Genomic DNA, 57,671 nt, shown 5'->3' with positions numbered 1-57,671 from the left:
GTTACCGACTTCACTTGCTGAACTGGGACTTTCAGAAGTCACAGAAACGGAATTGCTTCAAGTTGCAGATCGTGCCGCTCGCGAGGGTGAGATGATTCATTTGATGCCTCAAACGGTGACGTCAAATGTGGTTCGAGCAGCTATGAATACCCTTGAAGAGTATCAAATCGCGGTGGAAGAAAGATGAGGATTCGAACGGAAGAAAAGAGCGACGAGATGCTCATCCGGGCTTTGCTCGAAGATGCTTTCCCAAGCTCGCTTGAAGCAGATTTAGTGGAAAAATTGCGAGAAACGAAGGCTTATTTGCCAGAACTCGCTCTTGTAGCGGAACTTGATTCGCGTGAACTAGCGGGTTTTCTTTTGCTGACGAAAGCAAGCATTATCCAAGAAAAGCAATTTGCTGAGATTCTTGTTTTGGCACCACTTGCTGTTTTAACGCGTGAACAGCACAATGGGATTGGTTCGAAATTGGTGGAAGCTGGAATAAGAGCAGCGCGAAAGGCTGGCTTTCGCGCCATTAGCGTTTTAGGGCATGCGGATTTTTATCCGCGTTTTGGTTTCCAAAAAGCTAAACTTTATGGGCTAGAAGCGCCTTTCCCTGTCGAAGAAGAAAATTTTATGGTGCTTGACTTCGGGGAAGAAAATTTTACGGGGCTAGCTGGAAAGTTGATGTATCCAGAACCCTTTTTAGAGATGGAGTAAAGGACAAAGCGGAAGCGCTTTGTCCTTTAGTTTTGGGAAAAGAAGTCGAGAATAAATTGATAAAACAAAGCTTCGGATGGGGCGAGTTTTCGTTTTTTGGTTTTGATGATGCCAACGGAGCGGTGTAGTTCTGAGTCTGTGAAGGAAAGGCTTTTTGTGTTTTTGAAAACGGCTCCGTCTAGAATCATCGCGGGCAAGATGCTAATGCCTAGTCCGGCGCCAACAAGGCCTTGGATGGTATAGAAGTCTTGGCTGCTGAATGCAACTTCGGGCACAAAGCCTTTTTTCTGTGCAGCGGTAGTTACAATTTGATATAAATTAAAATCTTCAGGGTAAAGAATGAATTTTTCTTGCGTTAATTCTTTTAAGGAAACACTGTTTCGGGCTGCGAGCGGGTGACTGGCTGGAACGATTAGTTTTAATTCTTCGTCGAAAAATCGTGTGGCGCTGAAGATTTCATTTTCTGCTTGAAGCGGAGAAAGAAAGGTTAAATCGAGCTCGCCTGACCGGACCATGGCTGTTAGTTCTGCATTTGAGCCTTCGCGAAATTCATATGTGATCTGCGGGTACTTTTCCCGAAATGCGCTGATAACGGAAGGAAGAACACGTGGTGCAAGGGAATTTGGAAGGCCAAGCTGGACGGTTCCGATATCGGGATTGGAATATTCTGTGACGAGAGCTTCGGCTTTTTGAAGTTCATGTGTGGCGCGCTTCACTTGTTCGAGAAAGCTCGCGCCAATCGAAGTTAAACGCATATTTCGACCGACACGTTCAAATAATGAAACCTCAAGTTCTTCTTCGAGTTTCATGATTTGTCTGCTAACGGCTGATTGGGCTACGTGCAGATTGACGGATGCTTGCGTCATGTGCTCCACACGGGCTACTTCCATGAAATATTTTAATTGGCGTAATTCCATTTTGATACTCCTATCATTCTCAAAAAGAGATAGTTTTATTCTATTATATATATTGTTTCGATAAATGAAAAGCGCTAAAATAGAAAATACCCCTTAAAATGGTGGTTTTGAACAAAAGAATTAAATTTTCTATTAATTTAGTTTATTTATATAAATGAAAGAAATGAAGGAGGAATTTCAATGAAAAAGCTTGGGATGCCGGCGCCGCACGGTCTTTATGATCCACGAGAGGAACATGATGCTTGTGGAATTGGTTTTGTGGCGAATGTAGAGAATCGCTCGAGCCATAAGATTGTGACAGATGGAATTCATATGCTTTGCAAGTTGAAGCATCGTGGCGGCGAAGTTGACGGTGATACAGGTGATGGAGCAGGAATTCTACTTGAAATTTCGGATTCATTTTTTCGGAAAGTTTGTGGGGATTTAGGAATCTCACTTCCACCGCGCCATCATTATGCGGTCGGGATGCTCAATTTCCCGAAGTCTGAATCAGAACGGAAAAGTTTGATGGAAAAGCTAATTTACTTGATCGAAGAAGCTGGGCAAACCTTCCTTGGTTTTCGCGCGCTACCAACAGATTCAAGTCAAATCGGTATAAAAGCTCGTGAAAAAGAACCCGCGATTTATCAAGTTTTTATCGAGAAAGCAGCCGATTTAACAGAGCGCGAATTTGAGCGAGAGCTGTACGTGATCCGCCGACAAATCGAGAATTTTGCAGAAAACAATGCTGAAATCAAAGAAACATTTTATGTTCCGAGTTTGTCGACACGCACGATTATTTATAAAGGCATGCTCACACCAGAACAAATTAGCGCTTATTATCTAGACCTTGCAGATCCAGCATACACGTCTGCGTTTGCGCTTGTTCATTCTCGTTTCTCAACCAACACTTTTCCAAGCTGGGAACGTGCACATCCGTATCGCTATTTGGTACACAACGGCGAAATCAATACACAGCGCGGCAATGTAAACTGGATGAAAGCACGAGAAAAACGAGTGAAAAGTTCACTTTTGCAAGAAAAACTCGAATTTGTTCGGCCGATCATTGACGAAAATGGCAGTGATTCCGCTACGCTCGATAATGCGCTTGAATTCCTAGTCCAAACCGGGCGCAGCTTGCCGCATGCCGCGATGATGCTGATTCCAGAGCCGTGGGATAAAAACGAGCAACTCGCAGATTATAAGCGGGATTTTTATGCCTATCATGCGATGCTAATGGAACCGTGGGACGGACCGACTTCGATTTCCTTTACAGATGGACGTGTCATCGGAACGATCCTCGACCGAAACGGGCTTCGACCAGCACGTTACTATGAAACTAAAGATCATACGATTATCTACTCTTCTGAAACGGGCGTGATTCCGGTTGAGCCAGATGAAATTATCAAAAAAGAAATCGTAGGCGCTGGGGAAATGCTTTTGATTGATCTTGAAAAAGGTCGAATCATTTCAGATGATGAATTGAAGCAAAAGATTATGCACGAAGCGCCTTATAAAGCATGGTTAGAGGAAAACTTAACAGATATTAATGAACTAAGTGTAAGAGAAAACTTAGAGACTAAAAAAAGGAATCACGATGAACTTATGAAGCTGCAACAAGCTTTTGGCTATACACAAGATGAACTAAGTAAAATTTTGATTCCGATGGTTGTGGAAAAGAAAGACCCAACTGGTGCGATGGGTTATGACGCGCCACTTGCTGTTCTTTCGAATCGCCCGCAACTTTTGTTCCACTACTTCAAGCAACTGTTTGCTCAAGTGACGAATCCACCGATTGATGGGTTGCGAGAGCAAGCGGTTGTTTCAACGATGACACTGCTTGGCGATGAAGGGAATATTCTCGAGCCAAGCGGCGTCAATGCGAACAGAATCCGTTTAGCAACACCTGTGCTTTCTCGCTTAGAGTTTCAAGCACTTGAAAATCAAACGAAATTTGGTACGAAAACGACGGTGCTTCCGATTCTTTTCCGCGAAGACGAATGGGAGAAGCTGGACGAGGTTTTAGCAGCGCTTTTCGAACGAGCGAGAACGGCGATTGAAACGGAAGGCAGTTCTTTAATTGTTTTAACGGATGAAGGCGTGAATGAAGAGTGGATGGGCATTCCGTCTCTTCTTGCGGCGAGCGGCTTGCATCACTATTTAACGCGACGTGGTTTGCGAACGAAAGCAAGCATCATCGTAAAAACAGCAGAAGCGCGCGATGTCCATCATACGGCGCTTTTGATTGGCTACGGGGCGGACGCTGTTTTCCCTTACCTTGCGATCGAGCTTTTTCAAAGTCAAATTGAACGCGGCCGCATCAAAGGTTTTAGTCCCGAGGAAGCCGAAACGCGCTATCTTGAAGCGCTCACGGACGGACTTTTGAAAGTCATGTCGAAAATGGGGATTTCAACGGTGCAAAGTTACCGCGGGGCACAAATTTTTGAAGCCATTGGTCTTTCTAATCAAGTGATCGATCAGTACTTCACTGGAACAGCGAGTAAGCTTTCCGGCATTCCTCTTGCTGTGATTGCCGAAGAAGTTTGGCTGCGGCATCGCAAGGCTTTCAAGGCACAAGGAATCGCGAGTCAAACCCTTGATTCAGGCGGAGAATACCAATATCGCGCAAATGGTGGCGAATATCATGTATTTAACCCGCTTGCGATTCATTCCTTGCAGCGCGCAACACGTGAAAATGATCAAGAAGCTTATGATCTATACCGAGATTTAATGGAAAATCATAATCAAGCGTTTTTGCGGGGACTTTTAAAGCTAGAAACGGGAAGAAAGCCTATCTCACTTGATGAGGTGGAGCCGGAAGAAAGTCTCTTCAAACGTTTTAAAACGGGTGCGATGAGTTATGGCTCGATTAGCCAAGAAGCGCATGAAGCGTTAGCTGTTGCGATGAACCGAATTGGTGGGAAAAGTAATAGCGGTGAAGGTGGAGAAAATCCAGCACGTTTTATCAAAAGTGCGAATGGTGATTCCAAGCGAAGTGCCATCAAGCAAGTTGCTTCTGGGCGGTTCGGCGTTTCTAGCCACTATCTCGTGAACGCTTCGGAATTACAAATCAAGATGGCACAGGGGGCGAAGCCCGGCGAAGGCGGGCATTTGCCAGGCGGGAAGGTCTATCCATGGATTTCCAAAACGCGTGGTTCAACGACAGGAGTGGGGCTGATTTCACCGCCGCCACACCATGATATTTATTCGATCGAAGACCTTTCTCAATTGATTTTCGACTTGAAAAATGCGAATCCGGCGGCTCGAGTCAGCGTCAAATTAGTTTCAAAGACAGGTGTTGGCACGATCGCAGCTGGGGTTGCTAAAGGAAAAGCCGATGTGATTTCTGTGAGCGGCTATGAAGGCGGAACGGGAGCAGCTGCAAGAAGCAGTATCCGCCATGCGGGCTTACCTTGGGAAATTGGGCTTTCGGAAGTCCAGCAAACGCTCATCTTGAATGATTTACGCAATAAAGTGGTGCTTGAAACCGATGGTAAGTTGATGACAGGAAAAGACGTCTTAGTGGCGGCGATGCTTGGTGCAGAAGAATTTGGCTTTGCAACAGCTCCGCTTGTCACGTTAGGCTGCGTCATGATGCGCGTTTGTCACATGGATACTTGTCCGGTTGGTGTCGCGACACAAAATCCGGAACTACGGAAAAAATTCACGGGTTCGGCGGATTATGTCGTTCAGTTCTTTACGTTCATCGCAAGGGAAATGCGGCAATTAATGGCAGATCTTGGCGTGAGGAAGCTGGATGAAATTATTGGTCATAAAGAGTACCTCAAAGAAACAACGCGAAAAGAGCAACACTGGAAAGCAAAATATCTCGATTTTTCCAATTTGCTGTACATGGATGCGTTTTACCAAGCGGCCGATCAATTTTGTACGAAAGGCCAAAACCACCAACTTGAAGAGACACTAGATGAGCGTTTCTTGTTAAAAGCAGCTGAACCGGCGCTAACTTCGGGAGAAACAGTGGAACAAAGCTTCGCGATTCGCAACACTGACCGAGCGGTGGGCACGATAGTTGGGGCAGCTATTAGCAAGAAATACGGCCAAGCGGGGCTTCCGGACGATACGATTCGCTTCACATTTAGCGGGTCTGCCGGGCAAAGTTTTGGCGCCTTTGTTCCAAATGGGATGACGCTCCGCGTAGTTGGCGATGCCAATGATTATTTCGGGAAGGGACTTTCCGGCGGGAAACTTGCTGTCGTTCATGACGCGCGAACCCCGGTTAACCCGCATCTATCCGCGATCGCAGGAAATGTGGTGCTTTACGGGGCAACTGGAGGAGAGGCTTACCTTGCGGGAAAAGCAGGAGCGCGGTTTGCTGTCCGAAATAGTGGAGCGGAAGCGGTCGTTGAAGGCATTGGTGATAATGGTTGCGAATATATGACAGGCGGCACGGTCGTCGTGCTAGGCGAAATTGGTGCGAACTTTGCTGCAGGAATGAGTGGCGGTGTCGCTTATCTTTACGCGGAAGACCTTGCGACACTTGAAGGCAAGATCAATCCAGAACTGGTCAGTGTGCGAAGCGCGCTCACTGAAAGCGAAAAGCTCCGGTTGCATGATTTAGTATGGCGCCATGAGCAGGCAACGGGGAGCGCGAAGGCACGCGAAATTTTGCTTGATTTTGAAACGGAAGTAAATCACTTTGTATATGTGATACCGACTGAATATGAAGCTATGCGCACACGGATCGCGAATTTAACAGAACAACTAGGTGACGCTAGCGAAGCGGAACTCGTGGCTTTTTATGAAAGTACGAAGGAACATGCGAAACAAGTTCATTAGGAAAGGAGCGAACGAAAATGGGAAAAGCGACTGGCTTTATGGAGTATGATCGTATTGAAACCCCCGTCAGGAAACCGAAAGAACGGGTAAACGATTGGAACGAATATAGTTTGCCACTTGGTGAAGCAGACTTGACGATTCAAGCGGCTCGCTGCATGGATTGTGGCGTTCCGTTTTGCAGCATCGGAATGGAAATTAAAAATGGTGTTTCTGGCTGTCCGCTACACAATTTGATTCCAGAATGGAATGATGCGGTTTATCGCGGGGACTGGAAGGAAGCGCTCGAGCTGTTACTGAAAACGAATAATTTTCCCGAGTTCACGGGTCGTGTTTGCCCAGCTCCTTGTGAAGGAAGTTGTACAGTAGCGATTTCGGAGCCGGCAGTGGGGATTAAATCAATTGAAAAAGCCATTATTGACCGGGGATTTGCGGAAGGTTGGATCAAACCGAATCCGCCGAAAGTTCGGACGGAAAAGAAAATTGCTGTGATTGGTTCTGGGCCGGCGGGACTTGCTTGTGCGGATCAGCTCAATCAAGCGGGGCACAGGGTCACGGTGTTTGAAAAAAGCGATCGGATCGGTGGACTTTTGATGTACGGGATTCCGACGATGAAGCTTGATAAGGAAAGTGTTTTAAGACGTGTTCAGTTGCTTGAAGCGGAAGGGATTCGCTTTGTGACGGGGGTTGACTGCGGGAAAGATATTCCGTATGAAGAGTTGAAGCGGGACTTTGATGCGATCGTTTTGGCGACAGGTGCGGGCAAGGCTCGTGAAGTGAAAGTTCCTGGTCGTGACGCAAAAGGGATTCACTTGGCGGTTCCTTATTTAACAGCGAGCATCCAAGATTTGCTTGCAGGAAGAAAAGAACAAACGCTTTCCGCGGCTGGAAAAAAAGTAATCATCATCGGAGGCGGCGACACGGGAGCGGATTGTGTTGCAACGGCGCTACGCCAAGGGGCTAAATCGATTGTGCAGCTTGGAAGGCGCGGAAAGCCTGAGGAAGTGAGAGCGGCAAGTAATCCGTGGCCGGAATATCCGAATGTTTTTCAAATGGATTATGCGCATCAAGAAGCGGAAGCAGTGTATGGGATGGATCCGCGCGAATATTTGCTCAGTCCGGTTGGTTTTGTGAAGAATGCGGCGGGCGAACTGACGGGGATTCGGACGGTGGAAGTTGAGCGTGATGAAGAAACGAAGCGCTACCGTGAAGTGCCTGATTCGGAACGGATTTTTGATGCCGACTTGGTGCTGATTGCTGCAGGTTTTGAAGGGGCAGAAGACGCGGTTTTTGAAAACTTCAAGGTGAAGAAAACGAAGCGGCAAACGATTGAAGCTGCGAAAGGCTTTTACCGGACAAGCGAAGAAGGAATTTTTGCTTGTGGGGATGCGCGCTATGGTCAAAGTCTTGTTGTAACGGCGATTGCAGAAGGTCGCGAGGCGGCACGGGAAGTCGATTTTTATTTGATGGGGGAAACCTTTTTACCGTGAGGCGGAGTCGTTATAAAAGGAGAACGGATGCTTGGAGGCGGAAGGCTTTTGGCATCCGTTTTTCTTGCGAGTAAAAATTTGTTTTTTAGGTTATACTAAAGGGGAAACGAATGATTGGGGGAGTGAAATATGCTGAAACTTGGAATAGTCGGGACAAATTGGATTACGGATTCTTTTATTGATGGGGCTAAGCGCTCTCGGAAGTGGGAACTGCGCGCGGTTTATTCACGAACTTTGGAAAAAGCGGCGGATTTTGCTGAAAAATACGGAGCGACGCAAGAACTTTTCACGGATACCGAGAGTATGGCGCTGAGTGATGCGATTGATGGGGTTTATATTGCTTCGCCTAATGCGCTTCATTTTGAACATGCGCTGCAATTTTTGAAGTCTGGCAAGCATGTGATTGTGGAAAAACCTATTTTTTCAACGGTAGATGAACTTTCCGAGGCGCATCAAGTCGCTCAGGAAAATGGAGTATTTTTATTTGAAGCGGCGCGTCATATTCAAGAACCTAATTTTAAAATTTTGCAAGAAAATCTTGGGAAAGTGGGCAAGATCCACGGTGCGACACTTGCTTATATGAAATATTCATCACGCTACGATCAAGTGCTTGAAGGACAGGAACCGAATATTTTTTCTCTTCACTTTTCAGGAGGATCGCTTACGGATTTAGGTGTTTATCCGCTTTATTCGGCGGTGGCGCTCTTTGGTGAACCGAAAGCGGCACATTATTTTGCAACTAAGATGAGAACGGGCGTTGATGCGATGGGGCCTGTGATTTTAGAATATGGCGATTTTAACGTGACAATCATTCAAGGAAAAAATTCAACTTCCTTTTTGAATAGTGAGATTTACGGAGAAAAAGGAACGCTTTTGATTGAGCCGCTCACTTCGATCGAAAAATTGGAATTTCATGGCAACCACGGCGAAGAAGTGCTCGAGCTTGCGAAACCAGTCGCTCAAAATGATATGCAATTTGAAGCGGCGCGCTTTGCTGAAATTATTGAACAAAAGGATACGGCTGCGTATGAAGCCTTACGAGATTTAAGCATTAAGGTCTTAAGGATTTCGAATGAACTGCGCCATCAAAATGATATTTATTTCGACGCGGAAAAATAAGCTAACTTTGGTCGCTTTTCTTGAAAAAATCGAGTGAGGCGACTTGTTTTGTGGTATGATGTTTGAAGGATACAAGGAAAAGGAGTATACGCATGAAAGAGAATTTATTGGAGCACTGGCAGCAGGCTTTTACGGCAAATGGCTTTGAGGAGCCAACGGAGATTCAAACGGAGCTTTACGGGGTGCTGAAAGCTGGAAGTGACGCGCTTGCGATTTCGCCAACTGGAACGGGGAAGACGGTCGCTTATACGCTTCCGATCCTCGAAAAAATCGAAGCAAAGCCGGAACTGCAGTGGCTTGTTCTTGCGCCGAGCCATGAGCTTGTGATGCAAATTGCGGATGCGATTCGCTTATTTATAGAGCCGGAGAAGAAGATTTCTGTGATGCCGATCATCGGTGGGGCGAACTTAAAGCGGCAACTTGAGAAGCTCAAGAAAAAACCGCAAATTATTGTGGCTTCACCGGGACGGTTGCTTGAACTAATCGACCGAAAAAAAGTGAAGATGCACAGTGTGCAAGTGGTTACGCTCGATGAAGCGGATCAGTTATTATCGAAAGAAAATAGCCGGATGACGCTGGATATTGTTCGCCATGCGAAGCGTGATGTGCAGCTAGTGCTTGCTTCTGCAACGCGTCCGCTCGATCCGGATGCTTTTTTCAGGCAGTTTGAACGCGAGCCGGTTGAAATTGAAGTAAGTCCGGCGAAACGCGCAACGGAAAATGTGACGCATCTTTATATGGAAGTGGAAAATCGCGAGAAGGCGAGTTTGATTCGGCGGATTGCTCAAGTGGATGGTATGCAAGCGCTCGTGTTTGTGCGTGATAAGCCGCGGATGGATATTTTGCTTGAAAAATTGAAGTTTGATGGTGTGGCGGCTGAGGGAATCCACGGGGATTTACGCAAGGAAACGAGACAAAAAGTGTTGCGCGAATTTAAAGCAGGCAAGCTGCAGTATTTGATTGTTACGGATATTGCGGCGCGCGGTCTCGATATTCCCGATTTGCCATATGTGATTCAATACGACATCGCGGAAAGTGCGAGGGAATACACTCATCGGGCTGGTCGGACGGGCCGGATGGGGAAAGCTGGAACGGTGCTGTCGTTTGTGAATCAACGGGAGCTTCGGTCGCTGAAACAGTTTTTGAAGGAGCTTGGGAAGTCGGCGCTTCCAGTTCGCTTTTTTGGCGGGAAACTTGTTTCACCGGGTGAAGCAAAGGAAAGCAAAATGACAAAGAATACGAAGAAGAGAAACCGCTGATTTGGCGGTTTTTTCTTGCTTAAAAACAGCTATTGCGACTTATGTGTGTAAACGTGTATAATGGAGGCATAGTGTTTTAAAGGAGCGAAGAGGATGGCGAGTAGAAAAGAGGAAGTCTTAACCTTCTTAGATGAGCTGAATCAAAAAACGACTGCGGTTGACGTAGCTAGTAAACTCAACATGGATCGTGCCAATGCCAGCCGCTATCTGAACGATTTGTTTAAAGAAAACAAGATCAAGAAGCTTCCAGGAAAACCTGTTTATTATGAAACGTTGAAAAACACGCTTGCTGAAGCAAAACGCGAAAAAGGAGATGCAACGGCTTTTGATCGCTTGATCGGGTCGGATCAAAGTTTGAAGATCAGCATCCAGCAAGCGAAGGCGGCCATTCTTTATCCGCCAAATGGTTTACACACTTTGATTTTAGGAAAGACGGGAACAGGGAAATCGCTTTTTGCCGAGTGCATGTATGAATTTGCTCGCGAATCGACGGTGATCCCGCAAGATGCCCCGTTTATTTCTTTTAACTGTGCTGATTATGCTCAAAATCCACAACTTTTGTTTGGGCATATTTTTGGGGTTGTAAAAGGCGCTTACACAGGCGCTGAGGAAACACGGGATGGCTTACTTGCGCAGGCTGACGGAGGGATTTTGTTCTTAGATGAAATTCATCGTTTGCCGCCTGAAGGGCAAGAAATGCTGTTTACATTTATTGATAAGGGTGAGTTTCGACCGCTTGGAGAAAGTTCAAAGGTGCACCGAGCGCAGGTAGAAATTATTGGCGCAACAACGGAATCACCGGATAACTTTTTGCTTGAAACGTTTACGCGCCGAATTCCGATGACGATCACTTTGCCACAACTTGCTGAACGCAGCATGGAAGAGCGCTATCAATTAGTGGAGTTTTTCTTGAAGCAAGAAGCGAGAAGACTGAATCAGTCGATTCGCGTGCATCGCCAAGCTTTGATGGCTTTCTTGCTTTATCATGCGAGCGCGAATGTTGGGCAATTGCAGCGTGATTTGAAACTGGCTTGTGCGAAAGCGTTCTTGCATTACAAGACGAAAGCGGCCAATTATATTTTGATCGAGCAAGATGATTTGCCGATCCATGTTCAAAAAGGCTTACTGCACATGAAAGATGAGCCGGAAAAATTAAATCGCTTGATTGATGTAAATAAAACGATTTTTAAATTTGCAGATGCAAGTGAACCAGGACCGGATATTGTTGTCGAAGTTGATGATGTGTATCAGGCAATTCAAGATCGTGCGGAAGAACTTTTGAAAGAAGGAAAAGACGGTAGCGAACTAGAAGCCGAGCTTTATGTCGATGTGGATCAGTATTTTCATGATTACATGGAGCAACTTCCAACGCAACAAACGGCAAAAGAAATCATTGATCCAGCTATTTGGGAGCTCACAGAAGCGGTTTACGATGTTGCTGAAAAACGGCTTGAGCGCAGCTATAATGATAAGATGAAGTTTGCTTTTGCGCTTCACTTGCAAAGTACGATTGAACGAATTCGTGAGCAAAAGCATATTGTTCACCCGGATTTAAATAATGTTCGAAAAAAATATCCAAAGGAATTCCAAGCGGCGATCGAACTTTCAGCGATGATTGAGCAAGCGCTTCAAATTGAAATTCCATTTGACGAAATAGGCTTTTTAACGATGTTTTTGACGGCTGAAGTGGTCGATTCGATGTTTGTGAGTAGTGAATCGCAAGTGGAAGTCCTTGTCTTGATGCACGGGCGCAGTACGGCAACGAGTATGGTCGAAACGGTGCAAGAACTGCTTAGCATTGAAACGGGAACGGCGATTGATATGCCGCTCACAATGGACGTTCAAACGATGTATGAAAAAGTAAAAAATCGCGTTTTGAAGTTAAACCCGCAGAAAGGCTTGCTCATTTTATCTGATATGGGGTCGCTCGCTTCTTTCGGAAACATGTTGATGGAAGAGTTAGGGATTCGAACAAAAACAGTGACAATGACAAGTACGCCTGTTGTTTTGGAAGCAATTCGAAAAGCATCGCTTGGTCGTGGATTAGAAGATATTTATCAAAGTTGTCAGCAACTGTTTGAAAATAAATATAAGGCGCATGTACTGCGAGCGAAACCGGTTAAAAATGCGGTTGTTTTGACTTGCTTTACGGGTGAAGGCGTGGCTGAACAGCTCCGCAAGCGCATTACTCCGATTATTGATGAAAGCAAAGTGGAGATCATTATTTTGCAGTTTCTGCATAAGGATGCTTTCCGGGAACGAATTGATCAGCTGAAAGAGGAATTTAATATCCTAGCGATTATGGGTTCTGTTGAGTTTGAATATCAAGATATTCCGTTTTTCAGTGCGCTCGAAGTTTTTTCGGATGATGGCTTAGATATTGCGAAGCGGATCATTAGCGATGAAGTTCCGTATGAAAAATTGATTGCTTCTCTTTCTGGAAATCTTAAAGCGGTGGATTCTGTGGAAGATTTGGTTTATTTCTTGCGGAAGTTAATTTCGGAATTACAAATTCAGTTGAATTTGATTCTCGAACCAGGTGTCGATATTGGGATGATTTTACACATGGCTTTCTTGATTGAGCGAATGCGTCTTGGGGCAGTTGACCGGGAATTCCCAGACTTGAATGAGTTTGCCAAAAAACACCTTGTGGAAATGCAAGTCACACAACAAATGATGGAAAATGTGGAGCGGGAGTATCAAATCACTGTTCCGCAATCTGAAATCGCGTATTTGACACAAATGATGCTTGCCAATCGAGTGGAAGCTTAAACTGTGAAGTGTGTAGGCTTACACACTTCACCTTCTAGCCAAAAGAATCTAAAAAACCTGGTGTGACGCTGTTTTATTTGGCATAAAACTTGCATTTAATGTAAGTGGACAGTGAATCACCATTGTTGGAGGTAGGAAAGCGTGAAAAAAATTATGTTGATTTGTTCTGCGGGGATGTCGTCGAGTTTGCTTGTGCAAAAGATGCAGGAAGAAATTGCGTCGCAGCAATTGGACGCTGAAGTGATCGCGGTTGCTGAAGCGGATGTCTCGAAGTACATTTCAGAGGTTGATGTAGTTTTGCTTGCCCCGCAAGTGCGCTTTTTAGCGAAAGGACTTAAACGCAAATTTGGTTCGCGTGAGATTCCTGTTGAAATTATTGATGCGATTGATTACGGAACGATGGACGGTAGAAATGTTTTGAATCAAGCTTATGCAATGATGGAGCAAAGGGATTAAGTTTTCGCGTTATAAAACTACAACTTGTGTTTAAAAAACGTTCGAAGAGAGGATTTTTAGGTTATGAGAAAATTAGGAATTTCGGTTTTTCCGCAACATGTACCGCTTGAAGATTCGTTAAACTATGTGGAAATGGCAGCAAAATATGGTTTCAGTCGTATTTTCACGTGTTTAATTTCGGCAAATGACAAAGAAGAGTTTGCCAAGCTCGAAAAAATTTGTAAACGCGCGAATGAACTTGGATTTGAAGTGATTGCTGACGTCGATCCAACGGTTTTTGAATCGCTTAATATCACTTATAAAGAACTTGATCGTTTTAAAGAAATCGGTCTTTCTGGGCTTCGACTAGATCTTGGCTTCTCGGGTTCAGAGGAAGCGGAAATGTCATTTGATGACAATAATTTGATGATTGAACTCAACATCAGCAATGGAACGAGTTATGTGGATAATATTTTGAGTTACCAAGCTAACCGAGCAAATATTATTGGCTGCCATAATTTCTATCCACGTCGTTATACGGCTTTATCCCGTGAGCATTTCTTACGGACGAGCAAGCAGTTTAAAGATTTGAACTTGCGGACGGCCGCTTTTGTTTCTTCAAATGAAGGGAAATACGGTCCGTGGTTTGTCGTAGATGGTGGGCTTCCAACACTTGAAGAGCATCGCGGGATGGATATTGCAGTTCAAGCGAAAGATCTTTGGAATACGGGCTTGATTGATGATGTGATTGTTGGCAATATGTTTGCTTCTGAAGCAGAACTAAAAGCTTTGAGCGAACTAAATCGCAATGAGCTAGAACTTTCTGTCGAGTTCTTGGATCAAGCAACAGAAGTGGAAAAAGAACTTGTCTTGACACAAAAACACTTTAATCGTGGCGATGTATCAGCTTATGTGATTCGTTCAACGATGACGCGTGTGAATTACAAGCAATTTGATTTTGCCCCACATGACACCGTTTCGCTTGAATTAGGCGATGTGACGGTTGACAATAATGGTTATGAACGTTACAAAGGCGAAATGCAAATCGCGCTCCAAGCTATGGAAAACTCGGGAAATACAAATGTTGTAGCTCGTGTGGTTCCAGAAGAACGTTACTTGCTTGAAACGATTCAACCTTGGCAACATTTCCGCTTAGTAGAGAAAAAATAAAGCTTATTCAACCAGCCTTGATTTCTTCGGGAACGAGGCTAGTTTTATTTAATATGATATATTGACAACCATCTATCTATTAATTATACTTAGTTTTGAATAGACTAATTTTTTCAAGAGGAGGCGTGTAGATGGAAGTTCAGTATGAACAGGCGGTCAGTCAGTTGAAAGCATTGTCAGATGCTAATCGATTAATGATTCTTGATATGTTATCTTGTGGCGAATTATGCGCCTGTGAAATTTTAGAAAAAATGAAGATTACGCAGCCTACTCTTTCTCATCACATGAAAATATTATGTGCTTGCGGACTTGTGCTATGCAGAAAAGAAGGGAAAAATATGTTCTACCGTTTGAATGAACAAGAAACAAGTCGCTTAGAAGGCTTTGTTCATCAGTTATTTTCGACTTCGCTGAATTGCATTTGCAATTAGCTGCGCGGATGCAAGGAAGCGTTTCGTTTTATTTTATACATAGATGATTATCTATCTAATGGGGAGGTACATAAAATGAAGGAAAAAAGAAAACTTGAAGGAATCGGTTTTTTTGATCGTTATTTGAGTGTATGGGTTATTCTTTGTATGGTGATTGGTGTTTGTATAGGCAAGTTTTTACCAGAGATTCCAAGATTTTTAAATCAATTTGAATACGCGCAGGTCTCGATTCCCATTGCTATTTTAATTTGGCTAATGATTTATCCGATGATGATGAAAGTAGATTTTCAAAGCATTAAAGACATCGGAAAAAATCCAAAAGGCTTGTTTGTCACTTGGGTCACAAATTGGTTAATTAAACCTTTTACGATGTTTGGCATCGCCGCTTTTTTCTTTTACGTAGTCTTTAAGCAGTTGATTCCTGCAGAATTAGCGAAAGATTATTTAGCCGGTGCGGTTTTGCTTGGTGCGGCGCCGTGTACGGCTATGGTGTTTGTTTGGAGTCATTTAACGAAAGGGAATCCTGCTTATACGGTTGTGCAAGTGGCGACAAACGACATCATTATCTTGATTGCGTTTGTTCCGATCGTGAAACTTTTACTGGGCGTAAGTGACGTGAGCGTGCCTTGGGATACGCTATTTTTATCCGTCTTTTTATTTGTGGTTGTTCCGCTTGTAGCAGGAATTTTAACACGAGTGCTTTTAGTGAAACGAAAAGGGAAAGTTTATTTTGAAAAGCAATTTATTCCGAAATTTAATCATACGACGGTGATCGGATTATTATTAACGCTCATCATTATTTTTTCATTCCAAGGAAAAGTTATTTTAGATAATCCCGTGCATATTCTTTTGATTGCAGTTCCACTGATTATCCAAACTTTCTTGATTTTCTTTGTGGCTTATTTGGCATGTAAAGCCTTGCGCTTGCCGCATGACATTGCCGCGCCAGCAGGAATGATTGGAGCTTCCAACTTTTTCGAGTTATCAGTAGCTGTTGCAATCGCAATTTTCGGTACCACATCTCCTGTTGCCTTAGCCACGATCGTCGGAGTTCTCGTTGAAGTGCCAGTTATGTTAATCTTAGTAAGAATCGCAAACGCGACAAATAGCTGGTTTAAGGAGGAGAAACGTGAAGCCTAAAGTTGGATTTATTTGTGTGCACAACTCGTGCCGCAGTCAAATGGCAGAAGCACTCGGGAAATTGTTAGCAAGTGAGACTTTTGAAAGCTTTTCTGCAGGAACCGAAAGTGTCCCTAAAATCAACCAAGATGCCGTACAAACGATTTATAACCTATATCAATTTGATATGTCTTGTCAAAGTTCAAAAACATTAGAAGCCATTCCAGAAGTAGATATCGTGATTACAATGGGGTGTAATGTGGAATGTCCGCAAATCAAATGTAGTCATCGCGAGGACTGGGGACTTGACGATCCTACGGGTAAGAGTCAAATAGAGTTCGAAGGGACTGCAAAAACCATTGAGAAAAAAGTTTTAGATTTAAAAAGACGAATCGAAATGGGTGAGATTGATTATGAGAAATCCTAAGGTTAACTTCTAACCTTAGGATTTTTTTCTACCAAGTGCTTCAAAAAGCTTTCGCGTTTTTTGGTATAATAGAATAGAGTTGTTTTTAATTTTACAATATCCCGCAAGTGGAACATAGAACAAGTGCAAGAAATTCGTTTTGGCTTAAGATCGATTGACAAAGGAGGAGAATCGTGTGAAAAGGTACATCGCTTTGCTGCGAGGAATCAATGTAAGTGGCAAGAATAAGATAGTGATGACGGAATTAAAAACAGGATTTGAAGAACTTGACTTTGTAGAGGTTGCGACGTATCTAAATAGTGGAAATGTGATTTTTTCCAGTAGACTTGAAGACACACTACTACTTACTAAAAATATAAAATCAATGATTAAAAATAAATTTAACTTAGAATTACCTATTCATGTCCTTTTACAAGAAGAACTAAAGGAAATCATAGACAATGCGCCTGATTGGTGGGGAAATGCGGATAAAGCCATCTATGACAATTTGATCTTTCTCTTGTTTCCTTTAGTTTATGAGGAATTTTACGATAAAATGGGAAGTCCTAAAGTTGAGCTTGAGAAAATACAGCCTTATAAAAATGCTGTTTTCTGGTCATTCAGTCGAAAAGACTATCAGAAAACAAACTGGTGGTCAAAAACTGCGAACTCGAATGTAAGTAGTAAGATCACTATTCGTACAGCGAATACGGCTAGAAAAATAGCGGAAATGTGATGAGAAAAACCTGTCTTGAGGACTCCAAAATGTAGGCGAATAAAAACAACCAATAGCGAGGTATTGGTTGTTTTTTGTATACTTTTATAAAGTCAGAAGTCTCTACTCAGTCAAACAAAAAACGAGCTCGATGAAAATCGAAACTCGTTCTCACGCCATATAATAAAATAAACGTCCCCTGTAGGAATCGAACCTACAACTAAACCTTAGGAGGGTCTTGTAATATCCATTTTACTAAGGGGACAAAATGAATGAACGCTTTAGGTAAAAAGAAGCCCAACGTCCTTATTCTAGCAAAATTCCCCGTTTTTTTCAAATAAAAGACCGCTAAATCAACGTTAGCGGTCTGTTTACTATTTAGAAATCATTTTTACGTAGTCGAGTGATTTGCCAGTTCCAATTGCTACGGATTTAAGTGGTTCCGGCGCCATATGTACGGGGACATCAATCCGTTCAACTAACCATTCTTTGAATCCTTGAATAAGTGCTCCGCCACCAGTTAGTACGATGCCGCGATCGACGATATCACCGCTTAGTTCTGCGGGACATTTTTCAAGTGTAAGCCGAATCGCTTCGAGAACTCGTTCAAGCAATTCTTCAATCGCACTTTGAATTTCATTGGAAGAGATCGTGACTGTTTCTGGAAGTCCAGTTACAAGGTCGCGTCCACGGATTTCTGTTTTAAGTTCTGCATGCGGGACGGGTGCATAAGCGAGTTCCTTTTTCACGCGCTCAGAGGTTGCTTCACCAATTAATAAGTTATATTCTTTACGAATATAGTTAATGATTTCTTCATCAATATGGTCGCCACCAGTTCTGATGGATGTACTTGAAACAACACCACCATAAGAAATAATCGCAATTTCTGTTGTTCCGCCTCCGATATCAACAACCGTATTGGCGACTGGCTCAGAAACAGGAAGGTCTGCGCCGATTGCAGCTGCCACCGGTTCTTCCATTAAAACTACAGATTTTGCTCCAACCGCTTGTACGGCATCACTAATTGCACGGCGTTCTACAGAAGTAGCTCCACTTGGTGTTGAGACCACGACGTTTGGCTTGCGAAAACTTCCTTCAGAAGCATTGATTCGCTTCATGATTTGTTGAAGTAAACCGCTCGTTACGTCAAAATCGGCGATTACGCCTTCACGCATTGGGCGAATGATTGCAATGTTCGCAGGCGTTTTTCCCATCATTTCTTTTGCTTCATGTCCAAAAGCGAGGACATCGTTCGTGTTTGTATCAACCGCCACAACGGATGGTTCATCTAAGATAATTCCCTTTTCTTGGTTGTAAACTAAGATATTGGCTGTTCCTAAGTCAATACCGATTGTAGTAGTTCCAAACATTTCAACACCACTTTCTATTTTTACACTTATTTTTACAGTTACAAAATACGTCTGTTATTTTTTCCCTGCTTTGTCTAATTTAAACGAAAATCACAGAAATGACAAGAATTTGTTAACTAAATGAAAAATGAGCACTCAGATAGAGTGCTCAGATCGTGAACTGTTTTCATATTTGACGTACATAACATAATAAATGATTCCACTTAAAAATGCGAGGATTGCAATAATCGAGAAAGTGAAAAAATAACCGATTACGGCTGATAGTGTAATGGCAAGTGGTGCGATCACTTTTCCAAGATTATAACGCAAACCAGCTGCGGAAAAATACATCGCTCGTTTATCTTCTGGTGCTAATTTTGAAACAAAGTTTTGTTGGATGCCGACTGTCATAAGTTCAGCAAAACTGTAGATGATGATTGCGGCAATGGCTCCGTATGGTGTCGCAACAGCTGCGAATAAGAAGAGCCCGATCCCAAACAAAAAGGAAGAATTCATAAATACAAATTTTTCCCGGTAACGACTCATGATGCGAGTTACGAAAACAGTGAGTGCAGCTACGAAAAAGCCGTTGATCGACACAACAAGTCCGAAAAGTTGCTCCCCGGTTAGCGAAATCCCAAATAGTGTAGAATTGCCAATTTCTTCTTTGATAAAAAGTGGGAACAGCAAGTCAAGTTGCATTGTCGCTTGAGAAATAATAATGCCTGCTAAAATGTAAAGAAAGAAAATCTTATCTTTAAAAATCAGCGTGTAATTTTTTATTTGTTCCATGATAACAGTGGCAAGCGACTTACTGCCTTGCGCTTTTCGCAATTCTGGGTTTAGTGCAAGCGGAGCCGTTTCGTGCCCGAATCTTTGTAGTAAAAACAGCAAGACAAGGTCGAAAAAGGCAATTGCGAGTAATGTTTCAACCGTAAAGTCGTGAAAGACAATCGAACCAAGAATAGGTCCAACAACAACAGCTACGTTGACCATCATATAGAAAATGGAATAAACGTGACTACGATGTCTTGGATCCACTACATCGGCGATCATCGCTTGACTGGCTGGTTGGTAAAATGACATGAAAACACTCGCCAGTGTGAATCCCGCAAAAGACAGGTAAGGGGAGTGCATGAAAGATGTGGCACCGAGAGCAAAAATCAAAAAACCAATGCCCTCACCAATTACCGAAATACTCATCATTCGTTTCCTGCCATACGTATCTGCAAAATAGCCTCCAAAAAGCGCCGTGATCACTGCTAAAATTTGTGAAAAAATAAGTAGAATACTCGTTAATGCGCGTCCAATTGAATCAGAAAAATATAGCGTCAGGAAGGGAAAGACTGTCCAGAAAGAAATATCGAGCAGCGCTTCCCCAAATAGACGCACTTTTAAATTGACGTCCCAATCTCTAAATTTCATGCATATACCTTCTTCCGTGTTAGGTTTCCGTTTTCTCTAGAGAAGAAAATGTAACGAAATGCACGGCATATGTGTTCAATGAAAAAAGGAATTAGAAAGCCCAGTCTCCGTTTCGGAAGACAGGTAAAGTTTCGCCGCTTTCTGTCACACCATCAATATCCATTTTATTTGAACCAATCATAAAGTCGACGTGAACAAGACTTGTATTGACACCACGGTCATCTAGTTCCGCGCGAGTCATGTTTTCGCCACCTTTAATATTGAAAGCATAAGCACTTCCAATTGCCAAGTGATTCGAAGCATTTTCATCAAACAGTGTATTGTAAAAAAGAATGCCGCTTTGTGAAATCGGTGAAGGATCTGGAACGAGCGCCACTTCACCTAAATAGTGAGAACCTTCGTCTGTTGAAACTAGATCTTCAAGGATTTCTTGTCCTTTTTCAGCTTCTACTTTGATTATTTTTCCATCTTTAAAAGTAAGTTTGAAGTTATCAATGATATTTCCTGCATAGCTAAGCGGTTTTGTGCTCGAAACATAGCCACTTACACTTGTTTTTTCAGCACAGCAGAAAACTTCTTCTGTTGGCATATTCGCCATGAATTCGTGCCCTTTTTCATTGTAACTACCCGCGCCAACCCAAACATGATCTTTTGGAAGTCCGATATAAAGATCCGTTCCAGGGGCTGTATAGTGAAGCGTTTTAAATTGTTTTTCATTTAAATCTTTTGCTTTCGCATAAAGTGTTTCGTCGTGTTTTTTCCAAGTTTGGATTGGGTCAGCTGTGTTGATACGTGTCGTTTCAAAAATAGTTTCCCACAATTTTGGAACTTGTTCAGCTTCTGGTAGTTCAGGGAAAACTTTCCCAGCCCAGCCGGCGGAAGCTGCCGCAACAACTGTCCAGCTAATGGCATTGGACATTGTTAGCTCACGAAATTCTTTAAGCGCTGCGCCCATAGCTTTTTGCCCAGCAGCGATTTTTTGCCCATCGACACCTTTTAATAGGTCAGGATCTTCTGAGACGATGGAAATAAAACAAGCTCCTTCTTTAGCGAGCTCGGTCCGTTCTTTTACGCGATGTTCGGGCGCTTCCTCAAAAACAGAAAGTGGGGCACCTTTATAGCGTTCAAGGGTGACGCCTTCGTCCGTCCAGTTTACGATAACATCTTTCGCTTTTACAAGAAACGCATGTTTAGCGATTAAGCGAACGAGCGGGGCTGAATCAATGCTCGCATTGATTACCACTTTTTGCTCGGGCTGGACATTGACCCCAGTTTTGACGATCAGCTCTGCATATTTGTCTAATTTTTCATTAAAAGTTGTCATTATTTCACACCTCTCTTAAATGTCATAGATTTATAGTAGCGCAAAATGAAGCGGAAAGCAACGGGATTTGGAACCTTTTAAATAAAACTAATTTTCTGATATTTGTGGTTTTTTATGCATTTTGGCAGAAAAGAGGAGTGAATTTACGACAAATTTGTGAATTTTTCGGCAAAGTGGTTTTCAGTAAACAGTTTTTTGCTATAATAAAAAGAAAAAGGGATTGGATTTATTAATGAGGATTTTTATCAGTATGTTGTCTTTTGTTATGGCAGTTATTGGATTAGTTAATCAAATACAGATCGCTGACCGCATCCAAATAAATATATTTACGATTTCTGAACAGGCAATGGACATTTTTGGTTATATCATTACGATTGGGATGATTATTGCGGGGATTTTGTATCTATGTGGGAAAAAGAGTCGCAAAAAAAGTGTTTGCGCAGTCATTTTGTGGGCCCTATTAGCTTTCAGTGGCTTTTTCATGGAACCAGTTTATGATTCCTTCCTTTTCCTGCGCCCGATTACTTGTACGATCTGCAGTATTCTTGCACTCTTTGTTTTTATCCCTAAAAAGCAGCATTAAAAAAAGATGCCGAATTCGGCATCTTTTTTATTCGTTTCCAAGTAACACATCGACGTATTTCTTGGCATACGCCTCAGCGCGCTCTACATCCTCTTCATCTGGATCTAAGTCGACCTTAAGACCTTCGACAGGAACCGTTGCACCTTTTTCTTTTAAGCGAGTTTCAACGAGGTCAACCGTCAAACAAAATTCATCATAAAAAGTATCGCCAGAACCGAAAGAAGCACAAACTTTCCCAGAAAAGTCAACATCGGCCATATCTTCATAAAAATCAACGAATTCATCAGGAAGCTGTCCATCATCATACGTATAGCCACCAATTAAAGCTCCATCGTAATCCAACAGTTCTTCCGGCTCAACATTAATACATTCTTCGATTTCAACTTCAATATCGTATTTTTCTAGCTCTTCACCAAGAATATCAGCGATTTCTTGTGTATTTCCCGTCATGCTTGCGTAAACAATCATCACTTTTGCCATTTTCTCATACCACCATTTTCTGAAATATTTTTTGAAAAGCTATCCCAAAGATAACTTTATAAATGGATTTACTAACACTTCTATTATAAATGTCTTGTTAAATTGTGCAACCTTTTTTTGCCGATTGCTTTCTTTTCTTTTAATCGCGCGTTATAATTAGGGATAGTGGATTTTCTAGGAGAGGATGAAGCAGACAATGATTACACTTAAATCACGCCGCGAAATTGATGAAATGAAGAAAGCCGGCGATATTTTAGTTGAAACTCATAAAGAAATTGCTAAAATGATCAAACCTGGCGTAACAAGCTGGGATATTGAAGTTTTTACAGATGAATTTTTGCGTAGTAAAGGCGCAACACCGGAGCAAAAAGGATTTGAAGGCTATGAATACGCAACTTGTGCAAGTATTAATGATGAAATTTGTCATGGCTTCCCCAGAAAAACGCCTCTAAAAAATGGTGATATTATTACGGTGGATATGGTCGTTAACTATCACGGAGCTCTTGCAGATTCCGCTTGGACATATGCTGTTGGCGATGTCACTGATGAAGTCAAACACTTGATGGATGTAACGCGCAAATCGTTATATCTTGGAATTGAGCAAGCGCAAGTGGGGAACCGAATTGGCGATATTGGTCATGCCATTCAAACTTATGTAGAAAATGAAAATTTAAGCGTAGTTCGTGAATTTATTGGGCACGGTATTGGGCCAACTCTTCATGAAAAGCCTGAGGTACCACATTATGGTGCGCCTGGAAAAGGACCGAGACTCAAAGAAGGCATGGTTATCACGATTGAGCCGATGGTAAATATTGGCGGCTGGAAAGCAAAAATGGATGATAATGGCTGGACGGCGAGAACGGTTGATGGTTCATTATCTGCACAGTATGAACACACGATCGCGATTACGAAAAACGGACCAGAGATTTTGACTTACCAAGGTGAAAATGAATAACAAACAAAAAACTGCGGCAGAGATGTTGCAGTTTTTTTAAAGGGGAAATGAAGATGAGTGAAAAAGCTTCGGTCCACCGTTCAAGTGTGCCTTTTACTGTGGATCGCTTAATCAAGGAATTTCAAAATGCGGGAATAAAAAAAGGGGATACTATTATTTTCCACGCCTCACTTTCACAAGCGGGATGGGTTTGTGGTGGAGCGATTGCAGTGATTGATGCGCTTCAAGAACTGTTAACAAGAGAAGGGACACTCGTTATGCCAGCGCAAACTGGAGGATTAAGCGATCCGAAATTTTGGGAGAATCCACCAGTTCCAGAAGAGTGGTGGGAAGAAATCAGGCAAAATATGCCACTTTTTGACAAGGACCGGACGCCGAGCTCGGGCATGGGAGTCATTGCTGAAAGTTTTCGAGCTTTAAAGGACGTCGTTCGGAGTGATCATCCTTATTATTCATTTACAGCATGGGGAAAGCATGCGCACTGGATCGTGAAAAATCATTCACTCTCACACGGATTTGGAGACGAGTCTCCGCTTGGAAAACTCTATCAACTAGAAAACGCTAAAATTGTTTTATTCGGTGTTGATCACGATAAAAACACATCGCTTCATTTAGCAGAAGAACACGCTATAAAAATCCCTGTAAAGACAGGAACTGCAGCTAAAATGAAGGCAGGAAAACGAATTTTTGAAAGTTATGAAGAAAAAGCTTATGATAGTGACCAGTTTTTAAAAGTTGGCGAGGCATTTGAAAAGACACAAGGAAACTTTGAGAAACAAATCGCCCTTGCGCCTTCTAAAATTTTTGAGATGAATGCTTTGATAGATTTTGCCACGCATTATTTTGATTGTTAGTTTTTCCGAATTGTACTTAATTCTTCAGCGAACATTTGCATTTCTCGTGGACTAAAGGAATTTTTGCGAGAAATGAGTTGATAAAGCTCCACTAACAAATCATAGTGAACTTGTTCAAGCTTCATATTTTCAAAAGCCGAGGCATTAACCATCTTGAACTTTTCAGTGATTTTTTTGAGAATGAAATCCACATTTTCCTGACTGGGTTGTTCTAAATTCATTTTTTATTCCCCTTTTGCTCGTAATATTGAAGATTTTATCATAAAATAAAGGGACATGCGAGTTTTGCTAGTTTGTAATCGAGAGAAAGCTTAGCGCTTCATTCTATCGAAGGGAGGGGAAAGTAGTGCTTAAGAAAATAACGAGCAATCGTTTTTATCGAGTTACAAAATTAATCATTCGACAGATCGGCAAAAATGATGTTTCAGGAAATGCAGCGCAGTTAGCTTATTATATGCTGTTTTCGATTTTTCCAATGCTTTTAATTGCAGCAACTTTGCTAGCATATGTGAATATTGACAGAGATTCTGTATTTAATTTAATTCAAGAATTTGCTCCAAAAGAAATCATCAACTTTTTAGAAGGAAACCTTGATTCACTTCTATCGAAACGAAACGGGGGACTCCTTTCAATTGGGATTATTGCCACACTCTGGTCGGCATCAAATGGAATGAATGCTGTTACAAAAGCTTTGAATAAAGCTTATAATGTAACAGATCGGCGCAATTTTATCTTACAACGACTCTTATCAATGGTTTTCACAGTTGCAATGATTGCTACAATTGGTGTAACTCTGATCCTACTTGTATTTGGCCAGCAAATTGGACTTTTTATTTTTAATCATTTACATGTTTCAAAAGAATTCGTGGATTTTTGGAATAATACGAGGTGGCTAATTACAGTAGTGGTGATCTTTGTTGTCTTTGTCTTTTTATACTGGGTGGCACCAGCTAAGCGGAATCGTTTCCTAGGCGTTTTGCCGGGAGCTATTTTTTCGACTGTGGGTTGGTCGCTCACTTCACTTGGCTTTGCGTATTATGTAAATAACTTTGCTAATTATTCTGCCACTTATGGGAGTATTGGTGTTATTATTATCTTAATGCTGTGGTTTTATTTAACAGGAATTATTTTAATGGTTGGCGGGGAGCTCAATGCAGCTTTTGCGGTCTTGAAGCAAAAACGCGTCATCGGTGAAATCAACTAAATGATAGCAAAAATAGCCCTTTATCTTGATAGATAGGGCTATTTTTAATTCTGTTATTCGGATTATCCTTAGCTTGCTTCTGTCATTTAATCAGCGGGTTGTTGATGGATTTCTGAAAGTTTTGCTCGGATTGCTTGCATGACTTCGTAAGCATCTTCACTGTTTGTAATATCAATTTGATCAATATCAAAAACAAGCGTGGCACTCTTATCGTAACTTTCAAACCAGCTATCATAGCGCGCGTGAAGGCGTGTATAATAGTCTAGCAAGCTAGGGTTTTCGAGGATTTGTTCATAGGGGCGACCACGCTTTTCAATTCGCTTAAGGACAGTTTCGAGGCTGCCCCTTAGGTAAATCATCAAATCAGGCGCTTTCTTGGGTAGTGTACCTAGCTCTTCCATCATGTTGTCAAGCAGATCAAGGTAAGTATCCATTTCTGGTGCTGAGATGTTCCCTTCTTCATAGTTGATTTGTGTGAAAAGCGCATCTTCATAAATACTTCGGTCAAGCACGTTATTTTTATCACGCAGTGCGGCTTTAATACTACGAAAACGCGTGTTTAGAAAATAAATTTGTAAGGCGAACGCCCAGCGAGCCGGGTCGTCATAAAACATTTCGAGAATCCGATTATCCTTGATGCTTTCATAAAAAGCTACGGATCCGAGTTCTCTTGCGATGAGTTCTGTATAGCTGCTTTTTCCAGCTCCAATCATTCCAGCAAGTACAATCACGTTTTTTTCCATTCCTTTCAAGAAAAGGCCTCCTTAATCTAAAGCCATTCTCACTCATTATACTAAAAAGCGGTGACAAAATAAAAGTTTTTTGATAGTATGGATGAAGAATTGAAACGGAGGAGATGCGGTTGGACGAAGCAAAGATAAAAGTAGGACAAAAGTTTCCACTTGAAATCAAAAAAATGGGGATAAATGGTGAAGGAATCGGTTATCATAAAAAAACAGTCATATTTGTACATGGTGCGCTTTCCGGTGAAGAAGTACTGGCCAAAGTAACGAAAGTTTTTCCAAATTATTGCGTGGCAAATGTGGAAAAGATCAAACGCCAATCGGAATTTCGCGTAACACCGCCTTGTCCGGTTTATGAAACTTGTGGAGGCTGTGAGCTGCAACATTTAAAATATAGTGCGCAGCTTGATTTGAAAAAGGATTTGTTAATCCAGGCACTTGAAAAGCACACCAAGTTGAACACCAAAAAGTTGAAAATCCGTGAGACGATAGGGACGGAAGAACCGTTTCGTTATCGAGGGAAAAGTCAATTTCAAGCTCGGATGATTGATGGGAAGATGGCAACGGGACTTTACGCGCGCGAAAGTCATCAACTTGTTCCAATTGAAGATTGCTTAGTACAAGATTCGCGGACTGTGGAGTTAACCAATGCGGCACGTGACTTACTGAATCAACTGGGGGTAAAAGCCTATGATGAACGCAAAAAAACGGGAGATATTCGAAGTATTGTTGTTCGAGTGGGCGTGAATACTGGAGAAGCGCAGCTTGTTCTTGTAACAACAGGTAAGAATTTTAGCGGCAGGCGAAGCTTCATTGAAGAAATCACTGCGAAATTTCCAAATCTTGTCTCCATCATGCAAAATGTGAAAGAAGACGATAGTTCCCTAATTTTTGGACCTGAAACTGAAAAGCTTTTTGGGCAGGAACAAATGACAGAGGAGCTATCCGAATTAAAATTTGATTTATCGGCTCGCGCTTTTTTCCAGCTGAACCCTAGTCAAACTGAAAAGCTCTATGCGGAAGTTGAAAATGCGCTTACGTTAACGGGTGAAGAAAGCCTTGTGGATGCTTATTCTGGCGCTGGTACAATTGGTCTTTACCTTGCTAACAAAGTACGAGAAGTTCGGGGGATGGACGTTGTCGAAGATGCTGTACTTGATGCCGAGCATAATGCTAAAAAAAATGGCATTAAAAATGCGGGCTATGCGGTTGGATCTGCTGAACAAGTGTTTCATTCTTGGCAAGAAGCAGGCTATAAACCGGATATTGTAGTAGTAGATCCACCACGGACTGGACTTGAGCCGGGCTTGCTTCGTTCCATCTTGCAAGTGAAACCCAAACAGCTTGTTTATGTGTCGTGTAATCCAAGTACATTAGCACGCGATTTGGCACAACTTGAAAAGCGCTATCGCATTCGTTATTTGCAACCCATTGACATGTTTCCAATGACAGCTCAAGTTGAATGCGTGGTTAAACTCACCTTAAAATCTAATCCCAAAAAGAAATAAATAAACCGTATGTGACCAGCCGATTAATCGGCTGATGACATACGGTTTTTTTGAGTTATTAAGCTGATGAGGATGGCAACGAATAGATTGGCAAAAAGTGGTAAGAAGCCAATATTAATGTCACTAATCATTGCCGGTAGGTTTGGAAACAAGGTGGCGAGTGTCATGCTGTAATTGCTGATAAAGATAGTAATTAAAATCCCAACGGCCATCCCAGCGAATGCCCCTTCTTTTGTGAGTGGGTTTTTCTTTAAAAGACTTGCAAAGAGCGCTGGGCAAAGCTGAACGATCAAGCTATAACCGACTTGCAAGATGGCTGCAAGTGCATTTCCGCCTTGAAAAACAAATAAACAAGCAAGTAAGCCAAGTACTGGCACAAAGCATTTCGACCAAAGCGCAACACGAGCTTCATTTGGTTTACTTTTCCAACCAAATACGATATTTTTAGAAACGAGCGTACTCGCAGTCATGAGAAGCATTGCTCCAGGAACAAGCGCTGTGAGCATCCCAGCCGCTCCGATAATTCCAACAAAGAAAGGATCGAAACTTTTGATGGAGAGTTTGATCAAGGCGAGGTCACTTTCTTCGCCAGTTAGCCCAGGAACTTGCAAAACCGCTGTAAAACCAATAAAAAGAACGAATAAAAGCATTAATGTATAAAGCGGACTGATAATTGCATTTTTCCGGAACGTATTGGCATTTTTAGCGGTAAAGGTAGAAGCAAAAACTTGCGGCCACATATAAAAGCCAAGCACATAAAATAAGACTGTGCTAATGAACCAAGTGATGCTGTAAGTCGTTTTAGGAAAGGTCAGCAATTCTGGTTTAAAAGCTTCCACTTGCTTGAAAAGCTCTGAAAAACTACCATAATAGTGAAGCGGTAAGTAAATGCCCATAAAGACGATGACAAATAAAATCATCAAGTCTTTTAAAACAGATATCCAAGCCACCCCTCGAATGCCAGACAAAACTGAATATAAAATAATAGCAAGTGTACCAATAATGATAGCTGTATTCATTGAAATCCGACCATATGAAGTCAAAGAGACGATGATCCCAAGTCCCTTTAATTGAATGACGATGATAGGAATAATTGCAATAACACCAATTACAGCAACAAAAATACCGAGCCCACGACTTTGATATTTCCGAGCAAAGAAATCAGACTGTGAAACGAGTCGGTGCTTATTCGCATATTCCCAAATGAGCGGAAGTAAAAAATAAGAAGTGACGTAAGAAAGCGCGATATACACCATCACATAAATGGCTGATACCCCTTTCGAATAGGTCCATCCACTTCCACCTAAAAAAGAAAAAGTCGTATAGACTTCTCCGGCTGTAAGTAAAAAAACGAAAACCGTGTTAAAGCTTCGATTTCCCACCGTCCAGTTTTGCAAAGTCATTTTTTGTTTCTTGCGCGCACGTAACGCAAGAAAAATCGTTAAAATAAAAAAAGCCGATATGACGATAAGAGAAGTCAAGAACGGTCATCTCCTTTCTTTTTTTCAAAGTAGTAAAGAAGGAGAACAGAAAGCGAAGAAAGCACGGTGCCGATAGCGATCCAAAACAGCAAAAAAGGGATGCCAAAAATATGTGGATCAATGCGGTTGGCAAATGCTGCCCCGCCAAGAATGAACAAGAAGGGAACGAGTAAAATCCCTTTTTTCATGATTTACGTCACTCCTTTATTGTAAAATAGCCCAAACAATAATCGCATAAAAAAGTAATAATCCTGCAACGACAGAAATCGAAATTTTGATGAGTAACTTTTTATTAGACGAATTTTTTTGTGGCATGGTGAAGACTCCTCTCCGTTTTTTCTATAGATAAGAGTACCATAAAATCGCAGAAAAAAGCTAGTTGAGAACAAATTCTTCTAGCCGAAACCCTAGGTTCTTGCTTGTGGAATATGTTATATTTTTGTTACCTAAAAGCGAAACGGGGAAAAGTAAAATGTATCCTTAAGAGGAGGAATGAAGATGAGCGAAAATATCTATGATAATCCCGATTTTTTTGAGAGCTACAGCCAAATGGAGCGAAGTAAAAAAGGCTTGGAAGCTGCCGGGGAGTGGCAAACGCTAAAAGAAATGCTACCTGATTTTAAAGGAAAACATGTGCTGGATCTAGGATGTGGCTATGGGTGGCATTCGATTTACGCAGCGGAAGAGGGTGCATCTTCTGTGACAGGTGTGGATATTTCTGAAAAAATGTTGCAAGTCGCTCGCGCTAAAACAAATCTCGAAGCCGTTCAGTATTTACACGAAGATATTGAAAAGGTGCGCTTTGAAGCGAATTCTTTTGATATTGTTATTAGTTCGTTAGCTTTTCATTATGTAGAAAAATTTGATGAGTTAGTCAAAAACATACATCGTTTTTTGAAACCGAATGGTGCGTTTGTTTTTTCTGTTGAACATCCAGTATTTACAGCGGAAGGCTCACAGGATTTTAGCTATGATGAAGCGGGGAACATCACTTCTTTTCCAGTCGATCACTATTTTGAAGATGGCAAACGAATCGTTCATTTTTTAGGTCAAGATGTGACAAAATATCACCGAACTTTAACGCAGTATTTTGAAAGTTTACGCCAAAATGGATTTACTGTCGATCAAATGAAAGAACCCACTCCACCCGAAAAGCTGCTCGCTGTTCCCGGAATGAAAGATGAGTTTAGGCGTCCGATGATGTTGATCTTTGTCGCAACGAATATCAAATAAAACAAGAGGAAGCAAGTTTGCGCTTGCTTCCTCTTGTTTTTGGTTTAACGAAGCTCATTTTGAACAGCATCGTGTAATCGTTTCGCTGCACCGGAACCAGCTTTTTCATCATAGTAAGCCGTGAAACGTTCATCAGCGAGATACATTTCTACAATCCCAAGGTGTGCCTCTTCCGAATAGCTAGGCCAGAAATAGCCGAGCCACGCTTTATGCGTTTGAAAAGCATCATGTTGTAAATCTTCTGTTACCTCCGATTGCAGCTCTTTAAGCACTTCGACTAAATGCGCTTCCAGTTGCGTCACTTTTTCGTAATCTGCTTCACTCATGTGCGCCACCTTCTGATTGCTTTTTTCGATTTCAGCTTCTCCATACTTCTCGCGAATCTCGCTGCCATATTGTTGTTCATTTTGAGCAATCAGATCCTCTTTAAAAGCCTCGAATTTTTCTTGGTTACTCATCATTATCTTTCCTTCCCTAGCTTGTAGCGTTTTTTCAACTGTGTTAATAAGGCGCTTCAAGCGTTTTTCTTTTTGGAGGAGTTCAGCATGGTGCGCCTTAAGCGCTTCTTTTTCATCAAATTCAGGATTGGCTAAGATCTCCTTAATAGCCGGAAGGCTCACTTCCATTTCGCGATAGAATAAAATTTGCTGAAGTAAATCTACTTGTTCTTGCCCGTAAATTCGGTAGCCATTTGAGCTCACTCGTGCCGGCTTGAGTAGCCCAATTTCATCATAATAGCGTAGTGTCCGTGAACTTACACCGGCGAGATTTGCCAGTTTTTGAATCGTATATTCCATGAAAATCACCTCCACATTCATAGTTTAGGGGTTTACGTAACGTTAAGGTCAAGCTTTTTATGTGACAAATTTCTTTCGAAAATGTAAGCTTACAAGTTCTTTTCATTCGGGGGGCAATCTGCTACACTAAGGAAAGAGAAATCATTAGAGAGGGCGGGCACTTCATGCAAGTCAAGCAATTAAAATATCTGATGCTTTGTTTTCCGCTCCTATATCTTGGATATGGCCTTTTTTTAGCCGTTCAATTTGGAAGTCGTGCAGAATTCATTAATTCAGTTGTGAACGGGCTTTTTTTGCTCGTGATTACAGGCATTTTGATAAAGCTAGCACACCTTAAAAACGGACTTGATTTTGTTTGGTTTTCCGTTTTTATTTTGTATATATTTGTTTTGCATCACCTAGTTACTTATATTGCTGCAGGCGACTTTGCAAGTAGCACTTATACAGGGAGCTTTCATATTCAAAAAGAATTGATTAATTTGGAACCTTTTACAACCATTGAAAATACGTTTAGGCAAACTTTGCCGACGATGCCAACCGTTATTCAAATCATTGGCAATGCGCTAATGCTTGCTCCGCTATCTTTTTTCTTATTATATTTTAAAGTGGTGAAAAGAGGAAGCGTCGCGATTTTAATTGTCTTTTTCACTTCGTGTGGCATTGAACTGATTCAATTTATTCAAACAACCCTTGTTACCGGATTTAGTGGTTTGGCGCTCCCAGAAGGCAGATCCACTGATATTGACGATGTAATCTTAAATACACTAAGCGGCTCAGTCGGCGTATTATGTATTTATCTTGTTCCAGCTTTCCGTAAACGGGTGAAAGGCAAACGGAAACGGAAATAAGACTTTTCGTAAAAGGAGAATGAAAATGAAAGAGAAATTACTACAAGCTTATGATTTTTTTCAAAGAAACAGCAAGGTTGTCAAAATCGTTTTTGTATCCTTCATCATGCTGTTTGTGATTTACGAAGTATTTAACATTGCGACAACAATTGACTTTCATGTACTCAAAAAAAATATGATGTCACAAACCCCAGAAACTTTACTGTTAATGGTTTTAATTGGACTCGTCGCCGTGACGCCAATGCTTGTTTATGATTTTGTGATCGTTAAACTTTTACCGGGCAAATTTTCGACGATGCACGTTGTCGCCTCAGGTTGGATCACCAATACATTTACGAACATTGGTGGATTCGGAGGCGTGCTTGGCGCTTCGCTTCGTGCAAGCTTTTATGGCAAAAATGCTTCCCATAAAGAAATCTTGCTTGCGATCTCCAAAATTGCTTTATTCCTTGTTTCAGGACTATCGATTTACTGCTTAGTTGGTCTCACAACGCTACCGATCCCGGGATTTGCCGATCACTTTCGTAGTTTCTGGCCATGGCTTTTAGGCGGAGGCCTTTATTTTCCGATTTTATTCATCGTCACAAAATGGAAAAGTAAATCACTATTTGAAGATTTACCACTTAGACGTGAAGCAGCCTTAATCTCTGCCTCTTTGCTAGAGTGGGGGTTCGCCTTTCTCTGCTTTGTTGCAATTGGCTTTCTAATGAATGAACCTGTCGATTTGATGAAGGTTTTCCCGCTGTTTGTAATCGCTTCGGTTATCGGGATTGTGTCGATGGTTCCAGGTGGGGTTGGGACTTTTGATCTTGTGATGCTTTATGGGCTCGATCAATTAGGCGTTTCTAATGAACTAGCGATTGTTTGGCTGCTCTTTTACCGGGTTTTCTACTACATCATTCCATTCCTTGCTGGCTTACTATTTTTCGTACAAAAAGCTGGAAAACGATTCAATGACTATTTAGAAAATCTGCCTTTTCTCTTTTTACAAAAAGTGGCGCATCGCTTTTTAGTCTTGTTTGTTTATTTTAGTGGCTTAATGTTGATTTTATCATCCGTGCTTCCATTTGCGATTTATCACGTGCCATTTCTGTACAAATTGATGCCATTTAGCTTTTTGTTTATCTCACAAGTCACAAACGTTGCCTTTGGATTTCTGCTCCTCGGACTTGGACGAAGCATCGAAAGCAAAAACAAAAAGGCGTATATCGCGACTGTCGTCGTGCTAGGCTGTGCGATCTTTAATACCCTTGCTCGCGTATTTTCCATTAAGCAAGCCATTTTCCTAGGAATCGTCTTACTATGCGTCTTTCTAGCTCGCAAAGAGTTTTACAGGGAAAAGTTTGTTTATACATGGAGTAAAATCATTTTTGACGCGCTTATTTTCTTAGTTTGCTTAGTGGGCTATGTGATTATCGGTATCTATAATTCGCCAAAAGTGATTCATAAAAAAGCGATTCCTGAATATCTTGAAATCGCATCTGAGCACATTTGGCTCACCGGCTTTATCGGGATGCTGATCGCAATTATTTGTCTCGTCGTGATTTATATTTACTTATCGCAATCCTCAAAACCATTTGGTTCACCTTTTCAAGAAGAACGCGTCCGAGAACACCTTAAAAAATGGGGTGGAAATGAAGTCAGTCATACCATTTTTTTACGCGATAAACTTCTTTTTTGGGCGCAAGGGGGAGAAGTCCTTTTCGCTTTTCGCATCATTGCCGACAAAATGGTGATCATGGGCGAACCGATTGGAAATGAACAAAAACGCGATAAAGCCATCTTAGAACTGATGGAAGAAGCGGACAAATTTGGATACCGGCCAGTCTTTTATGAAGTAAAAGGTGACATGCTCGCTTACTTGCACGAAATGGGCTTTGACTTTATCAAACTAGGTGAAGAAGGCTATGTGGATGTAACAGACTTCTCGCTTTCAGGGAAAAAGAAAAAAGGCGAACGCGCTTTAATGAACAAGTTTGACCGTGAAGGCTACCAGTTCGAAATTTTAACAGCGCCATTCGATGGCGAAACCTTTAAAACGCTGCGCAAGCTTTCCGATGAATGGCTCTCGGGCCGCACGGAAAAAGGCTTTTCACTTGGCTTCTTTGATCCGTATTACTTGAATCAAGCAGATATCGCCGTTGCAAGAAACGCAGATGGGGAAATTATCGCATTCGCTTCGATTATGCCAGCTTATACGGACGAATTGACCTCGATCGATTTGATGCGCTACGGAAAAGACGCGCCTTCTGGGATTATGGATTTTCTGTTCATTAAATTGTTTGAAGACGCGAAAGAAAAAGGCTATCAAACCTTCAATATGGGGATGGCGCCGCTTGCGAATGTGGGCGAATCCCAATACGCCTTTTTAGGGGAGCGTTTAGCGGGACTTGTTTACCGATATAGTCAAGGCTTCTATAGCTTTAAAGGCCTAAGAAATTATAAAGCCAAATATGTGACGAGTTGGGTACAAAAATTTGTTGCTTATAGAAAGCGCAGTTCGATTGCCTTTACGATGCTTCAATTGATGCTCCTTGTTGGGAAAAAAAGGCCGCTTAAAAAAGGCCAAATTCTTTTAGAAATGCCACTTTCAGATTCGAATCAAGACGAGCTAAAAAAGAATGAAGAATAAATAATAAAACGCCGGATTTCGTTAGCGCTTTGCTAACGAAATCCGGCGTTTTTGTGTCCGTATCGCAAAACTTGCAGAGATAATGACAAAATTTGAAGGGCTTATTTGATTCGGAGAAAGGACTTGATAGACTGAAATAGAATCGAGACGCATGTTTCGAAAATAAAGTTGAAACCGTTTTCTTTTTCAAGATAACAATTCGGAAAGGGATGTTTAACTCATGAAAAAAAGGTGTACAAGCAAATTTACGTTGCTGCTTCTTGGAATAGGAATTTTTGGGTTTCCAGTTCAGACTTTTGCAGCTAGAAAAGGAGGGGAAGAACCTTCTTACGGAATCAATATCGGACAAATTCTTTTCTGGATTGCAGCTATTGTTGTTGTTCTAGCGATCGCACTAGTTATTTTTTCTATCTACCGGATGGTGAAATTAAAACGTACGAGAAAAATCTGGTGGTCGATTTTTGCTTTGTTACTCGTCGTGGTTGTTGCGCTTAACCTTGCAGTGAATAGCTTCGGGCAAATCGCGAATGCTTATATGTCACGCTATCAAATTGATGAAACGAAAGTAAATAAAGCTCGAGAAAAAGGGAAGAAACTCACAGAGCAAATGGAAGAAGAAGGCATTGTGATGCTTGAAAATAAAAAAGAAGCTTTGCCACTGGAAAAAGGACATGTGAATGTATTTGGATACGGCTCAAGCGCTCCTGTTTACGGCGGATCTGGTTCCGGCGGGGGAAAAGAACTTGATAATGTAACCTTGGAACAAGGCCTTAAACATGCAGGCCTAAAAGCCAATCCGGAACTTGTTAAATTTTACAAGGATCGTTATGTGCCGCGCGAAAAAGTCAATATGCATAAACTCGTGGGCGGCGATTTTAATAGTCATGAACCCAAAGCGTCCGATTACAGCCAAAGCCTAATGAATCATGCGAAAAAATATAGTGATACAGCACTTGTCGTGTTTGCGCGAAATAGCGGCGAGGGAGCAGACATCACAACCGATATGAAAAATTATACCGGCGGGAGCAAGGGGAAACACTACCTTGAACTTACGAACAATGAAGAAGCGATGCTCAACATGGTGAAGCAAAACTTCCAGAAGGTCGTTGTTGTCCTCAACTCGTCCTATCCAATGGAACTTGGCTTTTTAAAAGATGACAAAGTTTCTGCTGCCCTTTGGATTGGAAACCCCGGTTCCACAGGCTTTGATGCTGTCGGGAAAGTGCTAGCAGGGGAAGCGAATCCTTCTGGGCGACTCGTGGATACGTATACGTATGACGCAACCAGTGCGCCGTCTTACTACAATATCGGAGAGTTTCCATATAAAAATTCCACATTTAAAGATGGGGATAACACATGGCACTATAAATATATCGACTATGCAGAAGGAATCTATGTGGGCTATCGCTATTATGAGACGCGTTATGTTAATAATCAAACCGGAAAAATGGATGAACAAGCGTATCGTAAAGCCGTGCAATATCCATTTGGATATGGGCTTTCGTACACCAAGTTTAAGCAAGAAATCAGCGAATATAAGACTGGTAAGAAAACCATTGAAATGCGTGTGAAAATAACGAATGAAGGCACAAAAGCTGGCAAAGATGTCGTTCAGGCTTACTATACGCCGCCATATACGACAGGAGGCATCGAAAAATCCCATGTCGTTTTGGCTGATTTTACAAAAACGAAAAACTTGAAGCCAGGAGAAAGCGAACAAGTTAAGTTAAAGATCAACGTGGAAGACATGTCGAGTTATGATGATACAGGAGCCAAAGCTTACGTTCTTGAAAAAGGAAATTACGGGATCAAACTAATGAATAATGCGCACGATGTGATCGAGCAAAAGAATTTTCAAGTGCCGGAAACGGTTGTGTATGATAAAAATAACAAACGGAAAAGTGACCAAAAAGTAGCACAAAACGAGTTTGATGACGCGCGGGGCGATGTGAAATACGTATCGCGGGCCAACTGGGATAAAACATTGCCGAAAGAAATGGCAAAACCCAAAATGGCTTCCGAAAAAATGCTACGCGAGCTGAAAAGTTTTGCAGTGAAATCTGATAAAAAAGCCAAGCCGATTAAATTTAAGGATCACGGGTTGTCGCTCTATGACATGAAAGGCTTGTCGTATGAAGATCCGTTGTGGGAAAAACTACTTGAACAACTTTCTGTGAAAGATATGAAAAAATTGATTTCCTTTGGCGGATTCCAGACGATTGCTGTCAATTCGATTAAAAAACCCGCTACGATTGAAAGTGACGGACCTGCGGGCATCAATCAGCTCGTGAGTGGGGCACAAGGGAACCAGTATGCGAGTGAAGTGGTGATGGCTTCCACGTGGAATAAACAATTAGCGGAACAAGTCGGGAAGTCGCTTGCGGTCGAAGCAAAAGCATCCAATATCACAGGGCTTTATCTTCCAGGTGTCAACATCCACCGCTCTCCATTTGGCGGCAGAAACTTTGAATATTACTCGGAAGATCCGCTGCTTTCAGGTATCATCGGTAAACAAATTGCAGTGGGTGCACAGAAAAAAGGAAGCTATACGTTCATGAAACACTTTGCAATGTATGATGAAGAAACAAAACGCTATGAATTCCCAACCGGAGCCGCGACTTGGTCAACCGAACAATCCATGCGAGAGGTTTATTTGAAGCCGTTTGAAATTGCCGTGAAACAAGGTCATATTACGGGCATCATGTCTTCTTACAATCGTCTCGGAACGAAATGGATCGGAGTTTCTAAAAAACTATTGCAAAATGTTCTTCGCGATGAATGGGGTTTTCGCGGAAGTGTCATCACGGATTATTATAAACCGCAATATATGAATATTGATGAAGCGTTAGCAGCAGGAAATGACCTTGTTTTGTATATTTTGCCAACGAAGTTGAAAAAAGAAACCCTCGAAACAAATTGGGGTCAACAAAACATGCGGAAAGCAAGCCATAACATTTTATATACGGTTGTAAATAGCCACGCTTATGATGTTGCTGAAAAACATGTGCCCATGTGGATTATTTTGTACATGCTAGGTGATTTGATCTTGCTTGGCTTTATCGGCTATATGATGTATCGCTTGACGGATAGTAAGAAAATGCAGCGAAAAAAAGAAGCTAAGCTCAAACAATAAAAAATGAGGTGCTCGAAATCGAGCACCTCATTTTTTGGGAAGTGGCATTAAAATTTTAAGCGTAAACCAATTTTCCTTGTGGTCAATCGTCATGACACCATGATATTTATTTGCGATATAAGCGATACTTTTTAAGCCATAACCATGGGCATCTTGATTTACCTTGGTCGTTTTTGGCATGCCTTCGTGAAATGTGAGCTCCGAAGTCGAATAATTATCGATTCGAATCACCAAAAATTGCTCCGATTGCATCACATTTAACTTCATGAGCCGCTTTTCTTGTTCCAGTTGCTGCATCACAGCTTCAATCGCATTGTCGAGCGCATTTCCAAATAAACTACAAATATCCATCGTGTCCATAAACGCCAATAGTTTACCATCGACAAGACAACTAAACGTGATACCGTGACTCAAGCAATACGCATTTTTTTGCGTCAAAATCGTATCTAGAATAGCATTTCCAGTTGAAATACTCGCTTCAAATTTAGCGATGGTTTCGCTCATCTCATCTAAATATTTCTTCCGCGCCGTTTGGTCGGACTCAAACCGAAGCGCATTAATTTGGTGCTTCAAGTCATGCGTCTTTTGCTGAATCGCTGAGCTGCTTTCTTTGTAGCGAATATACTGATCATATTGCTGTTCAAAAAGGTGATTAACAGCGACCAGCTCCTTTTTCAAAAAGTATTCATAACGTTGCGTTTCTTGAATATAAAGAATACAAATCCCAGTTAAATTAACAAGCGTCCGAATAAAAAACAATGAAAAACTATCGCCGAACGGGTGACTAGTCGTTGCAAGGCCGAAGCCAATGTTGCTTGTAATAAACACAATTGTTGCGGTTAGCATGCTGATCACAGCATCTTTCCTGCGAAGCTCAAGTGGTTTCCCGCGCCCAAGTTTTTGTTCCAGCAAATAAAAAACGCCAAACAAAATCGCATAGACGATCAAAACGAACAAAATGGATAAAACCGAAAAAGATTGTCCCGGTTTCCAAAAAAGTAAATAATAAAGCTGCCAAGAAAACGCAGCAGTAAACTCAGCCACAATGAAGGCTTTTGCCGTTAAATAAAAGCTTTCTCGAAGCGAAAGCTTGCCTGTAGTAAACAGCATACCAAACATCCAAGCAATATTTAAAAGCATTCCAGGAATCCAAAAAGCAAGAGACCAAGTACTCACAAGATATTGCAAGAAAATCTGTCCTAAGCCGAATAAAATCAGCTCAGTGTTCACATGCACTTTGTTTCGTTTCTTTAAAAAAGGAAGCAAAAAAAGAAGACAAGCAAGCCATTCAGAAAGGGCGGTATACAAGCGGGGAATGTTAGGTAGATCCATCATCATGCAAGCGTCCCATCGCCGAGATAGTTCGTGAGTGCTTCCATAAAAGCTTTTTTGCGAGGTCGACTGATTTGAAGCGTTTCAGAACCAATCGTGAGTCCATTTTTTCCAATGCTTTTGACATATTTTAAATTGACCAAGTAGTAATTATGACAGCGGAAAAAATGCTCTTCTTTTAAACGCGTTTCCATATTTTTCATCGATTCAAGAATAGAAAACTGTTCCGTTTTTAAGTGGAAATATAAATAGTGCCCTTCACTTTCGATATACAAGATATCATCAAGTAAAACCTTTCGAATGCCGCTCCCAACTTTAACAGGAATCGCTTTTTTGACTTTTGCCACAAGCTTATTCAGGATTTTTTTAAAGTGCTCCTCGAAATGAAAATAGGTGAGCGGTTTAAGCAGGAAATCAATCGCGCCAACTGAATAGCCTTCAATGGCCCACTGGACATAGTTTGTAACAAATACGATCAAGACTTCTTCATCATGCTCACGAATTCGCTTAGCCGCTTCCATGCCGTTCATGATATTCATTTCGACATCGAGATAAATCACATCATAGTTGCATTTAAACTGATCCACAATTTCAATTCCATCCTGGTAACAATCCACCAAAACCTCAAGCTTCTTTTCAGCAGCGTACGCGTTTAGATAACGCAGCAAAGTTTCTTGATGCAGCACGTTATCTTCTACAATGGCAATTCTCATTTTTCCTTCTCCTTTTTGTTGAAATCCCTTCCCCAAACAGAAAATGAATGATTTTATGCAGGATTTGCAGACCCGATATAAAAGCGCTTGCATTCATGATAGACTAACCTTAGCTTTTAAGCAAGTGCGATTTTTCTAAAGGGAGGGAAGCAGATGGATATTAAACTACTCACTCGTACGTTAACTTTGAAAGAAAAGGCACTTCTTCTTTCCGGGAAAAATAATTGGGAGACACATGAAATTGCCCGAATGAATATTCCTTCTTTTTTCTTGTCAGACGGTCCGCACGGTTTAAGAAAACAAGAAGGAAAAGCCGATCATTTAGGGCTCAACGAAAGCCGCAAGTCAACTTGTTTTCCAACGGCAGCAACGATTGCGAACAGCTGGGACGAAACGCTTGCGCGAAAAATTGGAGAAGCCATTGGCGAAGAAGCGATTAGTCAAGACGTTGATGTTGTGCTCGGCCCCGGGCTCAATATTAAGCGCGACCCAAGAGGAGGACGAAACTTCGAATATTTTAGCGAAGACCCTTATTTAGCCGGGAAAATGGCTGCATCTTACATAAAAGGAATTCAAGCAACAGGAACGTTTGCTTGCCCAAAACACTTCGCAGCAAATAGTCAAGAAACGAGGAGAATGGCTTCTGACTCAGAAGTGGACCTTAGAAGCCTCCGAGAAATTTACTTAACTGGATTTGAAATCGCTGTAAAAGAAGCGCATCCAAAAGCGATGATGAGCGCCTACAATAAAGTAAATGGTGTCTATGCAAATGAAAATGCGTTTTTACTGCGCGACGTTTTAAAACAAGAATGGGGATTTGATGGATTTGTTGTTTCCGATTGGGGCGGCAGTAATGATCATGTTTTAGGTGTGCAAAATGGCAGTCATTTAGAAATGCCTTCAACCGGAGCAGCCGGCGCAAATGAAATCATCCAAGCCATTCAAAACGGTGAGCTATCCGAGCAAGTTCTTGATGAACGCATCAGTGAGCTATTGACTGTCCTTCTAAGTAAAGAAACGAAGTCAGGTTCTTTCTCAAGTGAGAAGGAAAGCGAGCATCATCAGCTTGCCAAAGAAGCCGCGTTAAAAAGTGCCGTTTTACTAAAAAATGAAGCAGCCATTTTGCCTTTAAAAAAAGGAACGAAAGTAGCCTTGATTGGTGAATTCGCGAAAAAGCCGCGTTACCAAGGAGCCGGTTCATCACTTGTGAATCCAACGCGACTAGAAGCGGCAACGGATATCATTCGTGACTATCCGGTCGAATTTGTCGGCTTCGAAACGGGATACAAAACGAACTCCCTTGCCACCAAACCTGAATTGCTGAAAGAAGCAGTGGAACTCGCGAAAAAGGCTGACGTCGTTTTGCTTTATCTAGGTTTAGATGAATCAAGTGAAAGCGAAGGGATGGACCGAACGCAATTTACACTGCCGCAAAATCAATTAGAACTCATCCATGCACTGAAACAAGTGAATTCGAATCTAATTGGGATTCTTGCAGGCGGCTCATCGTTTGATTTGTCTTTCGATACCGACTTAAAAGCCATCCTAACCGGCTATTTAAGTGGACAAGCTGGAGCATCTGCGCTCCTTGATCTTTTGACAGGAAAGGCTTCCCCTTCAGGGAAACTAAATGAAACGTATCCATTTCGGCTGGAAGATACTGCACTTGGCGATCACTTTCCTGCCAAAGGAAAAGCATCCCAGTATTTCGAAGCTCTTTTTGTTGGTTATAGGTACTATCAAGCAGCTAGTGTTCCTGTTAAATATCCTTTTGGATTTGGGCTTAGCTATAGCAAATTTGCCTATTCAGATATTGAATTGAGCGAGACGGGCGTTTCTTTCCAGCTAACGAACACGGGTCAATTTGATGCAGAAGAAATTAGCCAACTTTACGTTTCAATGGAGTCCGGTCAAAATTTCCGACCTAAGCGTGAGTTAAAAGCGTTTGCGAAGACTTTTCTGAAACGAGGCGAATCCCAAACCGTTTTTCTTCCGTTTGATGAATACACGTTCCGCTATTTTGATACAGAAACCAACCAATTTGAAATCGAGCCGGGGCACTACAAAGTTGAAATCGGAACAAGTTCAGAAGCGATTGAACTAAGCACGACCGTGGAACAAAAAGGAACGGCAGCTAAGAAAAAAAGCCAAGTGGAAAAATTCCCGCATTATTTTAGCGGACAAATGAAACAAGTTCCTCTTGCGGAATTTGAAGCCTTACTCGGTCGAGAAGTGACGAAAGAAGAAGCAACCTTAACAAGGCGCCCCTTGCTTGAAAACGATACGATCGGGGACATGCAGTTTGCCAAAAGTGCGTTAGCGCGCCTTGCTTATCATATTCTTGAACAAAAGAAACAGCGCAGCGAGAAAAAAGGAAAGCCCAACTTAAATGTACTTTTCATTTATAATATGCCATTTCGTGCAATTTACAAAATGACAGCAGGGAAAATTGACCGTGAAATGGTCCAAGGAATTTTAACCATTGTGAACGGGAGCTTTTGGAAAGGACTTCGTTCCGTTTTGAAAGCACGGCGCAATTGCAAAAAAAATCAGTAAAAAAATTCTAGAAGAGGAATAAAAATCTATGACTAAAGAAAAAAACAACACGCGCTTTGCTTGGTTTCACCGTTTTAAGCAAAAACATCCAGATTGGACAGAATTTATTTTATTTAACTTGCTAAGCAATGTGGCGACGATTACTAATTTTATTATGCTTTGGCTTGGGACGGGGCTTCTTTTTAAATGCTTTGAATCCCTTCCATTTCACTGGTTCATTTTCAATTATGCACCAGAAAACGGTGGATTAGGCGGCTTTTTAAGCTTCTTACTTGCCTACATCTGTGCTCAAGTTGTGAACTTTTTTGTGCAACGCAAATTCGTTTTTGAAGCGGACAATGCCATTTTAAAAGCCTTACCTTGGTACATCCTAACCGTAACGGTAGCGGGCCTTGTATCCGTTTGGCTACCACCTTACGTCATCCGCGTGCTGCATCCATATGTTGGCGGACTTGCCGCGACCATCGCTAACTTAGTCAACATCGTTTTGCAAGTGGTGATCAATTATCCAATGATGAAGTTCAAAATTATGAAGAAGGAGTCCGTATGAAGAAACTCACAATTGTCGTCCCAAGTTTTAATTCAGAAGATTATTTAGAACGTTGCTTGAATTCACTTGTTCGGGAAACAAGCGAGCATCTCGAAATTCTCATTGTGAATGATGGCTCGACAGATAGCACAGGCGAGCTTGCGGAAAGTTACGAGCGGGCGTTTCCCGGAATTGTGCGTGCGATTCATCAAGAAAACGGCGGACACGGGGCTGCAGTGAACACTGGAATCAAAGAAGCAACCGGGATGTACTTGAAAGTAGTCGATAGCGATGATTGGGTTGACCCAAATGCGCTCAAAACACTCCTTCAAGTTATTTTACAAGTGGAGAAAAGCGTGGCACCTGACATGATCATCAACAACTATGTATATGAAAAACAAGGCGCTCGCCACAAAAAAACGGTGCAGTATCGAAGCTTTCTCCCACAAAATAAAGTATTCGACTGGCGTGAAGTTCGGTTTCCAGTAGGTAAATATCTGCTCATGCACTCACTCGTTTTCAAAACAGCGATTTTGCGAGAAAAAGTGCCGCAGCTACCACATCATACTTTTTATGTAGATAATTTATTTGCTTTTTATCCGCTCCCGTTCGTGAAAAAAATGTTGTATTTAGACATCGACTTCTACCGCTATTTTATTGGCCGCAGCGATCAGTCCGTGAACGAATCCGTTATGATTGGCCGAATTGACCAACAGCTTTTCGTGAACACCCAAATGGTAAATTACTATAGCAAGCAAGAAAATTTGGAGCGGTCTTGCGCACGTTATATGCGACAATTCCTAGAAATTGTGACTTCCGTTTCCTCAGTTTTACTTATGAAACAGCAAAGCCATGACCAGTTGCTAAAAAAACGGCAACTTTGGGAGTATATCTATAAAACCGATAGTTCGCTTTATTATCGCCTCCGTTTTAGCCTTCTTGGTCAATTTGTGCATTTACCAGGTTTGGTTGGTCGAAAAACGACACTAGGCATGTACCGGGTTTGTCAAAAGGTTTATGGCTTCAATTAGAAAGGAGAGGATGACTTGGTGGAAGCAGATTATTTAGTTGTTGGAGCGGGTCTTTTTGGAGCTGTTTTTGCTAGAGAAGCTGCTAGAGCGGGCAAAAAAGTGCTGATTCTCGAAAAAAGAGCGCACATCGCGGGAAATATTTATACAAAAGAAATCGCAGGAATTGAAGTGCATCAATACGGCGCTCATATTTTCCATACGAAAAATCAAGCCGTTTGGCGTTACGTAAATCAGTTCGCAGATTTTCTTCCGTTCATCAATTCTCCGATTGCAAACTATTACGGGAAGCTCTATCCACTTCCTTTTAACATGCACACTTTCCATGCGCTTTGGGGTGTGACGTCTCCTGAAGAAGCAAAAGTAATCATTCAAGCGGAGACTGCCCCATACCGGGTGAAAAAGCCGACCAATTTAGAAGAACAAGCGCTTTCCATGGTCGGCCCTGAGATTTACCAGAAGTTAATTAAAGGATATACCAAGAAACAATGGGGAAAAGAGCCTAACGAACTCCCAAGTTTTATTATCAAGCGAATTCCACTTCGCTGGACATTCGATAATAACTATTTTAATGATCCCTTCCAAGGAATTCCAAAAGCAGGCTATACGAATATGGTGGCACGCCTGCTGAATCATCCTAACATCACGGTACAAACGAATACGGATTTTTTGAGCAAAAAAGCAAACTATTTAAGCCAATTTAAAAAAATCATTTATACAGGAATGATTGACGAATTTTTCGATTATGAATTTGGGGCACTTGAATATCGTTCGCTCCGGTTTGAAACGAAAGTTTTACAACAAGCTGATTTTCAAGGAAATGCAGTCATCAATTACACCGATCAAGAAACGCCCTTCACGCGCATCATTGAGCACAAACATTTTGCGAAAAAAGAAAGTTCCCAAACGGTCATTACAAAAGAATATCCTGAACCGTGGGACCGGACGAAAGAACCTTTTTACCCGATCAATGATAAGCGAAACCAGGCACGATATAAAAAATATGCAGAAAAAGCACGCGCATTGCCACAGGTCCATTTTGGCGGCAGGCTCGGAAGCTACCAGTACCTAGATATGGACCAAGTGATCTACCAAGCGCTCATACTCGCTAAACATGAACTTCACTTTTTGCAAGAAACAAGCTTGGAAGTTGCTGACAAACGCTAAATGTCAGCACAACTTCCAAGCTTTTTCTAGTCAATTAAATCGCTTAAAGCAAGATCAATCGTATCAAAGTAAAACTCAAAATGATGGGAAACAAGTTGCTCTGGATACACCCGGTGACTATCCAAAATGGCCGCCGCCTTATCTCCGAGAGCAAGCTTGATCGCCGCTTCTGGGATTGTAAAGAGAGAAGGCCGATGCAATCTTTTAGCTAACTTTTCAGCAAACTGCTTCTCTTGGATAGGATGTGGGGAAGTAAAATGAACAATCCCCGTTAAGTTCTCGTCGGACGCGACAAAACGAATCGCGCGGACAAGGTCGTCAATATGAATCCAAGAATACCACATGTCGCCCGTGCCAAATTTTCCGCCAAGTCCGCTTCGAAATACTTTTTCAAATGAAGGAAAAGCCCCACCTTCGCGGCCTAACACAAGACCAAACCGGGCGACGACCAGCCGAATCCCAAGCTTTTCCACTTGAGCGGCTGTTTTTTCCCATTCTGTGACAGCTCTCCCGAGGAAAGAAGCGCGTTTAGGATGCTCTTCACGATAATAATCCGAATAGATTTCAGTATAAGAGGGAGGATAACCGCCGATTGCGCTTGCATTGATCCACACATCTGGTTTTTGTTTTTGACGTTTGATGATGGCAAGTAAAGCTGCGGTTGCTTGAATCCGACTATCAACGATTTCTTTTTTTCGTCTGGCAGTCCATCTTTTAGTCGCTAAGTTTGCCCCAGCAAGATTGATAACGAGACCGAAATAAATCTCACTCAAATCAGGAAGCGAAGTGTCATCTTGTAGCCACTGAATGAAATGAACGTTCTCGAAGGAAGCTCGTTTTTCTCGTGTTAAAATATAAACTTGATCTCCTGTTTCCATGTAAGACTTGGTTAGCCGTCTGCCGATAAATCCAGTTCCTCCGGCAATTAAAATATTCATTTCTTCACCTCATTTCGTTTGGCCTTTTCCCGTTTAATTAACAATAGAAACCCATTTTGGAGTATGGTAAGATAAACAGGGAGGTTTTTTCATGAAAATTACCGCAATCCGAGTACAGGAAAAAAGAAAAGAGCGCTACAATGTTTTTGTTGATGAAAAGTATCGTTTTAGTGTGGATGAAGAAGTCCTCGCACGATTTCACCTGTCAAAAGGCAAAACGCTTTCGGAAGAAGAAATTGAACAAATTGAAGAAGCCGATCAAGTTCGCATCGGATTAAATAAAGCGATTCAATTTTTATCGCACCGAGTTCGTTCAGAAAAAGAAATGCGTTCTTTTTTGGCGAAACAGGAAATTGAAGCTATACACCGGGATAGTATCATTCAAAAGCTTGTGGAAATGGATTATCTAGATGATGCTGAATTTGCGAAGCTTTATGTAAGAACGCAAGTGAAGACCACGACGAAAGGTCCTGGGAAAATTCGCCGAGAACTCATCGAAAAAGGCATTACGCGGGAAGTCATTGAGGAAAGTTTGGATGCGTATACGGCGGAAGAGCGCGAGGAAAACGCGCTTAAAGAAGCAACGAAAATCGCAAGGCGCAGCCGGAATCTGGCTAAAGAGCGCTTGAAAATGAAAATTCGGACGGATCTCTTGCAAAAAGGTTTTTCGGAGCTTGAAGGGAAAACGGCGGCAAGCGAAGCGACAAGTGAGTTAAGTGAAGATGATGAAACCGAGGTTCTCCGCAAACAGCTTGAAAAATTGATGCGTAAGAACAAACGGTTTGAACCGCGTATAGCGAAGCAAAAAACGATCCAATCCTTGATGCAAAAGGGATTTAGCTATGCCAATATTGAGTCTTATTTGGCGGAACATGAGATTGATTTTGAAGAGGTGGAAGACGAGTGAATGGTTACACGGAAGAGCTAACGAAGTTATTGCTTGAGAAAAATCCGACTCTTGATGAGGAAAAAGCACTTTGGTGGGTGGAAATGCTGTGGAGTGATTTTGAAAGCTCGTATGCAAAAGCAGGCTATCCTTACCGCGGGGCAGAGTATGCAGCTAATTATGTGAGACAACAAATTGAGCATCATGGAGCGATGCTTCATTTGGTTACAAGAAAGCAAAAAGATGGAAATGAGGGGGAAACAAAATGAGACAACGTGGTTTTGAAGTGGTTCGCGAGGATAGTCGTTTTTTTAAAGGCGAAGAAATTCATTTACCGAAACGTTCGGATGCTGGTTCAGCCGGTTATGATTTTTATTCGAATGAGGATGCGACGCTTTATCCCGGCGGTACGCATACTTTTTTCACAGATGTGAAAAGTTACATGTTAAAAGATGAGGTATTGATGATGCATGTCCGTTCCTCGATGGGCATTAAGCGTGGGCTTAACTTGTCGAATAATACGGGCATTATTGATGCTTCTTATTATGAGAACAAGGCTAACGATGGGAATATTGGAATTGCGCTTCGAAATATCGGAAGCGAACCCGTGACCATTCAAAAGGGAGAACGAATTGCGCAAGGGATTTTTACGAAGTATCTTGTGGCTGACGAAGACGAAGTGGTGAGCGAAACGCGCGATGGCGGTTTTGGCAGCACAGGGCTTTAAATTGGGAAGGCTAATAAAAAAGCCGGAAGGTAAATGAAATGATCCATTTACCTCCCGGTTTCTTGCAAAGAGAGTGGTAAAAAACTCTCTTTTTTGTATGGGGTAAGGTTAAAGTGCGACAGGAACTAGTTTTTTCTGCAGTTTTTCATCTGAGAAAATCCAGCCTGTATAAGACGATAGAATTTTTAAATTATCATCTAAACGCACGACTGCAACAAATGGGTAATGCCCGTTACTGCGATATCTCAGATCCGTAAACGTGACATAGGTTGCATCTAACTTTTCTTCAATCCGCCAGTTATAGACTTTGGAGAATGAAACGAAAGCAGCTAAATTTTTATCCTGTTTCGCAGCACGAATGAGTTCATTATCTGGAACAGGCAAACGATCGAATTTTTCATAGATCGAAATATTTCGTTTGAATGCACGTCCCACGTAGTAATGATCTTTCGTTGTGACGGCAACGCGCCACTGGAAGAAATGAATGGTTGAAGCAACAATGATTTCTTCAGCGTCAGGAATCAAATGTTGAACCGCTCGTTTGATCATTTGCTGTGTAACGGCTCGCGCGACATAGTAAAGCGCTAGGACCGCATAGAGTGTAAAGAACGTTGGACCCGCGGGTGTTCCAAGCAGCCAAAGGATGATCGCAACAACATGTGAACCGAAAATAAACCAGTCAAATGTGTTGATAAAACCAAAGGCGACCCAGGTATCCTTAAAGGGTCGAATCGCCTGCGTGCCATACGCGTTAAAAATGTCAACAAAGATATGGAGCGCAACTGCGATGAAACTCCAAAGCAGTAAATGAATAAAAGTCGCTTGCGGAAAAACAAAGTAAAGTATAGTTGAAATAAGGAGCGGCCAAACAAGAAGCATCGGCAGAGAGTGAGTAACTCCTCTGTGATTGCGAATGTAGTCCGCGTTGTTTTTAAGTTTTAAAACCGTATCGACGTCAGGAATTTGAGAACCAATGATCGTTGCTGCCATGATGCCGACCACAGCGGGTGAGCTACTTGCGATTCCAGGGTCAATCCCCGTTGCAAGTCCCCCAAGTGCGATCCCCATAACAACGTGTGTGCCAGTGTCCAAAAGCTTTCCTCCTCGTAGAGTGAAAGAAGCCACCTTTAAAAGAAAGCGACTGCTTTCTGTAACAAAATGGGATTAGAGTAATAAACTCTAATCAGCTCTTCTTTTCTATACAGAAGCCTGTTCAAAAACTTAGAGTTTCTGTATAATAGTAAAAGTCAAGCTTATTATTCTATTCCCTCGTCTATATTATACTACACATTGAGAAGAACAGCACATTAAAAATTTATGAGAATTATGGTGAATAAAATGCAAACACATGAATTTCTAAACTGGGATTCATCTAAAATTTCAAGTTTTCGAGCAGCCCTTGTTTCTTGGTATGACGCAAACAAGCGCGTTTTGCCTTGGCGTGAAAATACAGATCCTTACCGGATTTGGGTATCAGAAGTCATGCTCCAGCAAACGCGAGTCGATACAGTCCTGCCTTACTTTGAACGCTTTATGCAAAAATTTCCTACGATGCGTGATTTTGCGTATGCAGCAGAAGCAGAAATCTTAAAAGCGTGGGAAGGTTTAGGGTATTATTCACGCGTTCGAAATTTGCAAATTGCAATGCGGCAAGTCATTGAAGAGTTTGATGGGGTCATTCCAGATACAAAAGAAGAACTTTTAAGTCTTAAAGGTGTGGGGCCTTATACAGCAGGAGCTATTCTGAGTATTGCTTACGGGAAGCAAGAGCCCGCCGTTGATGGTAATGTGATGCGCGTGATTTCACGGATTTTTGAAATCGACGAAGATATCATGAAACCAAAAACACGAAAAACCTTTGAAGCTATTTTATATGAACTAATTGATCCAAAACATGCTTCTGCATTCAATCAAGGACTTATGGAAATTGGCGCGCTTGTATGCACACCGAAAAAACCGATGTGTTTATTATGCCCGCTTCAAGAGTTTTGTGAGGCACACAAAGACGGAAAAGAATTGGATTATCCGGTTAAAATCAAAAAAACAAAATCCAAAACGATTCCACTTGTGGCGATGATTATTGAACAAGACGGGAAATATGTTGTCGAACAGCGGAAAAGCACGGGATTGCTTGCAGGAATGTGGCAGTTTCCGACGGTGGAAGCCGCGCCAGATGAGAATGATGAACTCGTGAAACTTAAATTTTTACGGGAATACGGACTTACGCTAGAACTCTCGGATGAAGTCGTGACGCATGTGAAGCATGTGTTTTCACACCTTGTTTGGGAAGTTGAACTTAAACATGCACGCATTTTAGAAGGGGAAGTAACAGGACGTACAAAATGCTTAACGGAAAATGAGATGGCAGAACTTGCCTTTCCAGTTCCGTATCAAAAAATGTGGCAAGCTTTTTTAAAGCAAAAAGGAGGAAATAACAATGAATAAAGTAGCACTCGTAACGGGAAGTAGTCGTGGTTTAGGGCGTGAAATCGCATTAAAACTAGCAGCAGAAGGATATGACATCGCAGTGAACTTTGCGAGAAGTCGGAAAAAGGGAGAGGAAGTCAAACTTGAAATCGAGCAAATGGGGCGTCGTTGTGAACTTTTCCGGGCCAATATTGGCGATGTAGAAAAAATGCGCGCGATGTTTGCTGAAATCAAAGAAAAATTTGGACGCCTCGATTTATTTGTCAGCAATGCCGCAAGTGGCGTTTTAAAACCGCTCATGGAGCTTCAAGAAACCCACTGGGACTGGACGATGAATATTAACGCCAAAGCTTTGCTGTTCGCTAGTCAAGAAGCCGCGAAATTGATGCAAGAAACGGGAGGCGGGAAGATTATCGGTTTGAGTTCGATTGGAGCCATTCGTTACTTGGAAAACTACACCACGGTTGGCGTTTCAAAAGCAGCTGTTGAATCCTTGACGAGATACTTGGCGGTTGAACTTGCTCCCCTTGGAATTGCGGTCAATACAGTTTCAGGAGGTTTGATCGAAACAGAGGCACTTGATCACTTCCCGAACAAAGAAGAATTGATTCAAGATGCGATTGATAAAACACCAGCAGGAAGAATGGTTCAGCTAAATGATTTAGTAAACACGGTTCTATTTCTCGCAAGTGAGCAAGCGGATATGATTCGTGGGCAAACGATTATTGTGGATGGTGGACGAACTTTACTTGTATAATGTAACAAGCCTTGGATGGTTTTAAATCGTCCAAGGCTTTCTTTGTGTTCTTGAAAAAGTGGTTTTCTAGGGTTATTCGTGTTTTTGAAGGAGTTTATAGTTTTTTTGTGTCATTTTTTTATGCTATAATACAAAGTGAACCGTTTCTAGTACATGAAGAAAGTAGGAAAGCGCATATGTACTTGCCTAAAGAAAAAGAAATTATTCAAATCAAAAGCTACAAGCATAACGGTAAACTTCATCGTACTTGGAAAAAAACAGTTGTCCTTAAATCAACGGAAAATGTGATCATCGGCGGAAATGATCACACGCTAGTTGTCGAATCAGACGGAAGAAAGTGGGTTACACGCGAGCCTTCCATTTGTTATTTTCACAGCGATTATTGGTTTAATGTCATTTCAATGATTCGAGAAGACGGCTTATATCATTATTGTAATCTTGGGACACCCTTTGCAGTGGACCGTGAGGCACTCAAATACATTGATTACGATTTAGATATCAAAGTTTTCCCGGATGGGCGATTTCATTTGCTTGATGAGGGCGAATATGAACAGCATCGTCGCCAAATGAAATATCCGGATTCAATCGATCGGATTTTACGAAAAAATGTGGATATTTTGAGTCACTGGATTCTTGATAAAAAGGGACCTTTTTCGAAAGACTACATTGACATTTGGTACGAAAAGTACAAGGAATACCGTTGAAGTCATTATTGACGGACCCTAGGCCTATAAAATTTCGAATGGGCTTAGGGTTTTGCTATTGTTAACTAACTGAATTTTTACATAAAACGACAAAAAAAGTGAGCTAGAAAAAGGGGGAGAAAAATTGGAGTTAACATTTTGGGACCGAATTGTACGCGCTTTTCAGTATGACCATGCTATTTGGCATAACATTTTTTTAACGATTATCTATGTGATTGCAGCAGCTTGTGTGTTTTTTGCGATCCGCTATATTCGAGGGTTGATTCAAAAAAAAGAGCGTTTTTCGATTGCCGCTTTTTTATCGATTTTAATTGGGCCGCTTGTCTTTCCTGTGATTTTGTTTTTAATTTTATCCATTGCGCTTGGCGGAGCAAGTTCTGTTACGCCGGGACAAAACATGGTTGCTTTTAAAACTTCGGATGGAGAGGATGCCATTGCGCTTTCGACAGCTAATTTTCTAGCCAATGAAACAGGACGATATGGCACGCACGGAAGAACGCGGTATTACGCCGTTGCGCTCTCACCAGAAACAGGAGAAGAAATTTGGCAAACGAAGCTTGAACGCGGTGGGGAAGCAGAATTACTCGGGAAAACGGGAGATAAACTTTGGTATTTTACGGGGAATGGCCTTCAAGTGATCGCCTTAAAATCAGGGAAAACTTTGGCGAAAACAACTGACTTCAAAGGAATTCAAAATCAATTACCTAAACAGTATAAAAATTACATCGTAAAAAACCAGTTTGTTTATTTCAAGGGATTAGATGGTCAATTTTATCAAATCAATCCTAAAAATTTAACAGGGCAAGTAGCAAAAGGTGGAATCCAAGCAACAGATTTTCCTGAAAGCTCAGTGAGTGGGAAACGCTTTGAGACCACGCAAATTACGACAAATCCGGGAAATAATCAATTAGTCGCTTTCTTGTCGGATAAAGAAATGCAGTCCATTCAGTCAGGTGGCGATATTGAAACCGACTTAGAAAATGAGCGATCGTACCTTTACGAGACCAAATTTGTCGAACAAAATAAAGTAGCTGTTTCTCCTGAACAAAAAGTTTCGCCACAAGCTTTTATTGCCGGTGAATTCATACTGGATCCTAACAAAAAACGACCACCGAATGACGCATTTCATAAGCTCACTGACTTTGAAAGCCAAGTCACAGATACAAACAGCAGTTCATATTCAGCTGACTATATTCGTTTTGCTAGACTAACGGGTGGACTAGGGTTATCAACAAGTTCGAAATATTTACCGCTTACGACAAGTAAGGGAGACTGGCTAATTTGGCATTGTGAAACGACAGAGATGGCTTCTAACTTGAAACTAAGTGCCTTTAACCCGAAGACAAAGACAGTCAGCTGGACGACAGATTTACATACTTCAAGCATTTCGAATACCGCGCGACAAGGCGATAAACTGACGCTTCTTTCTAATGGTTACTTGCTTGAAATCAACTTAAAGAATGGCGATTTAAAAGGCTATAGTTTTGAAAATGATCGCTTTTTTAGCAAGAAACCCGAATAAAAACGCTGCAGGCTCAGCCTGCAGCATTTTTATTCTTCAGTGACGCTAATATCAATTTGGTTGTCTTCTTGATGTCTCAATTTGAAACTGTGAATTAATTTTTCTAAGTAATCTACCGTTTCCTGATAAGCGAAAATGGAAGCGATAATCCGCATCAAGTGATACTCATCTAGCTCACGCGTCTCATCATCCAATTTCAGTTCATTAATAAATAAATCCATCAATTCTTTTGGATCCTGAGCCAAATGATCTTCCACATAATCAACATCCACGGCTACCTTATCAATATAAGTAAGGAGCAGTTGTTCGTGTTTGTCCGTTAAATAATCAATTTGCTGCCTGATGAGTTCTTGCTTGAGAGGAGCTAGAAGCAAATAATCATTTTCATAGCGATGCTGAATTTTTAATAAATCAATCGCTTTTTGTGAACATAGAATCATCTGCCGGTAAATCGCGATCTTTCGTGACTTTGCGAGCATCTCTTTTTTACGGAATGAGCGCTCTTCTTTAAATAAATCATACTGATTGCGAATTTGCGACATTTGATTTTGCATCCAGTTCATATCTTTTTTCAGAAGAGGGAAATCCGCCGCGTGACGTAAATTCAATTTGATCCATTTCATGATTTCACTATTTGTCGTATAAATCTGTTGATAAAGCGTAACTTCATATTTCGGCGGAATAAAAATCAAGTTCACAATAAATGCCGCTACAAGACCCAGCATAATCGTCCCAAAACGAATGAGCGCTGTCTCGAGAAAGCCGTTTCCGGGAGAATCCATAATAATGACAAGCGTCACAACAGCAAGACCAATTGTGTTTTCAAGCTTTAATTTTAGCAAAAGCGCCACACAGATGATCGATGCAACACCGATTAAAATAAAGTCATTCCCGATATAGAGTCCGAACAAAATGGCAATTACGGCTCCGATTACATTCCCTTGAGCACGTTCTAAAATAGTTAAATAGGAACGATAAATCGAGGGCTGAATCGCAAAAATAGCGGAAATACCTGCGAGCGCCGGTGAAGGCGACTTACAAAGCTGCGCAATAAAAAGTGCGAGCGAGATAGCAATTCCGGTTTTTAGAATTCGAGCTCCGAATTTCATGCGAAGTAATTCCTTTCTAAAGTGTCCAAAAACACTTTTCTCTTATTATAACCCGACTTACTCATTAATAACATGATTTTACTTATTTTCCGCCATTTTTTTGAAAACGCGTCGAACCGCTTCGAGAGTTTCCTCAATATCACTTTCCGTGTGAGCCGTTGTGACAAACCACGCTTCATACTTCGACGCCGCAAGCAAAATACCTTCCTCACGCATCCCCTTAAAGAACTGAGCAAAAGCTTCACCGTCCGTATTTTGGGCATCTTCATAATTTCGAACCGTTTTATCTGTGAAAAAGACAGTTAAAGCTCCGACAATTTGATTAACCGTAACAGGAATTTGATATTCTTTTGCCGCGCTCAAAATTCCATCTTTCAACATCCGGCCCAGTTTTTCAAAGCGGTCATAAAGACCTTCTTCCTGAAGCACTTCGAGACAAGCGATACCCGACTGAATAGAAGCTGGGTTCCCTGCGTGCGTTCCAGCTTGATAAGCCGGTCCAAGCGGAGCCACTTCTTCCATAATATCCGCACGACCGCCATAAGCTCCAATTGGAAGCCCGCCGCCGATAATTTTTCCAAGTGCCGTTAAATCCGGCGTTACATGTAAATAATCTTGCGCGCCTCCATACATAAAACGAAATGCCGTGATGACTTCATCATAAATCACAAGCGCGCCAGCTTCATGCGTCATTTCATTCACTTTCTCTAAAAAGCCAGGTTCCGGACCAACAATCCCAAAGTTCCCAACAATCGGTTCAACGAGAACAGCTGCAACTTGATCGCCCCAAACATTAAGAGCTTCGCGAAAAGCATCCAAATCATTAAACGGAACCGTGATCACTTCGCGTGCAGTCGCTTGCGTCACTCCAGCAGAATCGGGTGTTCCAAGTGTAGAAGGGCCAGAACCAGCTTCCACAAGCACAAGATCGAAGTGGCCATGATAAGAACCTCCAAATTTGATGATCTTTTCACGTCCCGTATAAGCGCGAGCCACCCGAACAGTTGTCATCACAGCTTCCGTACCAGAATTTGTAAAGCGGACCTTATCGAGCGAAGGGATCGCTTCTTTCAACATTTTGGCAAATGTGATTTCGTGCTCCGTTGGTGTCCCGTAAAGAACACCTGTTTCTGCCGCGCGTGTGATCGCCTTTGTGATATGTGGATGCGCGTGCCCAGTGATGATCGGACCAAAAGCAGCTAAATAATCAATGTACTTGTTTCCGTCAACATCATAAAAATAAGCGCCGCTTGCAGATTTCATCGTAATCGGAACACCGCCACCAACACCTTTGTAAGATCGGCTTGGACTGTTAACACCACCAACAATGTGTTTTTTCGCTTCTTCGTGTAGCTCTTCAGATTTCGAATGATTCATCTTTACATCTCCTTTTATATCAGACAGGTTTCCCTGCTCGTCTCCTCTATTCTATGAAAAATAAAGCGAAGTCGCAACTTGAAAGGGCAAGATCATTGCTGTTTTTCAAAAAAAGTCATACACTGGGTAAAAAAGGGGAGGTAGACTTAATGAAAATTGTTTTCACTATGGCAATTCCAGAAGAATTGCAAAAAGAATTTGCTAGACAATTTGAAACCGACGAAATCCATTACACAGACCATCTAGAAAGCTTTCCTGAACTAAAAGAAGTCGAAGTGATTGTCACGTACGGCAGTGACCTCACAGAAAAACTGATCCAAGAAGCAACAAATCTCAAATGGATCATGGTGTATTCAGCGGGTGTCGACGGCCTTCCAAAAGAAGCCATCACAAGCCGACAAATCAAAGTCACCAATGTGCGAGGCATCCACGCCTACCCAATGGCCGAATTTGTAATGGCTTACTTGCTAGACGACGTGAAGCAACTAAGTTTTTTCAACACCGCACAGCGGCAAAAACAATACGCATCCGAACACCCCGTAGTGGAACTAGGCGAAAAAACCATCGCCGTTGCCGGAACCGGAGCAATCGGCATCCAAGTAGCACGCTTTGCCAAAATGTTCCAAATGAAAACGATCGGGTATAATACCACCGGCCACAAAGCAGAATCTTTTGATGAAACCTACCCATTAAGTAACCTATCCAAGTCCGTTCCAGAAGTAGACTATTTTGTTTCCATCCTTCCGAAGACGAAAGAAACAGATAGCATCTATGGAAGAAATTTTTTTGAAAGCCTTGCTGACCATGCTGTTTTCATCAATATTGGCCGAGGAAACGTAACCACAAAAGAAGTGCTCGAAGAAGCTATCCAGAAAAAAGCCATTCGACATTTTTATTTAGATGTCTTTCCAGAAGAGCCTTTGCCGAAAGAGAGCCCGTTATGGGAAGCAAAAAATGTAACTTTGACTCCGCACGTGTCTGGACATACCGACCAGTACCTAAAACGTAGCTTTCCCATTTTTGCTGAAAACATAATCCGATTTAAGAAAAACGAAGCCTTAGTGAATGAAGTAGATTTAAAGCGAGGCTATTAAACCCTATTATTGACATAATAGAAGAGTATCCAGTAAAATAATAGAAGTATTAAAACTATTTTAATTTAGGGAAGGAGTGCATGGCGGTGTCTAGTACTCAATTAAAAGAGTCAATAGATGTCCTCAAACAGTCTGGAGTCCGTATTACTCCTCAACGTCATGCTATATTAGAGTTCTTAATTAATTCGCATTCCCATCCTACAGCGGATGAAATCTATAAGGCCTTAGAACCTGAATATCCGAATATGAGCGTTGCGACAGTTTACAATAATTTACGTGTGTTTCGCGATGCAGGGTTAATTAAAGAATTATCTTATGGTGATGCTTCGAGCCGTTTTGATTTCACTACGTCTAATCACTATCATGCGATTTGTGAAAAGTGTGGAAAAATTGTAGATTTTCATTATCCAGGTTTAGATGAAGTAGAACACTTTGCAGCTTCTGTTACCGGATATGAAATTAATAAGCATCGTTTGGAAGTTTATGGAATTTGTCCAGAGTGTCAGGCTAAAGAAAAGCATTAATTGAATAACTTAAAAGTGTGCGACGCATTGTTGCATACTTTTTATATGCAAATTTTATGCAGAAATAGAACCATTAAACTTGATTTTACATTTTTCTACATTTTTATTCATAATTTTGTTGACATCCTCTTCTAAACTTGGTATATTAGTTCTCGGCGCTACTAATTACGACATTTTTAATTTGAAAATGAACAAAAAATAAATTAAAAAATTGTTGACAGATCAGCGTTTGAATGATATGATTTAAAAGTCGCAAAAAACGAATTCACTTTCAAAATGAAACTTGTTTTTGCAACTAAATGACCTTTGAAAACTGAACAAAAAGAAGACGAAAAAGCGATGAAACAGTATGTTTCACCAATCAATTCGCAGGGCAGGAAATCGAGAGCGATTTCCAAAACAAAACTAGTAAATAAGCTAGCAA

The 57,671-nt window shown here is 41.7% G+C and carries 51 protein-coding genes and 1 tRNA gene (1 of these 52 running past the window's edge); 35 read left to right on the top strand and 17 right to left on the bottom strand.

Going from position 1 to position 57,671, the window contains the following annotated elements; all coding sequences use genetic code 11:
* A protein-coding gene (locus UR08_RS12715) for an iron-containing alcohol dehydrogenase family protein (RefSeq protein ID WP_115754048.1) crosses the window boundary here: on the top strand, window positions 1-187 show its 3' end. Its footprint begins 914 nt before the window's first position; 187 of the gene's 1,101 nt are visible here — the last part of the coding sequence; the start codon falls outside the window, past its left edge; its stop codon occupies window positions 185-187.
* Entirely contained in the window at window positions 184-702 is a 519-nt protein-coding gene (locus UR08_RS12710; protein ID WP_115754047.1) for a GNAT family N-acetyltransferase, read from the top strand. Before UR08_RS12715 ends, UR08_RS12710 begins: the two co-directional genes overlap by 4 nt.
* Window positions 703-728: 26 nt before the next feature.
* On the opposite strand, the gene gltC is transcribed toward UR08_RS12710, so the two are convergent.
* Entirely contained in the window at window positions 729-1,619 is an 891-nt protein-coding gene (gltC, locus tag UR08_RS12705; RefSeq protein WP_115754046.1) for a glutamate biosynthesis transcriptional regulator GltC, read from the bottom strand.
* A 180-nt stretch (window positions 1,620-1,799) separates the two neighbouring features.
* Between gltC and gltB the strand changes: the two genes are divergently transcribed.
* The 11 genes from gltB (at window position 1,800) to UR08_RS12650 (ending at window position 17,329) form a co-directional block, all read left to right on the top strand.
* On the top strand, window positions 1,800-6,395 hold the full coding sequence (gene gltB, locus UR08_RS12700; RefSeq protein WP_115754045.1) for a glutamate synthase large subunit: 4,596 nt from the start codon (window positions 1,800-1,802) through the stop codon (window positions 6,393-6,395).
* A 17-nt stretch (window positions 6,396-6,412) separates the two neighbouring features.
* Entirely contained in the window at window positions 6,413-7,882 is a 1,470-nt protein-coding gene (locus tag UR08_RS12695; RefSeq protein ID WP_115754044.1) for a glutamate synthase subunit beta, read from the top strand.
* A 132-nt stretch (window positions 7,883-8,014) separates the two neighbouring features.
* Window positions 8,015-9,001: a Gfo/Idh/MocA family protein gene (locus UR08_RS12690; RefSeq protein WP_115754085.1), complete on the top strand. Its 987-nt coding sequence runs from the start codon at window positions 8,015-8,017 to the stop codon at window positions 8,999-9,001.
* Window positions 9,002-9,093: 92 nt separating this feature from the next.
* Entirely contained in the window at window positions 9,094-10,260 is a 1,167-nt protein-coding gene (locus tag UR08_RS12685) for a DEAD/DEAH box helicase (protein WP_115754043.1), read from the top strand.
* Window positions 10,261-10,353: 93 nt separating this feature from the next.
* Window positions 10,354-13,032: a sigma-54-dependent transcriptional regulator gene (locus tag UR08_RS12680; RefSeq protein ID WP_115754042.1), complete on the top strand. Its 2,679-nt coding sequence runs from the start codon at window positions 10,354-10,356 to the stop codon at window positions 13,030-13,032.
* Between the two features lie 141 nt (window positions 13,033-13,173).
* Entirely contained in the window at window positions 13,174-13,488 is a 315-nt protein-coding gene (locus UR08_RS12675; protein ID WP_115754041.1) for a PTS sugar transporter subunit IIB, read from the top strand.
* A 63-nt stretch (window positions 13,489-13,551) separates the two neighbouring features.
* A complete protein-coding gene (locus UR08_RS12670; protein WP_115754040.1) occupies window positions 13,552-14,637 on the top strand; it encodes a DUF871 domain-containing protein in 1,086 nt (361 codons plus the stop codon).
* A gap of 131 nt (window positions 14,638-14,768) precedes the next feature.
* Window positions 14,769-15,068 carry an ArsR/SmtB family transcription factor gene (locus tag UR08_RS12665; protein ID WP_115754039.1) on the top strand — a complete coding sequence of 100 codons (300 nt, stop codon included), beginning with the start codon at window positions 14,769-14,771 and terminating at the stop codon, window positions 15,066-15,068.
* A 75-nt stretch (window positions 15,069-15,143) separates the two neighbouring features.
* On the top strand, window positions 15,144-16,208 hold the full coding sequence (gene arsB, locus UR08_RS12660; RefSeq protein ID WP_115754038.1) for an ACR3 family arsenite efflux transporter: 1,065 nt from the start codon (window positions 15,144-15,146) through the stop codon (window positions 16,206-16,208).
* Window positions 16,198-16,614: an arsenate reductase/protein-tyrosine-phosphatase family protein gene (locus tag UR08_RS12655; protein WP_115754037.1), complete on the top strand. Its 417-nt coding sequence runs from the start codon at window positions 16,198-16,200 to the stop codon at window positions 16,612-16,614. The genes arsB and UR08_RS12655 overlap by 11 nt, the downstream gene beginning before the upstream one ends.
* 175 nt (window positions 16,615-16,789) lie before the next feature.
* On the top strand, window positions 16,790-17,329 hold the full coding sequence (locus UR08_RS12650) for a DUF1697 domain-containing protein (RefSeq protein WP_115754036.1): 540 nt from the start codon (window positions 16,790-16,792) through the stop codon (window positions 17,327-17,329).
* 172 nt (window positions 17,330-17,501) lie between these two features.
* Here UR08_RS12650 and UR08_RS12645 read toward each other — a convergent pair.
* The 4 genes from UR08_RS12645 to UR08_RS12630 all read right to left on the bottom strand — a co-directional run bounded on the left by UR08_RS12645 (window position 17,502) and on the right by UR08_RS12630 (window position 21,406).
* Window positions 17,502-17,573: transfer RNA gene (locus UR08_RS12645), tRNA-Arg, on the bottom strand.
* Between the two features lie 109 nt (window positions 17,574-17,682).
* Window positions 17,683-18,678, bottom strand: coding sequence for a rod-share determining protein MreBH (mreBH, locus tag UR08_RS12640; RefSeq protein WP_115754035.1), 996 nt, complete (start codon window positions 18,676-18,678; stop codon window positions 17,683-17,685).
* 135 nt (window positions 18,679-18,813) lie between these two features.
* Window positions 18,814-20,082 (bottom strand): MDR family MFS transporter, encoded by a 1,269-nt coding sequence (locus tag UR08_RS12635; protein WP_115754034.1) that lies wholly within the window; start codon window positions 20,080-20,082, stop codon window positions 18,814-18,816.
* A gap of 91 nt (window positions 20,083-20,173) precedes the next feature.
* On the bottom strand, window positions 20,174-21,406 hold the full coding sequence (locus UR08_RS12630) for an aminopeptidase (protein ID WP_115754033.1): 1,233 nt from the start codon (window positions 21,404-21,406) through the stop codon (window positions 20,174-20,176).
* Window positions 21,407-21,656: 250 nt separating this feature from the next.
* On the opposite strand from UR08_RS12630, the gene UR08_RS12625 reads away from it, so the two are divergent.
* On the top strand, window positions 21,657-21,989 hold the full coding sequence (locus UR08_RS12625; protein ID WP_240616098.1) for a hypothetical protein: 333 nt from the start codon (window positions 21,657-21,659) through the stop codon (window positions 21,987-21,989).
* Window positions 21,990-22,016: 27 nt separating this feature from the next.
* Here UR08_RS12625 and UR08_RS12620 read toward each other — a convergent pair whose 3' ends face one another.
* On the bottom strand, window positions 22,017-22,469 hold the full coding sequence (locus UR08_RS12620) for a flavodoxin (protein WP_115754031.1): 453 nt from the start codon (window positions 22,467-22,469) through the stop codon (window positions 22,017-22,019).
* 196 nt (window positions 22,470-22,665) lie between these two features.
* Between UR08_RS12620 and map the strand changes: the two genes are divergently transcribed.
* Together map and UR08_RS12610 are read left to right on the top strand one after the other, a co-directional pair.
* The gene (map, locus tag UR08_RS12615) at window positions 22,666-23,424 is read left to right on the top strand and encodes a type I methionyl aminopeptidase (protein WP_115754030.1); all 759 of its coding nucleotides are present in this window, start codon (window positions 22,666-22,668) and stop codon (window positions 23,422-23,424) included.
* A 53-nt stretch (window positions 23,425-23,477) separates the two neighbouring features.
* The gene (locus UR08_RS12610; protein ID WP_115754029.1) at window positions 23,478-24,278 is read left to right on the top strand and encodes an AAC(3) family N-acetyltransferase; all 801 of its coding nucleotides are present in this window, start codon (window positions 23,478-23,480) and stop codon (window positions 24,276-24,278) included.
* On the opposite strand, the gene UR08_RS12605 is transcribed toward UR08_RS12610, so the two are convergent.
* A complete protein-coding gene (locus UR08_RS12605; RefSeq protein ID WP_115754028.1) occupies window positions 24,275-24,499 on the bottom strand; it encodes a DUF1128 domain-containing protein in 225 nt (74 codons plus the stop codon). The genes UR08_RS12610 and UR08_RS12605 overlap by 4 nt on opposite strands.
* A 125-nt stretch (window positions 24,500-24,624) precedes the next feature.
* On the opposite strand from UR08_RS12605, the gene UR08_RS12600 reads away from it, so the two are divergent.
* Entirely contained in the window at window positions 24,625-25,482 is an 858-nt protein-coding gene (locus UR08_RS12600; RefSeq protein ID WP_115754027.1) for a YihY/virulence factor BrkB family protein, read from the top strand.
* A gap of 86 nt (window positions 25,483-25,568) precedes the next feature.
* Here UR08_RS12600 and UR08_RS12595 read toward each other — a convergent pair whose 3' ends face one another.
* Window positions 25,569-26,225, bottom strand: coding sequence for a deoxynucleoside kinase (locus UR08_RS12595; RefSeq protein WP_420812344.1), 657 nt, complete (start codon window positions 26,223-26,225; stop codon window positions 25,569-25,571).
* Between the two features lie 119 nt (window positions 26,226-26,344).
* On the opposite strand from UR08_RS12595, the gene rlmD reads away from it, so the two are divergent.
* Window positions 26,345-27,733, top strand: coding sequence for a 23S rRNA (uracil(1939)-C(5))-methyltransferase RlmD (gene rlmD, locus UR08_RS12590; protein WP_115754025.1), 1,389 nt, complete (start codon window positions 26,345-26,347; stop codon window positions 27,731-27,733).
* Window positions 27,734-27,756: 23 nt separating this feature from the next.
* Here rlmD and UR08_RS12585 read toward each other — a convergent pair whose 3' ends face one another.
* Window positions 27,757-29,214, bottom strand: coding sequence for a sodium:solute symporter family protein (locus UR08_RS12585; RefSeq protein WP_115754024.1), 1,458 nt, complete (start codon window positions 29,212-29,214; stop codon window positions 27,757-27,759).
* The gene (locus UR08_RS12580; protein WP_115754023.1) at window positions 29,211-29,402 is read right to left on the bottom strand and encodes a DUF3311 domain-containing protein; all 192 of its coding nucleotides are present in this window, start codon (window positions 29,400-29,402) and stop codon (window positions 29,211-29,213) included. The genes UR08_RS12585 and UR08_RS12580 overlap by 4 nt, the downstream gene beginning before the upstream one ends.
* A gap of 310 nt (window positions 29,403-29,712) precedes the next feature.
* Between UR08_RS12580 and UR08_RS12575 the strand changes: the two genes are divergently transcribed.
* Entirely contained in the window at window positions 29,713-30,447 is a 735-nt protein-coding gene (locus tag UR08_RS12575; RefSeq protein WP_115754022.1) for a class I SAM-dependent methyltransferase, read from the top strand.
* 44 nt (window positions 30,448-30,491) lie between these two features.
* Here UR08_RS12575 and UR08_RS12570 read toward each other — a convergent pair whose 3' ends face one another.
* Window positions 30,492-31,244: a MerR family transcriptional regulator gene (locus UR08_RS12570; protein WP_115754021.1), complete on the bottom strand. Its 753-nt coding sequence runs from the start codon at window positions 31,242-31,244 to the stop codon at window positions 30,492-30,494.
* Window positions 31,245-31,408: 164 nt separating this feature from the next.
* Between UR08_RS12570 and UR08_RS12565 the strand changes: the two genes are divergently transcribed.
* The 3 genes from UR08_RS12565 (at window position 31,409) to UR08_RS12555 (ending at window position 37,857) form a co-directional block, all read left to right on the top strand.
* Window positions 31,409-32,092, top strand: coding sequence for a VanZ family protein (locus tag UR08_RS12565; RefSeq protein ID WP_115754020.1), 684 nt, complete (start codon window positions 31,409-31,411; stop codon window positions 32,090-32,092).
* Window positions 32,093-32,117: 25 nt separating this feature from the next.
* The gene (mprF, locus tag UR08_RS12560; RefSeq protein ID WP_115754019.1) at window positions 32,118-34,724 is read left to right on the top strand and encodes a bifunctional lysylphosphatidylglycerol flippase/synthetase MprF; all 2,607 of its coding nucleotides are present in this window, start codon (window positions 32,118-32,120) and stop codon (window positions 34,722-34,724) included.
* A gap of 220 nt (window positions 34,725-34,944) precedes the next feature.
* On the top strand, window positions 34,945-37,857 hold the full coding sequence (locus UR08_RS12555; protein WP_115754018.1) for a glycoside hydrolase family 3 protein: 2,913 nt from the start codon (window positions 34,945-34,947) through the stop codon (window positions 37,855-37,857).
* 27 nt (window positions 37,858-37,884) lie between these two features.
* On the opposite strand, the gene UR08_RS12550 is transcribed toward UR08_RS12555, so the two are convergent.
* Together UR08_RS12550 and UR08_RS12545 are read right to left on the bottom strand one after the other, a co-directional pair.
* On the bottom strand, window positions 37,885-39,195 hold the full coding sequence (locus UR08_RS12550; protein WP_115754017.1) for an ATP-binding protein: 1,311 nt from the start codon (window positions 39,193-39,195) through the stop codon (window positions 37,885-37,887).
* Window positions 39,192-39,902 (bottom strand): LytR/AlgR family response regulator transcription factor, encoded by a 711-nt coding sequence (locus UR08_RS12545; RefSeq protein ID WP_115754016.1) that lies wholly within the window; start codon window positions 39,900-39,902, stop codon window positions 39,192-39,194. Before UR08_RS12545 ends, UR08_RS12550 begins: the two co-directional genes overlap by 4 nt.
* 153 nt (window positions 39,903-40,055) lie before the next feature.
* Here UR08_RS12545 and UR08_RS12540 point away from each other — a divergent pair, with 153 nt between their 5' ends.
* Genes UR08_RS12540 through glf form a run of 4 tightly spaced genes read left to right on the top strand, consistent with a single transcriptional unit; the run spans window position 40,056 to window position 45,182 of the window.
* A complete protein-coding gene (locus tag UR08_RS12540; protein ID WP_115754015.1) occupies window positions 40,056-42,458 on the top strand; it encodes a glycoside hydrolase family 3 C-terminal domain-containing protein in 2,403 nt (800 codons plus the stop codon).
* 28 nt (window positions 42,459-42,486) lie between these two features.
* Window positions 42,487-43,008 (top strand): GtrA family protein, encoded by a 522-nt coding sequence (locus UR08_RS12535; protein ID WP_115754014.1) that lies wholly within the window; start codon window positions 42,487-42,489, stop codon window positions 43,006-43,008.
* Window positions 43,005-44,018 carry a glycosyltransferase family 2 protein gene (locus UR08_RS12530; RefSeq protein ID WP_115754013.1) on the top strand — a complete coding sequence of 338 codons (1,014 nt, stop codon included), beginning with the start codon at window positions 43,005-43,007 and terminating at the stop codon, window positions 44,016-44,018. Before UR08_RS12535 ends, UR08_RS12530 begins: the two co-directional genes overlap by 4 nt.
* 18 nt (window positions 44,019-44,036) lie before the next feature.
* The gene (gene glf / locus UR08_RS12525) at window positions 44,037-45,182 is read left to right on the top strand and encodes a UDP-galactopyranose mutase (protein WP_205757256.1); all 1,146 of its coding nucleotides are present in this window, start codon (window positions 44,037-44,039) and stop codon (window positions 45,180-45,182) included.
* Window positions 45,183-45,208: 26 nt separating this feature from the next.
* Here the strand turns inward: glf and UR08_RS12520 are convergent, their stop codons facing one another.
* Entirely contained in the window at window positions 45,209-46,120 is a 912-nt protein-coding gene (locus tag UR08_RS12520) for a TIGR01777 family oxidoreductase (RefSeq protein WP_115754011.1), read from the bottom strand.
* 91 nt (window positions 46,121-46,211) lie between these two features.
* Here UR08_RS12520 and recX point away from each other — a divergent pair, with 91 nt between their 5' ends.
* The 3 genes from recX to UR08_RS12505 are packed head-to-tail and all read left to right on the top strand — an operon-like array spanning window position 46,212 to window position 47,733.
* Complete coding sequence (gene recX, locus UR08_RS12515) at window positions 46,212-47,027, top strand: recombination regulator RecX (RefSeq protein WP_115754010.1); 816 nt, start codon at window positions 46,212-46,214, stop codon at window positions 47,025-47,027.
* Entirely contained in the window at window positions 47,024-47,275 is a 252-nt protein-coding gene (locus UR08_RS12510) for a YfhJ family protein (protein WP_115754009.1), read from the top strand. Before recX ends, UR08_RS12510 begins: the two co-directional genes overlap by 4 nt.
* A complete protein-coding gene (locus tag UR08_RS12505) occupies window positions 47,272-47,733 on the top strand; it encodes a dCTP deaminase/dUTPase family protein (protein ID WP_115754008.1) in 462 nt (153 codons plus the stop codon). The genes UR08_RS12510 and UR08_RS12505 overlap by 4 nt, the downstream gene beginning before the upstream one ends.
* Window positions 47,734-47,841: 108 nt before the next feature.
* Here UR08_RS12505 and UR08_RS12500 read toward each other — a convergent pair whose 3' ends face one another.
* Window positions 47,842-48,825 (bottom strand): metal-dependent hydrolase, encoded by a 984-nt coding sequence (locus UR08_RS12500; RefSeq protein ID WP_115754007.1) that lies wholly within the window; start codon window positions 48,823-48,825, stop codon window positions 47,842-47,844.
* 246 nt (window positions 48,826-49,071) lie between these two features.
* On the opposite strand from UR08_RS12500, the gene mutY reads away from it, so the two are divergent.
* The 4 genes from mutY (at window position 49,072) to UR08_RS12480 (ending at window position 53,143) form a co-directional block, all read left to right on the top strand.
* Window positions 49,072-50,178 (top strand): A/G-specific adenine glycosylase, encoded by a 1,107-nt coding sequence (gene mutY, locus UR08_RS12495; protein WP_115754084.1) that lies wholly within the window; start codon window positions 49,072-49,074, stop codon window positions 50,176-50,178.
* Window positions 50,171-50,917, top strand: a complete 747-nt coding sequence (gene fabL, locus UR08_RS12490) for an enoyl-[acyl-carrier-protein] reductase FabL (RefSeq protein WP_115754006.1) — start codon at window positions 50,171-50,173, stop codon at window positions 50,915-50,917. The genes mutY and fabL overlap by 8 nt, the downstream gene beginning before the upstream one ends.
* A gap of 176 nt (window positions 50,918-51,093) precedes the next feature.
* Window positions 51,094-51,621: a nucleoside tri-diphosphate phosphatase gene (gene ntdP / locus UR08_RS12485; RefSeq protein ID WP_115754005.1), complete on the top strand. Its 528-nt coding sequence runs from the start codon at window positions 51,094-51,096 to the stop codon at window positions 51,619-51,621.
* A 124-nt stretch (window positions 51,622-51,745) separates the two neighbouring features.
* On the top strand, window positions 51,746-53,143 hold the full coding sequence (locus UR08_RS12480; RefSeq protein WP_115754004.1) for a PA2928 family protein: 1,398 nt from the start codon (window positions 51,746-51,748) through the stop codon (window positions 53,141-53,143).
* A 29-nt stretch (window positions 53,144-53,172) separates the two neighbouring features.
* On the opposite strand, the gene UR08_RS12475 is transcribed toward UR08_RS12480, so the two are convergent.
* Both UR08_RS12475 and UR08_RS12470 read right to left on the bottom strand, forming a co-directional pair.
* Entirely contained in the window at window positions 53,173-54,252 is a 1,080-nt protein-coding gene (locus tag UR08_RS12475; RefSeq protein WP_115754003.1) for an aromatic acid exporter family protein, read from the bottom strand.
* A 78-nt stretch (window positions 54,253-54,330) separates the two neighbouring features.
* Window positions 54,331-55,629, bottom strand: a complete 1,299-nt coding sequence (locus UR08_RS12470; protein WP_115754002.1) for a glutamate-1-semialdehyde 2,1-aminomutase — start codon at window positions 55,627-55,629, stop codon at window positions 54,331-54,333.
* A 149-nt stretch (window positions 55,630-55,778) separates the two neighbouring features.
* On the opposite strand from UR08_RS12470, the gene UR08_RS12465 reads away from it, so the two are divergent.
* Together UR08_RS12465 and perR are read left to right on the top strand one after the other, a co-directional pair.
* Window positions 55,779-56,723 (top strand): NAD(P)-dependent oxidoreductase, encoded by a 945-nt coding sequence (locus tag UR08_RS12465; RefSeq protein WP_115754001.1) that lies wholly within the window; start codon window positions 55,779-55,781, stop codon window positions 56,721-56,723.
* 80 nt (window positions 56,724-56,803) lie between these two features.
* Window positions 56,804-57,247, top strand: a complete 444-nt coding sequence (gene perR / locus UR08_RS12460) for a peroxide-responsive transcriptional repressor PerR (RefSeq protein WP_115754000.1) — start codon at window positions 56,804-56,806, stop codon at window positions 57,245-57,247.
* The last annotated feature ends 424 nt before the right edge of the window (window positions 57,248-57,671 follow it).

The organism is Listeria kieliensis, assembly GCF_003369925.1.
Lineage (GTDB): Bacteria > Bacillota > Bacilli > Lactobacillales > Listeriaceae > Listeria > Listeria kieliensis_A.
Note: the sequence above shows the minus strand (reverse complement) of the source record. Positions and strands in the feature narration are given on the sequence as shown.

What these genes read in the sequence shown, in the direction of transcription:
- UR08_RS12710 (WP_115754047.1), top strand. Translation starts at nt 184, where the DNA reads ATGAGGATTCGAACGGAAGAAAAGAGCGACGAGATGCTCATCCGGGCT.
- gltC (WP_115754046.1), bottom strand. Translation starts at nt 1,619, where the DNA reads ATGGAATTACGCCAATTAAAATATTTCATGGAAGTAGCCCGTGTGGAG.
- gltB (WP_115754045.1), top strand. Translation starts at nt 1,800, where the DNA reads ATGAAAAAGCTTGGGATGCCGGCGCCGCACGGTCTTTATGATCCACGA.
- UR08_RS12695 (WP_115754044.1), top strand. Translation starts at nt 6,413, where the DNA reads ATGGGAAAAGCGACTGGCTTTATGGAGTATGATCGTATTGAAACCCCC.
- UR08_RS12685 (WP_115754043.1), top strand. Translation starts at nt 9,094, where the DNA reads ATGAAAGAGAATTTATTGGAGCACTGGCAGCAGGCTTTTACGGCAAAT.
- UR08_RS12680 (WP_115754042.1), top strand. Translation starts at nt 10,354, where the DNA reads ATGGCGAGTAGAAAAGAGGAAGTCTTAACCTTCTTAGATGAGCTGAAT.
- UR08_RS12670 (WP_115754040.1), top strand. Translation starts at nt 13,552, where the DNA reads ATGAGAAAATTAGGAATTTCGGTTTTTCCGCAACATGTACCGCTTGAA.
- UR08_RS12665 (WP_115754039.1), top strand. Translation starts at nt 14,769, where the DNA reads ATGGAAGTTCAGTATGAACAGGCGGTCAGTCAGTTGAAAGCATTGTCA.
- arsB (WP_115754038.1), top strand. Translation starts at nt 15,144, where the DNA reads ATGAAGGAAAAAAGAAAACTTGAAGGAATCGGTTTTTTTGATCGTTAT.
- mreBH (WP_115754035.1), bottom strand. Translation starts at nt 18,678, where the DNA reads ATGTTTGGAACTACTACAATCGGTATTGACTTAGGAACAGCCAATATC.
- UR08_RS12635 (WP_115754034.1), bottom strand. Translation starts at nt 20,082, where the DNA reads ATGAAATTTAGAGATTGGGACGTCAATTTAAAAGTGCGTCTATTTGGG.
- UR08_RS12630 (WP_115754033.1), bottom strand. Translation starts at nt 21,406, where the DNA reads ATGACAACTTTTAATGAAAAATTAGACAAATATGCAGAGCTGATCGTC.
- UR08_RS12625 (WP_240616098.1), top strand. Translation starts at nt 21,657, where the DNA reads ATGTTGTCTTTTGTTATGGCAGTTATTGGATTAGTTAATCAAATACAG.
- UR08_RS12620 (WP_115754031.1), bottom strand. Translation starts at nt 22,469, where the DNA reads ATGGCAAAAGTGATGATTGTTTACGCAAGCATGACGGGAAATACACAA.
- map (WP_115754030.1), top strand. Translation starts at nt 22,666, where the DNA reads ATGATTACACTTAAATCACGCCGCGAAATTGATGAAATGAAGAAAGCC.
- UR08_RS12610 (WP_115754029.1), top strand. Translation starts at nt 23,478, where the DNA reads ATGAGTGAAAAAGCTTCGGTCCACCGTTCAAGTGTGCCTTTTACTGTG.
- UR08_RS12605 (WP_115754028.1), bottom strand. Translation starts at nt 24,499, where the DNA reads ATGAATTTAGAACAACCCAGTCAGGAAAATGTGGATTTCATTCTCAAA.
- UR08_RS12595 (WP_420812344.1), bottom strand. Translation starts at nt 26,225, where the DNA reads ATGGAAAAAAACGTGATTGTACTTGCTGGAATGATTGGAGCTGGAAAA.
- UR08_RS12580 (WP_115754023.1), bottom strand. Translation starts at nt 29,402, where the DNA reads ATGAAAAAAGGGATTTTACTCGTTCCCTTCTTGTTCATTCTTGGCGGG.
- UR08_RS12575 (WP_115754022.1), top strand. Translation starts at nt 29,713, where the DNA reads ATGAGCGAAAATATCTATGATAATCCCGATTTTTTTGAGAGCTACAGC.
- UR08_RS12570 (WP_115754021.1), bottom strand. Translation starts at nt 31,244, where the DNA reads ATGGAATATACGATTCAAAAACTGGCAAATCTCGCCGGTGTAAGTTCA.
- UR08_RS12565 (WP_115754020.1), top strand. Translation starts at nt 31,409, where the DNA reads ATGCAAGTCAAGCAATTAAAATATCTGATGCTTTGTTTTCCGCTCCTA.
- mprF (WP_115754019.1), top strand. Translation starts at nt 32,118, where the DNA reads ATGAAAGAGAAATTACTACAAGCTTATGATTTTTTTCAAAGAAACAGC.
- UR08_RS12555 (WP_115754018.1), top strand. Translation starts at nt 34,945, where the DNA reads ATGAAAAAAAGGTGTACAAGCAAATTTACGTTGCTGCTTCTTGGAATA.
- UR08_RS12550 (WP_115754017.1), bottom strand. Translation starts at nt 39,195, where the DNA reads ATGATGATGGATCTACCTAACATTCCCCGCTTGTATACCGCCCTTTCT.
- UR08_RS12545 (WP_115754016.1), bottom strand. Translation starts at nt 39,902, where the DNA reads ATGAGAATTGCCATTGTAGAAGATAACGTGCTGCATCAAGAAACTTTG.
- UR08_RS12540 (WP_115754015.1), top strand. Translation starts at nt 40,056, where the DNA reads ATGGATATTAAACTACTCACTCGTACGTTAACTTTGAAAGAAAAGGCA.
- UR08_RS12535 (WP_115754014.1), top strand. Translation starts at nt 42,487, where the DNA reads ATGACTAAAGAAAAAAACAACACGCGCTTTGCTTGGTTTCACCGTTTT.
- UR08_RS12530 (WP_115754013.1), top strand. Translation starts at nt 43,005, where the DNA reads ATGAAGAAACTCACAATTGTCGTCCCAAGTTTTAATTCAGAAGATTAT.
- UR08_RS12520 (WP_115754011.1), bottom strand. Translation starts at nt 46,120, where the DNA reads ATGAATATTTTAATTGCCGGAGGAACTGGATTTATCGGCAGACGGCTA.
- recX (WP_115754010.1), top strand. Translation starts at nt 46,212, where the DNA reads ATGAAAATTACCGCAATCCGAGTACAGGAAAAAAGAAAAGAGCGCTAC.
- UR08_RS12505 (WP_115754008.1), top strand. Translation starts at nt 47,272, where the DNA reads ATGAGACAACGTGGTTTTGAAGTGGTTCGCGAGGATAGTCGTTTTTTT.
- mutY (WP_115754084.1), top strand. Translation starts at nt 49,072, where the DNA reads ATGCAAACACATGAATTTCTAAACTGGGATTCATCTAAAATTTCAAGT.
- fabL (WP_115754006.1), top strand. Translation starts at nt 50,171, where the DNA reads ATGAATAAAGTAGCACTCGTAACGGGAAGTAGTCGTGGTTTAGGGCGT.
- ntdP (WP_115754005.1), top strand. Translation starts at nt 51,094, where the DNA reads ATGTACTTGCCTAAAGAAAAAGAAATTATTCAAATCAAAAGCTACAAG.
- UR08_RS12475 (WP_115754003.1), bottom strand. Translation starts at nt 54,252, where the DNA reads ATGAAATTCGGAGCTCGAATTCTAAAAACCGGAATTGCTATCTCGCTC.
- UR08_RS12470 (WP_115754002.1), bottom strand. Translation starts at nt 55,629, where the DNA reads ATGAATCATTCGAAATCTGAAGAGCTACACGAAGAAGCGAAAAAACAC.
- UR08_RS12465 (WP_115754001.1), top strand. Translation starts at nt 55,779, where the DNA reads ATGAAAATTGTTTTCACTATGGCAATTCCAGAAGAATTGCAAAAAGAA.
- perR (WP_115754000.1), top strand. Translation starts at nt 56,804, where the DNA reads ATGGCGGTGTCTAGTACTCAATTAAAAGAGTCAATAGATGTCCTCAAA.